The 55,757-nt window shown below is 72.1% G+C and carries 51 protein-coding genes and 3 tRNA genes (1 of these 54 running past the window's edge); 43 read left to right on the top strand and 11 right to left on the bottom strand.

The window, feature by feature from the left end; genetic code table 11:
• The 19 genes from ACGWYJ_RS26760 to ACGWYJ_RS26670 form a co-directional block, all read left to right on the top strand.
• Positions 1 to 183: the 3' portion of a 3-hydroxyacyl-CoA dehydrogenase gene (locus ACGWYJ_RS26760; protein WP_395109081.1), read on the top strand. Its footprint begins 1,299 nt before the window's first position; 183 of the gene's 1,482 nt are visible here — the last part of the coding sequence; its start codon lies off the left edge, out of view; it ends in the stop codon at positions 181 to 183.
• Positions 180 to 920 (top strand): enoyl-CoA hydratase/isomerase family protein, encoded by a 741-nt coding sequence (locus ACGWYJ_RS26755; RefSeq protein ID WP_395109080.1) that lies wholly within the window; start codon positions 180 to 182, stop codon positions 918 to 920. Before ACGWYJ_RS26760 ends, ACGWYJ_RS26755 begins: the two co-directional genes overlap by 4 nt.
• Positions 917 to 2,464 carry a phenylacetic acid degradation bifunctional protein PaaZ gene (gene paaZ, locus ACGWYJ_RS26750; protein WP_395109079.1) on the top strand — a complete coding sequence of 516 codons (1,548 nt, stop codon included), beginning with the start codon at positions 917 to 919 and terminating at the stop codon, positions 2,462 to 2,464. Before ACGWYJ_RS26755 ends, paaZ begins: the two co-directional genes overlap by 4 nt.
• A 150-nt stretch (positions 2,465 to 2,614) precedes the next feature.
• Entirely contained in the window at positions 2,615 to 3,472 is an 858-nt protein-coding gene (locus tag ACGWYJ_RS26745; protein ID WP_395109077.1) for a PaaX family transcriptional regulator C-terminal domain-containing protein, read from the top strand.
• 313 nt (positions 3,473 to 3,785) lie between these two features.
• Entirely contained in the window at positions 3,786 to 4,985 is a 1,200-nt protein-coding gene (locus ACGWYJ_RS26740) for an ABC transporter substrate-binding protein (RefSeq protein ID WP_395109076.1), read from the top strand.
• An 11-nt stretch (positions 4,986 to 4,996) separates the two neighbouring features.
• Entirely contained in the window at positions 4,997 to 5,869 is an 873-nt protein-coding gene (locus ACGWYJ_RS26735) for a branched-chain amino acid ABC transporter permease (protein ID WP_395109074.1), read from the top strand.
• A complete protein-coding gene (locus ACGWYJ_RS26730) occupies positions 5,866 to 6,891 on the top strand; it encodes a branched-chain amino acid ABC transporter permease (protein ID WP_395109073.1) in 1,026 nt (341 codons plus the stop codon). The genes ACGWYJ_RS26735 and ACGWYJ_RS26730 overlap by 4 nt, the downstream gene beginning before the upstream one ends.
• Positions 6,888 to 7,670 (top strand): ABC transporter ATP-binding protein, encoded by a 783-nt coding sequence (locus ACGWYJ_RS26725; protein ID WP_395109072.1) that lies wholly within the window; start codon positions 6,888 to 6,890, stop codon positions 7,668 to 7,670. Before ACGWYJ_RS26730 ends, ACGWYJ_RS26725 begins: the two co-directional genes overlap by 4 nt.
• Positions 7,667 to 8,371: an ABC transporter ATP-binding protein gene (locus ACGWYJ_RS26720; RefSeq protein ID WP_395109071.1), complete on the top strand. Its 705-nt coding sequence runs from the start codon at positions 7,667 to 7,669 to the stop codon at positions 8,369 to 8,371. Before ACGWYJ_RS26725 ends, ACGWYJ_RS26720 begins: the two co-directional genes overlap by 4 nt.
• A 232-nt stretch (positions 8,372 to 8,603) precedes the next feature.
• Positions 8,604 to 8,942 carry a PadR family transcriptional regulator gene (locus ACGWYJ_RS26715; protein ID WP_395109070.1) on the top strand — a complete coding sequence of 113 codons (339 nt, stop codon included), beginning with the start codon at positions 8,604 to 8,606 and terminating at the stop codon, positions 8,940 to 8,942.
• A gap of 48 nt (positions 8,943 to 8,990) precedes the next feature.
• On the top strand, positions 8,991 to 9,968 hold the full coding sequence (locus tag ACGWYJ_RS26710; protein ID WP_395109069.1) for an ABC transporter ATP-binding protein: 978 nt from the start codon (positions 8,991 to 8,993) through the stop codon (positions 9,966 to 9,968).
• Entirely contained in the window at positions 9,961 to 10,692 is a 732-nt protein-coding gene (locus ACGWYJ_RS26705; protein ID WP_395109068.1) for an ABC transporter ATP-binding protein, read from the top strand. Before ACGWYJ_RS26710 ends, ACGWYJ_RS26705 begins: the two co-directional genes overlap by 8 nt.
• A 481-nt stretch (positions 10,693 to 11,173) precedes the next feature.
• Entirely contained in the window at positions 11,174 to 12,091 is a 918-nt protein-coding gene (locus ACGWYJ_RS26700) for an ABC transporter ATP-binding protein (protein WP_395109067.1), read from the top strand.
• Positions 12,088 to 12,858, top strand: a complete 771-nt coding sequence (locus tag ACGWYJ_RS26695; RefSeq protein WP_395109066.1) for an ABC transporter permease — start codon at positions 12,088 to 12,090, stop codon at positions 12,856 to 12,858. The genes ACGWYJ_RS26700 and ACGWYJ_RS26695 overlap by 4 nt, the downstream gene beginning before the upstream one ends.
• Positions 12,855 to 14,309: a streptophobe family protein gene (locus tag ACGWYJ_RS26690; RefSeq protein ID WP_395109065.1), complete on the top strand. Its 1,455-nt coding sequence runs from the start codon at positions 12,855 to 12,857 to the stop codon at positions 14,307 to 14,309. Before ACGWYJ_RS26695 ends, ACGWYJ_RS26690 begins: the two co-directional genes overlap by 4 nt.
• 16 nt (positions 14,310 to 14,325) lie before the next feature.
• Entirely contained in the window at positions 14,326 to 15,054 is a 729-nt protein-coding gene (locus ACGWYJ_RS26685) for a response regulator transcription factor (RefSeq protein ID WP_395109064.1), read from the top strand.
• 5 nt (positions 15,055 to 15,059) lie between these two features.
• On the top strand, positions 15,060 to 16,529 hold the full coding sequence (locus ACGWYJ_RS26680) for a sensor histidine kinase (RefSeq protein ID WP_395109063.1): 1,470 nt from the start codon (positions 15,060 to 15,062) through the stop codon (positions 16,527 to 16,529).
• Positions 16,530 to 16,959: 430 nt separating this feature from the next.
• On the top strand, positions 16,960 to 17,964 hold the full coding sequence (locus ACGWYJ_RS26675; protein ID WP_395109062.1) for a 1-aminocyclopropane-1-carboxylate deaminase: 1,005 nt from the start codon (positions 16,960 to 16,962) through the stop codon (positions 17,962 to 17,964).
• 257 nt (positions 17,965 to 18,221) lie between these two features.
• Complete coding sequence (locus ACGWYJ_RS26670; RefSeq protein WP_395109061.1) at positions 18,222 to 18,536, top strand: hypothetical protein; 315 nt, start codon at positions 18,222 to 18,224, stop codon at positions 18,534 to 18,536.
• A 396-nt stretch (positions 18,537 to 18,932) separates the two neighbouring features.
• Here ACGWYJ_RS26670 and ACGWYJ_RS26665 read toward each other — a convergent pair.
• From ACGWYJ_RS26665 to ACGWYJ_RS26640, 6 genes are all read right to left on the bottom strand, one after another.
• A tRNA-Val gene (locus ACGWYJ_RS26665) sits at positions 18,933 to 19,007 on the bottom strand.
• A 10-nt stretch (positions 19,008 to 19,017) separates the two neighbouring features.
• A tRNA-Cys gene (locus tag ACGWYJ_RS26660) sits at positions 19,018 to 19,088 on the bottom strand.
• Between the two features lie 42 nt (positions 19,089 to 19,130).
• Positions 19,131 to 19,203, bottom strand: a tRNA-Gly gene (locus ACGWYJ_RS26655).
• Between the two features lie 40 nt (positions 19,204 to 19,243).
• Positions 19,244 to 20,215, bottom strand: a complete 972-nt coding sequence (locus ACGWYJ_RS26650) for a CHAP domain-containing protein (protein ID WP_395109060.1) — start codon at positions 20,213 to 20,215, stop codon at positions 19,244 to 19,246.
• A gap of 143 nt (positions 20,216 to 20,358) precedes the next feature.
• Positions 20,359 to 20,595 carry a universal stress protein gene (locus tag ACGWYJ_RS26645; protein ID WP_395109088.1) on the bottom strand — a complete coding sequence of 79 codons (237 nt, stop codon included), beginning with the start codon at positions 20,593 to 20,595 and terminating at the stop codon, positions 20,359 to 20,361.
• A 49-nt stretch (positions 20,596 to 20,644) separates the two neighbouring features.
• Positions 20,645 to 20,812 (bottom strand): hypothetical protein, encoded by a 168-nt coding sequence (locus ACGWYJ_RS26640; protein ID WP_395109059.1) that lies wholly within the window; start codon positions 20,810 to 20,812, stop codon positions 20,645 to 20,647.
• Positions 20,813 to 20,912: 100 nt separating this feature from the next.
• Between ACGWYJ_RS26640 and ACGWYJ_RS26635 the strand changes: the two genes are divergently transcribed.
• On the top strand, positions 20,913 to 21,533 hold the full coding sequence (locus ACGWYJ_RS26635) for a YceI family protein (protein WP_395109058.1): 621 nt from the start codon (positions 20,913 to 20,915) through the stop codon (positions 21,531 to 21,533).
• 9 nt (positions 21,534 to 21,542) lie between these two features.
• On the opposite strand, the gene ACGWYJ_RS26630 is transcribed toward ACGWYJ_RS26635, so the two are convergent.
• Positions 21,543 to 22,448 carry a LysR family transcriptional regulator gene (locus tag ACGWYJ_RS26630; protein WP_395109057.1) on the bottom strand — a complete coding sequence of 302 codons (906 nt, stop codon included), beginning with the start codon at positions 22,446 to 22,448 and terminating at the stop codon, positions 21,543 to 21,545.
• Between the two features lie 66 nt (positions 22,449 to 22,514).
• Positions 22,515 to 23,048 carry a DinB family protein gene (locus ACGWYJ_RS26625; protein WP_395109056.1) on the bottom strand — a complete coding sequence of 178 codons (534 nt, stop codon included), beginning with the start codon at positions 23,046 to 23,048 and terminating at the stop codon, positions 22,515 to 22,517.
• An 88-nt stretch (positions 23,049 to 23,136) separates the two neighbouring features.
• Between ACGWYJ_RS26625 and ACGWYJ_RS26620 the strand changes: the two genes are divergently transcribed.
• From ACGWYJ_RS26620 to ACGWYJ_RS26610, 3 genes are read left to right on the top strand one after another with little or no spacing between them, the layout of a single operon-like run.
• Positions 23,137 to 24,288 (top strand): LLM class flavin-dependent oxidoreductase, encoded by a 1,152-nt coding sequence (locus ACGWYJ_RS26620; protein WP_395109055.1) that lies wholly within the window; start codon positions 23,137 to 23,139, stop codon positions 24,286 to 24,288.
• Positions 24,285 to 24,914 carry an FMN reductase gene (locus tag ACGWYJ_RS26615; protein ID WP_395109054.1) on the top strand — a complete coding sequence of 210 codons (630 nt, stop codon included), beginning with the start codon at positions 24,285 to 24,287 and terminating at the stop codon, positions 24,912 to 24,914. Before ACGWYJ_RS26620 ends, ACGWYJ_RS26615 begins: the two co-directional genes overlap by 4 nt.
• A 32-nt stretch (positions 24,915 to 24,946) precedes the next feature.
• Positions 24,947 to 25,546 (top strand): helix-turn-helix domain-containing protein, encoded by a 600-nt coding sequence (locus tag ACGWYJ_RS26610; RefSeq protein ID WP_395109053.1) that lies wholly within the window; start codon positions 24,947 to 24,949, stop codon positions 25,544 to 25,546.
• Between the two features lie 17 nt (positions 25,547 to 25,563).
• Here the strand turns inward: ACGWYJ_RS26610 and ACGWYJ_RS26605 are convergent, their stop codons facing one another.
• Positions 25,564 to 26,037 (bottom strand): MarR family winged helix-turn-helix transcriptional regulator, encoded by a 474-nt coding sequence (locus ACGWYJ_RS26605; protein WP_395109052.1) that lies wholly within the window; start codon positions 26,035 to 26,037, stop codon positions 25,564 to 25,566.
• Between the two features lie 161 nt (positions 26,038 to 26,198).
• Here ACGWYJ_RS26605 and ACGWYJ_RS26600 point away from each other — a divergent pair, with 161 nt between their 5' ends.
• The 4 genes from ACGWYJ_RS26600 (at position 26,199) to ACGWYJ_RS26585 (ending at position 31,563) form a co-directional block, all read left to right on the top strand.
• A complete protein-coding gene (locus ACGWYJ_RS26600) occupies positions 26,199 to 28,397 on the top strand; it encodes a germacradienol/geosmin synthase (protein WP_395109051.1) in 2,199 nt (732 codons plus the stop codon).
• Positions 28,398 to 28,521: 124 nt separating this feature from the next.
• Positions 28,522 to 29,160, top strand: a complete 639-nt coding sequence (locus tag ACGWYJ_RS26595; RefSeq protein ID WP_395109050.1) for a TetR/AcrR family transcriptional regulator — start codon at positions 28,522 to 28,524, stop codon at positions 29,158 to 29,160.
• Positions 29,161 to 29,289: 129 nt separating this feature from the next.
• Complete coding sequence (locus ACGWYJ_RS26590; protein ID WP_395109049.1) at positions 29,290 to 30,471, top strand: zinc-dependent alcohol dehydrogenase; 1,182 nt, start codon at positions 29,290 to 29,292, stop codon at positions 30,469 to 30,471.
• Positions 30,472 to 30,531: 60 nt separating this feature from the next.
• Positions 30,532 to 31,563: a Ppx/GppA family phosphatase gene (locus ACGWYJ_RS26585; RefSeq protein ID WP_395109048.1), complete on the top strand. Its 1,032-nt coding sequence runs from the start codon at positions 30,532 to 30,534 to the stop codon at positions 31,561 to 31,563.
• A gap of 10 nt (positions 31,564 to 31,573) precedes the next feature.
• Here ACGWYJ_RS26585 and ACGWYJ_RS26580 read toward each other — a convergent pair whose 3' ends face one another.
• A complete protein-coding gene (locus ACGWYJ_RS26580) occupies positions 31,574 to 32,764 on the bottom strand; it encodes a M20 family metallopeptidase (protein WP_395109087.1) in 1,191 nt (396 codons plus the stop codon).
• Positions 32,765 to 32,923: 159 nt separating this feature from the next.
• Here ACGWYJ_RS26580 and ACGWYJ_RS26575 point away from each other — a divergent pair, with 159 nt between their 5' ends.
• The 5 genes from ACGWYJ_RS26575 to ACGWYJ_RS26555 all read left to right on the top strand — a co-directional run bounded on the left by ACGWYJ_RS26575 (position 32,924) and on the right by ACGWYJ_RS26555 (position 37,999).
• On the top strand, positions 32,924 to 34,303 hold the full coding sequence (locus ACGWYJ_RS26575) for a M14 family zinc carboxypeptidase (protein ID WP_395109047.1): 1,380 nt from the start codon (positions 32,924 to 32,926) through the stop codon (positions 34,301 to 34,303).
• A gap of 253 nt (positions 34,304 to 34,556) precedes the next feature.
• On the top strand, positions 34,557 to 35,363 hold the full coding sequence (locus ACGWYJ_RS26570) for an ABC transporter permease (RefSeq protein ID WP_395109046.1): 807 nt from the start codon (positions 34,557 to 34,559) through the stop codon (positions 35,361 to 35,363).
• A complete protein-coding gene (locus ACGWYJ_RS26565) occupies positions 35,360 to 36,247 on the top strand; it encodes an ABC transporter permease (protein ID WP_395109045.1) in 888 nt (295 codons plus the stop codon). Before ACGWYJ_RS26570 ends, ACGWYJ_RS26565 begins: the two co-directional genes overlap by 4 nt.
• The gene (locus ACGWYJ_RS26560; protein WP_395109044.1) at positions 36,240 to 37,007 is read left to right on the top strand and encodes an ABC transporter ATP-binding protein; all 768 of its coding nucleotides are present in this window, start codon (positions 36,240 to 36,242) and stop codon (positions 37,005 to 37,007) included. The genes ACGWYJ_RS26565 and ACGWYJ_RS26560 overlap by 8 nt, the downstream gene beginning before the upstream one ends.
• The gene (locus tag ACGWYJ_RS26555; protein ID WP_395109043.1) at positions 37,007 to 37,999 is read left to right on the top strand and encodes an ABC transporter substrate-binding protein; all 993 of its coding nucleotides are present in this window, start codon (positions 37,007 to 37,009) and stop codon (positions 37,997 to 37,999) included. The genes ACGWYJ_RS26560 and ACGWYJ_RS26555 overlap by 1 nt, the downstream gene beginning before the upstream one ends.
• Here ACGWYJ_RS26555 and ACGWYJ_RS26550 read toward each other — a convergent pair.
• A complete protein-coding gene (locus ACGWYJ_RS26550) occupies positions 37,992 to 38,828 on the bottom strand; it encodes an IclR family transcriptional regulator (RefSeq protein WP_395109042.1) in 837 nt (278 codons plus the stop codon). The genes ACGWYJ_RS26555 and ACGWYJ_RS26550 overlap by 8 nt on opposite strands.
• A gap of 57 nt (positions 38,829 to 38,885) precedes the next feature.
• Here ACGWYJ_RS26550 and ACGWYJ_RS26545 point away from each other — a divergent pair, with 57 nt between their 5' ends.
• The 11 genes from ACGWYJ_RS26545 (at position 38,886) to ACGWYJ_RS26495 (ending at position 55,724) form a co-directional block, all read left to right on the top strand.
• Positions 38,886 to 40,223, top strand: coding sequence for an FAD-dependent oxidoreductase (locus ACGWYJ_RS26545; protein WP_395109041.1), 1,338 nt, complete (start codon positions 38,886 to 38,888; stop codon positions 40,221 to 40,223).
• Positions 40,220 to 41,326, top strand: a complete 1,107-nt coding sequence (locus tag ACGWYJ_RS26540) for a cupin domain-containing protein (protein WP_395109040.1) — start codon at positions 40,220 to 40,222, stop codon at positions 41,324 to 41,326. The genes ACGWYJ_RS26545 and ACGWYJ_RS26540 overlap by 4 nt, the downstream gene beginning before the upstream one ends.
• On the top strand, positions 41,323 to 42,189 hold the full coding sequence (locus tag ACGWYJ_RS26535; RefSeq protein WP_395109039.1) for a fumarylacetoacetate hydrolase family protein: 867 nt from the start codon (positions 41,323 to 41,325) through the stop codon (positions 42,187 to 42,189). Before ACGWYJ_RS26540 ends, ACGWYJ_RS26535 begins: the two co-directional genes overlap by 4 nt.
• Before the next feature lie 83 nt (positions 42,190 to 42,272).
• Positions 42,273 to 44,774, top strand: a complete 2,502-nt coding sequence (locus ACGWYJ_RS26530; protein ID WP_395109038.1) for a dynamin family protein — start codon at positions 42,273 to 42,275, stop codon at positions 44,772 to 44,774.
• Entirely contained in the window at positions 44,774 to 48,196 is a 3,423-nt protein-coding gene (locus ACGWYJ_RS26525) for a hypothetical protein (protein ID WP_395109037.1), read from the top strand. The genes ACGWYJ_RS26530 and ACGWYJ_RS26525 overlap by 1 nt, the downstream gene beginning before the upstream one ends.
• Complete coding sequence (locus tag ACGWYJ_RS26520; RefSeq protein ID WP_395109036.1) at positions 48,193 to 49,278, top strand: hypothetical protein; 1,086 nt, start codon at positions 48,193 to 48,195, stop codon at positions 49,276 to 49,278. Before ACGWYJ_RS26525 ends, ACGWYJ_RS26520 begins: the two co-directional genes overlap by 4 nt.
• 72 nt (positions 49,279 to 49,350) lie before the next feature.
• Positions 49,351 to 50,532 (top strand): sensor histidine kinase, encoded by a 1,182-nt coding sequence (locus ACGWYJ_RS26515; RefSeq protein ID WP_395109035.1) that lies wholly within the window; start codon positions 49,351 to 49,353, stop codon positions 50,530 to 50,532.
• Positions 50,533 to 50,542: 10 nt separating this feature from the next.
• Positions 50,543 to 51,262 (top strand): response regulator, encoded by a 720-nt coding sequence (locus ACGWYJ_RS26510; protein WP_395109034.1) that lies wholly within the window; start codon positions 50,543 to 50,545, stop codon positions 51,260 to 51,262.
• Positions 51,263 to 51,384: 122 nt separating this feature from the next.
• The gene (locus ACGWYJ_RS26505) at positions 51,385 to 53,490 is read left to right on the top strand and encodes an MMPL family transporter (RefSeq protein WP_395109033.1); all 2,106 of its coding nucleotides are present in this window, start codon (positions 51,385 to 51,387) and stop codon (positions 53,488 to 53,490) included.
• A 204-nt stretch (positions 53,491 to 53,694) separates the two neighbouring features.
• Positions 53,695 to 54,705, top strand: coding sequence for a FecCD family ABC transporter permease (locus tag ACGWYJ_RS26500; RefSeq protein WP_395109032.1), 1,011 nt, complete (start codon positions 53,695 to 53,697; stop codon positions 54,703 to 54,705).
• Positions 54,702 to 55,724: a FecCD family ABC transporter permease gene (locus tag ACGWYJ_RS26495; RefSeq protein WP_395109031.1), complete on the top strand. Its 1,023-nt coding sequence runs from the start codon at positions 54,702 to 54,704 to the stop codon at positions 55,722 to 55,724. Before ACGWYJ_RS26500 ends, ACGWYJ_RS26495 begins: the two co-directional genes overlap by 4 nt.
• Positions 55,725 to 55,757: the final 33 nt, after the last annotated feature.

The raw sequence follows: 55,757 nt of genomic DNA, 5'->3' as shown, positions 1-55,757 counted from the left end.
ATCGACACCGCGATGCGCCTGGGCGCGGGCCACCCCCTCGGCCCGCTCGCCTGGGGTGACCGCTGGGGCGCCGACACCGTCCACGCCATCGTCACCAACCTTCACCAGGGCTACGGCGATCCGCGCTACCGCCCGAGCCCGCTGCTGCGCCGCCGCGCCCTGTCCGGAGGACGACTCGCATGACGCTGACCCGGGTGCACCGCGAGGACCACATCTGGTGGATCGGCCTGGACCGGCCGTCCAAACACAACGCCCTGGACCAGGCCATGGTCGACGAACTGGACGCGGTGCTGGCCGAAGCCCGCCACCACCCGTGCGTCCTGATCGTCCACTCGACCACCCCCGGCGTCTTCGCCGCCGGGGCCGACATCGCCGAACTGCGCGACCGCGACGCCGACGCGGCGCTGCTGGCCATCAACGCCGGGCTCTTCGAACGGCTGGAGGCCCACCGCTGGCCCACCATCGCGCTGATCGACGGGCCCGCTCTCGGCGGCGGCTGCGAACTCGCCCTGGCCTGCGACTTCCGCATCGCCTCACCGAACGCGGTGTTCGCGCAGCCGGAACCATCCCTCGGCATCATCGCCGGTGCCGGAGCGAACTGGCGCCTGCCGCAACTGGCCGGCCTGGCCACCGCCCGCCGCATGCTCTACGCCGGAGCCCGCGTCGACGCCCGCGAGGCGCTCGCCGCCGGCCTGGTCGACGAGGTCGTCGACGACGGCGAGGCCCTGCCCGAACGCGGCAAAGCACTGGCCGACACCATCGCCAAGCGCTCATGGCGAGCCCTGGAGCTGACCAAGCTCGCCCTGCGCAGCCGACGCCCCGCCACCACGACCTTCGACATCGCCGCACAAGCCCTGCTGTTCGACAGCGAGGACAAGCACACCCGCATGACGGCCTTCCTGGAGCGGAGAAACCGATGACGCCCGTACTGCGCAGTTACACCCAGGACACCTGGCAGGACGGCAGCGGCCCGGCCAAACCCCTGCTGGACGCCGCCACCGGCGAGACCGTCGCCCTCCTGCCGGCCACCGGCCCCGACCCCGCCGCCATGCTGGCGTACGCACGCCAGGTCGGCGGCCCGGCCCTGCGCGCCCTCACCTTCCGCCGGCGCGCGGCCGTCCTCAAGGACCTGGCCAAGCACCTGCGCGGCCACCTGGAGGAGTTCGCCGAGCTCAGCACCCGCACCGGCGCCACCCGCCGCGATACCGCCGTCGACGTCGACGGCGGTATCGGCACCCTCGCGGTCTACGCGAGCAAGGGCGTCCGCGAACTACCGGACGCGACCGTCCTGCCCGACGGGGACACCGAACCGCTCGGCCGCGGCGGCACCTTCGCCGGACGCCACATCCTCGCTCCCCGCCTGGGCGCGGCGGTGCAGATCAACGCGTTCAACTTCCCCGTCTGGGGCATGCTGGAGAAGTTCGCACCGGCGTTCCTGGCCGGGATGCCCTCGGTCGTCAAGCCCGCCGGGCAGACCGCCTACCTCACCGAACTCGTCGTCCGGCGCATCATCGAGTCCGGCATCCTCCCCGAAGGCGCGCTCTCGCTGCTGTGCGCCGGGCCCGCCGGGCTCGTCGACGCCCTCACCGCCCAGGACACCCTCGGCTTCACCGGCTCGGCCGCCACCGCTCTCGCACTGCGCACCCACCCCGTCGTCGCGGGCCGGTCCGTGCCGTTCAACGCCGAGGCCGACTCGCTCAACTGCTCCATCCTCGGACCCGACGTCACTCCGGATCACCCGGAGTTCGCCCTGTTCGTCGACCAGCTCGTCACCGAGATGACCGTCAAGGCCGGCCAGAAGTGCACGGCGATCCGCCGCGCCCTCGTTCCCGCCGCCCACGCGGACGCCGTCGCCGACGCGGTCATGGAACGCCTGCGCGGAACGGTCGTCGGCCACCCGGCCGACGAGAACGTGGACATGGGGCCGGTGGTCGGCCTCGCCCAGCGCGACGAGGTGCGCGACGCCGTCGCCCGCCTCTCGGCCGACGCCAAGATCGTCTTCGGTGATCCGGCGCGCGTCGACGTCACCGGCGCCGACGCCGAACGCGGCGCCTTCCTCTCACCGATCCTGCTGCGCTGCGACGACCCCGCCGCCCCCGCTCCGCACGAGGTCGAGGCGTTCGGCCCCGTCAGCACGCTGCTGCCGTACGGCGGGCTCGACGAGGCCGCCGAGATCGCCGCCCGGGGAGGAGGCAGCCTCGCGGGATCGATCGTCACCGCCGACGACCAGGTCGCGCGGACGCTCGTCACGGCACTCGCCCCCTGGCACGGCCGGCTGCTCGTCCTCAACCGTCACGACGCCGCCGAATCGACGGGCCACGGCGTCGCCATGCCGCAGCTGATCCACGGCGGGCCGGGGCGGGCCGGTGGGGGAGAGGAACTGGGCGGTCTGCGAGCGCTCCGCCCGTACCTGCGCCGCACCGCGGTCCAGGCGCACCCCGGTCTCTTGGCGGACCTCGCATGACCGGGCTCCGATGGCCCCGCCGCCGGAGTCGCGGCGGGGACCATCCGCCCCTGCGGTGTGTTACACCGAACTGGGCGCCCTGCCGGGCCCTTGTAATCTAGACAGCGGCCCTTTCCACGCCGTCCATAGCTCAGGGGTAACTCGCCGACCGTGTCACATGATGAAGAGGACACCCGCGTCCCACCCGTAAGCCTCCGCAGGCAGAGGGGTGCGGGGGGCGCCAAGGCCCTGCTGCTGACGGTGTTCGGCGAGTTCGTCCTGCCGCACAGCGCGCCGGTGTGGACCTCGACACTGCTGCACGTCCTGGCGGGGCTCGACGTGGAGGAGAAGTCGGCCCGCCAGGCCCTGACCCGGCTGGCGGCCGACCGATGGATCGTGTCCGAGCGCGTGGGGCGGCGGGTCCGCTGGGCCCTGACCGATCACGGCCGCGCGCTGCTGACCGAGGGCGCCGAGCGGATCTATTCCTTCGGCCGGGATCGCGAGTCCTGGGACGGACGCTGGCTGGTGCTCCTGGCCAGCGTCCCCGAGACCAAGCGCGACCTGCGCCACCGCCTGCGCAACGGCCTGACCTGGGCGGGGATGGGCAGCCCGGCGCCGGGAGTGTGGATCAGCCCGCACGTCTCCCGCGAGCCCGAGGCCAAGCAGGTGGTGGAGAGCCTGGGGCTGGACGCCGAGGTGCTGTCGTTCTGCGGCCCGTTCGGCGGAATCGGCTCAGAGTCGGAAATGGTCGAGCAGGCGTGGCATCTGGGCGAGCTCGCCGCCGCCTACGAGGACTTCGTACGGGAGTTCGCGGGCATGCGGCCGGCGCCCGGTGATGAGGTGCTGCTCGACCAGACCCGTCTCGTGCACGCCTGGCGGCGGTTCCCCAGGCTGGATCCGCAGCTGCCCCTGGACCTGCTGCCGCCGCACTGGATCGGGGTGCGTGCCGCGAACGTCTTCAAGGACCTGCACCGGCAGTGGCACGACTCCGCCCAAGCACGCTGGGCGGAGCTGGCCGCGAACGGGTGACCTGGGAGTTCGATCCGAAGCCCCGGTGCCGTGGCGGCCCGTCGGTGAGGTGAACGGCATCGCGCGCCGGGTCCGCGAGCCGTAGGCGCCGAGCGCAAACCCTTCATGGTGACGTGTCTCTCCGAGATTCGTCAACATTGGCATGCCGGTACGGAGCACTTATGTCGTGCGTCCCGCCCGTTGTTCGAGGTTGAGGCGGTAGCACCCCCGGCCTCCAATTGATTACAGACTCTTGACGTGACGCATGAAATCTGTAGATTTTGAGCGCACCAGTGGGGCGTGTCACACCACCCCATGATTTGGAGGAACTGCCATGGGCGTCCTATCCGCCATTGCCCGCACGTTGCGTCCGGCCCCAGCGGTCGCCGCGCTGACGGCGGGCGCCCTCGCGCTGTCCGCATGCGGAGGCTCGAGCCTCGACCAGTCTGGAGGTGGAGAGTCCGGCGGCCCGGTGAAGATCGGTCTGCTCATCCCGCTGTCCGGCGTCTACGCGCCTCTGGGGCAGGACATGCGCGACGGCTTCAAGCTCTACCTCGACCAGCACGGCGGCAAGCTCGGCGGCAGCGAGGCCGAGGTGGTCGAGGCCGACGAGGGAGAGGGGCCGCAGACGGGCGTGCCCGCCGCGCAGAAGCTGGTGTCCCAGGACCGGACGACCGCCGTGGTCGGAGTGGTCAACTCCGCCACCGCGCTCGGCCTGCGGGACTTCTTCACCGAGTCCAAGCAGCCGCTGCTGGTGGCCAACGCGGGCGCCGACGCCATCACCGCCGGCCGCAAGTCCGACTACGTGTGGCGCACCAGCTTCGCCAACGGCAAGGTCGGAGCCGCGCTCGGCCCGGCCGTCGCCAAGGAGGCCAAGGGCGGCGTCTACCTCATCGCCGCCGACTACGCCGCCGGACGCGAGATGGTGGCCGGGTTCCGCAAGGCGTTCGAGGCGGCGGGCGGCAAGGTCGCCGGGGAGAAGTACACCCCCTTCGGCAAGACCCAGGACTACCAGCCGTACCTGTCGGCGATCCGCAGCTCCGGCGCCAAGGCCGTGTACGCCTTCTACGCCGGCGCCGAGGCGGTCAGCTTCGTCAAGCAGTACAAGCAGTTCGGCTTGTCCGATGAGATCGACCTGTACGGAACCGGCTTCCTGACCGAGGGCGACGTGCTCAAGGCCCAGGGGCAGGCCGCGGTCGGGACCAAGACGTCCCTGCACTACTCGGCCGAGCTGGACACCCCGCGCAACAAGGAGTTCGTGGCGGCCTACCAGAAGGCGTTCAACGAGCCGCCCACCGTCTACAGCGTGCAGGCGTACGACGCGGCGGCGGCGCTCGACAAGGCGTTGGCCAAGACCAAGGGCGCCGGTGGGCAGAAACTCGCCGAGGCGCTGGGCGAGGTCGGTCCCATCGACAGCCCCCGCGGATCGTGGACCTTCGACACCGCCCACGACGCCCAGCAGAAGTACTACCTGCGCGAGGTCCGCTCCAGCGGCGGGACCATGGTCAACGCGGTCGTCAGCGAGCTGAGCTGAGCCCGGCGGTCATGGACACCTATCTGGTGAGCGTCCTGAACGGACTGTCGATGGGGTCGCTGCTGTTCGCGATCGCCCTCGGCCTGTCGCTGGTGTTCGGGATGATGGACGTGCTCAACCTCGCCCACGGCGCGGTCTACCTGGCGGGCGCGTACGTCGCCGTCGCGCTCGCCGGGGACGGGACCGGCCTGATGGCCTTCGTCCTGGCCGTGCTGGCGGCCGCCGTGGTCGGGGCGCTGCTCGGCGGCGCCCTGGCCGGGCTGACCCGCACCACCAGGCAGCACCTCGACCAGGCGTTGCTGACCCTCGGCGTGGCCCTGGTGGTGGCCGAACTGCTGTCGCTGGCCTTCGGCAACGACGTGCGCTCCATCGCCGCGCCCGCGCCCGTGGACGACGGCGTGAAGATCTTCGGCGCGACCTACCCCGTCTACCGGCTGCTGGTGATCGGGTTCGGGATCGTGCTGGCCGTCGCGGTCTACCTGCTGATCGAACGCAGCGCGCTCGGCTCGGTCATCCGCGCCACGGTCAGCGACCGCGCGATGGTGTCGGCGCTGGGCATCAACACCGGCCGCGTCCTGGTCGGGGTGTTCGCCGCCGGTGCCGCGCTGGCCGCGGCCGGCGGCGTGCTGGCCGGTCCGATCCTCGGTGCCCAGCCGGGACTGGACGAGAAGGTGCTGCTGCTCGCGCTCGTCGTGGTGGTGATCGGGGGCCTGGGCTCGGTACGCGGTGCCCTGCTCGGCGCCGTCCTGATCGGGCAGGTGCAGGCGCTGGGCACCACGCTGCTGCCCGAGTTCGCCTCGTTCCTGATCTTCGCGGCGATGGCCGTGGTGCTCCTGCTGCGCCCCGCCGGCCTGCTGCCGGCCCGATCGGCGGTGCACGCATGAAGGCGGTCGACGCTCCGGCCGGACCGGACACCGCACGCATGACCGCGAACGGCCCGGACGAGCCCGCCGGCATCCGGCCGCACCGCGCGCGGATACCGGTCGCCCTCGCGGTCCTGGCCGTACTGGCCGCCGCCCCGCTCGTGCTCGGCCCCTTCCCGATCACGACGATGACCCGGATCCTGGCGTTCGCCGTCCTCGTCCTCAGCGTGGACCTGCTGACCGGCGTCACCGGACTGCCCACGCTGGGCCAGGCCGCCTACTTCGGCGTCGGCGCGTACACGGCCGTCCTGGTGGGCCTGCACATCACCTCCGACGCGCTGGTCCAGGTCATCGCCGGGCTGGCGATGGGACTGGCCGCCGCCGGATTGACCGGATGGGTGGCCGTCCGCGCCCGCGGCATCGTCTTCCTGATGCTCACGCTCGCGATCGGCGAGTCGGTGCACCAGCTCGCCGACACCTGGTCGGCGGTCGGCGGCAGCAACGGGCTGAGCGGGATGCCGCCCATCACCCTCTTCGGAGGCTCCCCGCTGCTGGCGCCGGGGCTCGTCTACTGGTGGGTCCTGGTGGTCGCGGTCGCCGTGTTCGCGGGCGTCGCGCTGGTCGCCAGGTCTCCGTACGGCCGCACGCTGCGTGGCGTGCGCGACAACGAGTCCCGGATGCGCGCGCTGGGCTACCGGCCCGCGCTCGCCCGCTACAGCGTGTTCTGCCTGGCGGGCGCCGTCGCGGGGGCCGGCGGCGCGCTGTGGGCCGCGCAGGCCAGGTTCGTCTCGCCCGGTGACATGGGGTTCGACGTGGCGGCGCTCGCCCTGCTCAGCGTGGTCATCGGCGGCGCGGGCAGCCTGTGGGGCCCGTGTCTGGGGGCCGCGCTGGTCCTGCTCGTCCGCGACAACCTCTCCGGCTACATCGGGGGACACGGACCTCTGGTGCTCGGCCTGATGTTCGTGATCGTCGTCTTCGTGCTGCCCCGCGGTGTCGCCGGTCTCACCGGCCTCCAGAGGGCGCGCGGAAAGGGAGCCCGATGACCGCCGTACTGGAACTGCGGGGACTGACCCGCTCCTACGGTTCGCTCACGGCCGTGGACCGGGTGGATCTGACGGTGCGGGCGGGCGAACGCCACGCGCTCATCGGCCCCAACGGAGCGGGCAAGTCGACGCTGTTCGCCACGGTGGCCGGGACTCTCCGGGCCACGTCGGGCAGCGTGCTGTTCGCCGGTGAGGACGTCACGTCCCTGTCCGAGTCCGACAGGGCGCGGCGCGGCCTGTTGCGTACCTTCCAGCACTCCAGCCTGTTCCTGGACTGCTCCGTCCAGGACAACGTGGCCCTCGCGGTCCAGCGCGTGCATGGCGTCGCACACCGCTTCCACCGCGCGGCGCGGCGCTTCAAGCGCACCGAGGCCGAGGCGCGCCGCCAGTTGGAAACGGTCGGGCTGGCCGGACGCGCGCACCACAAGGTCGCCGCCCTGTCGCACGGCGAGCGGCGGCAACTCGAAGTGGCGATGGTGCTCGCCGCCCAGCCCTCCCTGGTCATGTTCGACGAGCCCACCGCGGGCATGTCCGCCGCCGAGACGGAGCGGTTCGTGGACCTGCTGCAGCGGCTCCCCCGGGACCTCACCATCCTGATCGTCGAACACGACCTGGACGTGGTGTTCCGCCTGGCCGACCGCGTCACCGTCCTGCACCTGGGCAAGGTGCTCGCCACCGGCACACCCGAACGGATCCGCGCGGACGAGGACGTCCGGCGGGCCTACCTCGGCGCGGCGAGGACCGACGATCTCTTCACCGATTCCGGAGCGTCGCGATGACGGACCTGCTCACCGTACGCGGACTGAGCGCGGGCTATGACGGCACCACCGTGCTCGACGGCGTCGACTTCACGGTGCCCGCCGGGGGAGTGGTGGCGCTGCTCGGCCGCAACGGCGTCGGCAAGACCACCTTCGTCCACACGATCATGGGCATGATCAAGCCGTACGCGGGCAGCATCCTCATCGGCGACCGTGAGCTCGCCGGAGCACCCGCCCACGTCGTCGCGCGCAACGGCGTCGCCATCGTCCCTCAGGGACGCCGCGTGTTCGCGCCGCTCACGGTGGAGGAGAACCTCCGCATCGCCGCGGGCAGGAAACCAGGCCGGTGGACGCCTGAGCGAATCTACGACCTGATGCCCCGCCTGGCCGAGCGCCGAACCAACCGGGGCGACCAACTGTCCGGAGGCGAACAGCAGATGCTGGCGATCGGCCGCGCGCTCCTGCGCGATCCGCGCCTGCTCCTGCTGGACGAGCCCTCGGACGGACTGGCACCGGCGATCATCGACCAGGTCGCCGAACTCCTGGAAGGGCTGCGCGGCGAAGGCATCGCCGCGGTCCTGGTGGAGCAGGACCTGCACCTGGCCTTCCGCCTCGCCGACGACGTGGCGGTGATGCAGAAGGGACGCATCGTCCATCGAGGCCCCCTCACCGACTTCCGAGCCGACCGCGACCGAGCCCACAAACTCCTCGGCGTAGGCTGACCAAGAGGAGCAGCTCTTCCGGCACACCCCCCATCACCAGAACAGCGTGCCCGCCCCTTCACCCGACGAGAACGGCTGTTCGGCGAGTTCGCCCTACCGCACGACCGGCCGCGCACGGTCGGCAGTGGGTGGGGGCCGAGGCGGAGGTGGCGGATAGCCGGGTGTGGCTGGTGAGCCAGGTCTTGCTGGGATGCTGCCGTGCAGGTGACCCCCCTATGTAAGAATCCTATCTATGGGGGATGTGAGGGTGACGCTCGCCGTTGCCACCGTGCTGCGCGTCTTCCTCGATGACATCGCGCGGCCGCGCTACGGCTATGAGCTGATGCGGCTGACAGGATTCCCGAGTGGGAAGCTCTACCCCCTGCTGGCTCGGCTGGAACGCGCCGGCTGGCTCACCAAGGAGATGGAAGACGTGGAGCCGGCGGCGGTCGGCCGACCCGCTCGCCGCATGTACCGGCTCAGTGAGGAAGGGACCCAGGCGGCCCGCTATGAGCTGGCCAGACTTACCGAGCAGCTACGACCCGCCGTGGCGGGCACCCCGCGCCTGCGGCCTGAAGGCGGGCGGGCGTGACCGCGGTCTGGACGGCGCTTCGGCGCCTTCCTGCTCCAGGTCGGGCCGATGCGGGCCGCCGGGTTCGCGGAGTACGCGCTGGTGGTGTTCGGCGCCTTCCTGGTGATCGGCGGAGTGTTCCTTCGCGGCGGGATCGCCGGGCTCACGCATCGTGGGCTGGACCGGCTCCGCGCCAGGCTCGTCCCGCCGGAACCGCCGCGCCGGACCTCCACCGCCGAGGTGACCATCGACCCGATCGCAGGCAAGGCGCTGGAAGTGTCCGGTGTGGTCAAGGAGTTCGGCGGGGTCAGGGCCGTGTCCGAGGTGTCGCTGACGGCGGCTCCCGGCAAGGTCACCGGGCTGATCGGCGGAAACGGGTCGGGCAAGACCACGCTGCTGAACATCGTCTCCGGTTTCTACCGGGCCGACCACGGCACGGTCGCGCTGGACGGCCGTCCGATCGGCGACCGGGCCCCGCACCTGGTCGCCCGGCAGGGGGTGGCCCGGACCTTCCAGACACCGATGATCCCCCGCTCGCTCACCACACTCGACGTGCTGGCCACCGCCCGCTACGCGAGCCACTACACGGGCATCCTGTCCGCCGTCCTGCGGCTTCCGCGCTACCGGCGGCAGCGCGCCCTGGACCGCGAGAAGGCGCTGAACGTCCTCCGCGTACTCGGCATCGAGCATCTGGGCCGCGTCCCCGCGGAGTCGCTGCCGCTGGGCAGCCGCCGCATGGTCGAGGTGGCGCGGGCGCTGGTCGCCGAACCGGCCGTGCTGCTGCTGGACGAGCCCGCGTCCGGGCTGGACGAGGGCGAGGTCGCCGACCTCGGCCGGCTGGTCCGCCGCGTCGCCGACCTCGGCACGACCGTGCTGCTGGTCGAGCACAACTTCGCGCTGATCTGCGGGGTGTCCGACGTCGTGCACGTCCTGGAGTCCGGCCGGCTGATCGCCTCCGGCGCCCCCGCCGAGATCCAGCGGCACCCGGACGTGGTCCGCAGCTACCTGGGCGAAGAGGCCATCGAGATGGAGGGCAGGCATGCCTGAGATCGTCCTGGAACTGGACGGCATCACCGCCGGCTACGGGGACATCCGGGTCCTGCGGGACGTCTCCCTGTCGGTGGCGGCCGGCTCCTGCACACTGCTCCTCGGCCGCAACGGTGCCGGGAAGTCGACCACGCTGCTCACCGCGTCCGGCGTGCTACGTCCCTCGTCCGGGTCGGTACGGCTTCGCGGCGACGACCTGACCGGGATGCCCGCGCACCGGCGCGTCCGGGCCGGGCTGGCGTTCGCGCAGGAGAACAAGCGCATCTTCAAACGCCGGACCGTCGAACAGAACCTCCTGCTCGGCGGCTACACACTGGACAGGTCCCAGCGCAAGCAGGCGTTGGAGGTGGCCTACGCACGCTTCCCGATCCTGGCCGACAAGAGACGCAACGCCGCGGGCACCCTCAACGGGGGACAGCAACAGATGCTCGCGATCGCCCAAGCCCTCGTACCGTCCCCCTCAGTCCTCATGCTGGACGAGCCATCGGCCGGCCTCGCCCCGTCCATCGTCAAGGACGTCTTCGCCACGGTCGAGCGCCTCAAAGCCGAAGGCATCGGCGTGCTGCTGGTCGAGCAACTGGTCGACAAGGCGATGCCGGTAGCAGACCACGTCGTCCTCCTAGAGCACGGCCAAGTCAAACTCTCCACACCCGCATCCGAACTCGGCGACCTCTCACAACTAAGAAGCCGCTACATGGGCACCACCCCGCAACCCACCCCCTAACCGCCAGGAGGAAAGCCACGCCCACAACAGCATGGCCAACCCTCCCGCCATCCAGATGAGCCGGGTCGCCACAGGTGCGTCCACCAACCTGCCCTGCATCAAGGCCACGCTCTCGCTATGCACGGACAGCGGCTTCATCCCCGACCCGGCTCACCGGGCGCCCTCCCATGCGCCCGCGTCCGCGAAGGCCATGACCGGTCGTCGTGGTCCGCATCAGCGTCCTGGAGTTGCCGTTCGAGCCTGGGATCGGGGCGTTCGCCGTCTGCCGATGCCTGGTCCCACATGAGGGTCAACCCGAACCTCACCGTGATCGCAGAGGATCATGTGAGTCGTCTGTGAGTTCCGTCCAGCCCGGTGCGGAGTCGCGCCAGGTCGGCGTACCGGTAGGAGAAAAGGGCGGACCAGTCCGCTCAGGGTTGCGTGACCTCCGTGAGCCAGGCTTCACCTCGATTTCACGACGTCCCTACCGGAGGGAGTGCCGATGATCGAGGTCCGAAACCTGTCCAAACGCTACGGTTCCACCGTCGCGGTCGACGATCTGAGTTTCACCGTGCCGCCAGGGGTGGTCACGGGCTTTCTCGGGCCGAACGGTGCCGGCAAGACCACGACCATGCGGCTGATCACCGGCTTGGACGCGCCTACCCGGGGAACGGCGCTGATCGGCGGCCGCCGGTACCGCGAGCTCGCGGCACCCATGCGCGAGGTCGGCGCGCTGCTGGACGCCGGTGCCGTGCACGGCGGCCGAACCGCACGCGATCACCTGTTGTGCCTGGCACGGAGCAACGGCATCGGAACCGCGCGGGTTCACGAGGCATTACTGCTGGTCGGGCTGGAGTCCGTTGCGCGGCGGCGGGTACGCACATTCTCGCTCGGCATGCGGCAGCGGCTCGGGATCGCCGCCGCGTTGCTCGGTGACCCGGGCGTCCTGATCTTCGACGAGCCCATCAACGGCCTGGACCCGGAGGGCGTCCGCTGGATGCGCGAGCTCATGCGCCGCCTGGCCGCCGAGGGCCGCACCGTGCTGGTGTCCAGCCATCTGATCAGCGAGATGGCCCTCACCGCCGATCATTTGATCGTCATCGGCCGCGGTCGGCTGATCGCGGACTCACCCGTCGAGACATTCCTGCGTGACCAGGAAGGCGGGATGGTGCTGGTCCGCACGCCGGACACGGACTCCTTCGTCGGCGTCCTGGAAAGCGCCGGCGCGACCGTGCGCCGAGCCGCCGGAGGGTTGCTCCAGGTGTCCGGGATGGATGCCCTAGGGATAGGAACGCTCGCCGCGGCGAGTGGTGTGGTGCTCTCGGAGCTGACACCCAAGCGGGCCTCGCTCGAAGACGCCTTCATAAGGCTGACCGACGGTGGGGTCGAATACGTCGCGGGAGAGGCGGCGGCGCGATGACTCCCGTCCGATTCCACCATGTTCTGCGATCAGAGTGGACGAAGCTCCGCAGCCTGCGCTCCACCGTCTGCACGCTGTTGGCCGCCGGGGTGCTCGCGATCGGCCTGAGCGTGTTGTTCGCGAATGGCGCGGGAAGGCGACTCGACGCACAGGGCGGGTTCGATCCCACGGCCGTGAGCCTCCAGAGCTTCATCCTGGTCCAGTTGGCGATCTCGGTGCTGGGCGTCCTGGTCGTCACCTCCGAGTACGGCACAGGGATGATCCGGACCAGCCTGACGGCGGTGCCGCGCCGGGGCCGCTTGCTCGCGGCCAAGGCGCTGGTGTTCGGTGCGGTCGCGTTGGTCTGCGGCCAGGTCGTGGCGTTCACATCGTTCCTGGTAGGGCAGGCCATCCTGAACCGGACCGGGCTGCGGGACGCCGCGCTCGGCGAGCCCGGGGTGCTGCGCGCGGTGATCGGTTGCGGGCTCTACCTGGCGATGATCGGACTGCTGGGCGTCGCGGTGGGGGTGCTGACCCGGACCACCGCGGGCGCGATCATGATCATGGTGGCGGCCACTCTGCTCGTCCCGCTGTTCACACCCGCTCTGCCCGAGTCATGGGCCAAACCGGTGGGCACGTTCGGTCCGTTCGGCGCGGGCACCCAGGTCATGTCCGTGGTGCCGGAACCGGGCCTGCTCACGCCGTGGACCGGATTCGGCGTGTTGTGCCTGTGGGTCCTCGGCGTCTTGGGCGTTGCCGCCCTGGTCTTCGAGTGCCGGGACGCATGATGGCGAAGCGAGATCTGACGGCCTCGGAACGGCGAGGGGCCACGAACCCGCCGTCCGCTGCCGACCAGAATGCACGTGCCGCACTTGAGGGAACGGCCGCCGCTCTTGCAGCGGTCGCCATCATGGCGGCGCTGTCCGCGATCGCGCTGAGTCACTTCGGTATCGGCGAGGATGCGTCAGTTCCGGCCGTGGCGGCGGCGATGGTGACCTTGGCCGTCGGCGGATCGGTGAGCCTCGACGCCGGGGCGTCCGGCATGGGCCGCGCCTTGGGCAGCGGGGTGCAAGGGACCTTGGAACTCATGCCGCTCGGCATCTCGCTGGCAGGCGCGGTCGTTTTCGTCATCGCCTTCAGCCTTCCACTCCGGCGGCAAGGACCTGGGCCTGGACGACTGACGGTTCGGGCGGCCGCGGCCGTGGGCGCCTTCACGGTCGCGATCACGGTACTGGCCATGCTCGGCCGAGGTCCGCTGCGCCTCGCGGAGCTCGGCCCGTGGTCGGCGGCCCCGGGTGGTGGACTGCGTGGAGGTCGGCTGCGAGACCATCTCGGCGGCGGAGGCGGTGGTGGACTGCGTGACCGCCTGGGCGGTCATGGACTGCGTGACGGCCTGGGAGGAGGTGGTCTGCGCGGCGGCCTCGGCGGTGACGGCGGCCAAGGATCCGGCGAACTGCTGAGGGGATCGGCCGCTGTCCAGTTTCACGCCGACGTCTCCTCGGCCTTGGCCAACGGCCTGGTCTGGGCGGCCGTGGTTCTCGCACTCGGCTGGCTGGTCTGGCGGCGGGCACCGCTGCCGTCCGGCTGGGGCTGGGCGCACCGGATCAGGCCCGCCCTCTCGGCGACCGCCACGGTCCTGGTCACGCTCATGTCAATCGGCACCGCCGCCGGTCTGGTGCTCAGCGTGTTCGGTGAGAACGGCTCCCTGGCGGGCGGCCTGCTGCTCGGCGCGGCGACCGGGGTACTCGTGACGCTGGCGCTCGGGATCGGGGTTCCGTGGTCGGCGTCGGCCGGCGGCGCGGCGGCGGAACTGCTGCCCGCGGATCGGATCCCGGATGGCACGCTGAGCCTCGCCTCGCTGCCGACCGGACGACCATTGTGGATATTGCCTGTGGGGTTCGCCATGGTGACGCTGCTGGTCTGCGGTGTGCTGGCCGCCGCACGCGGACCGTCCGCCCCCACTGGAGGCCGCCTGTCACACGCTGTGGCCGCGGGCGGCCGGCTCGGCGTCATCGTGGCCATTGCCATGGCGGTCCTGACGATCCTGGCGGCCGGGTCGATGGAGGTGGGCGTCTCACTGCTCGGCACCGAACTGCTGGGCACCGAGGTGAGCCTGCACGCCAACAGCGCTCTGGCCGCCGCCTCCGGCCTGGCCGGTGGTGCCGTGTCGGGCTTCGCCGGGTCTCTGCTGTGGGAACTGTTCGGATCCACGCGAGCCGCCCGGGCGTTGAAGGAATGAGAGGCGGTGATCGCCCATGGAAGGCGAGAAGGCGACCGGCGATGCCCACCGGCTGCTGGTCGTGGACGACGAGCCGACCCTCCGAGAACTGCTGTCGGCCACGCTGCGCTTCGTCGGGTTCAGGGTGGCCTCGGCGGCGACCGGGGAGGAGGCCGTCGCCGCGGCCGCGTCCGAGCCGCCCGACCTGGTGTTGCTGGACGTGATGCTGCCCGGCATCGACGGCTTCGAGGTCGTCCGGCGGCTCCGGCGGCTGCCACCGGCGACCGGCGGACGCACCGGGCAAGTGCCGGTGCTGTTCCTCACCGCTCGTACCGAGTCGGCCGACAAGATCACCGGCCTGACGCTCGGCGGCGACGACTACGTGACCAAGCCGTTCGACCTGCCCGAGCTGATCGCCCGGATACGGGCGATCATCCGCCGCACGGGCGGCGAGCCGGCGGATGGCACGCTGACCGTCGGGGACCTCAGCCTCGACCCGGACGGCCACCAGGTCACCCGCGCGGGAGTGCCGGTCCGGCTCTCCCCAACGGAGTTCAGGCTCCTGCACTACCTGATGCGCAACGCCGGAACGGTGGTGCCCAAGCCGAAGATCCTGGACGACGTCTGGCATTACGACTTCGGCGGTGATCCGAGCATCGTGGACACCTATATCAGCTATCTGCGCCGCAAGGTGGACACGCTCGAGCCCAAGCTCATCCACACCGTCCACGGCCTCGGTTACGTCCTACGCCGGCCGCAGCCGTGACCCGGATGTCACTGCGGACGCGGCTGCTGCTGCTCACCACCGGACTGATGGCGGCCGGGCTGGTCGCCGGCAACACCGTGGTCATCGGTGCCCTGCAGGACTACCTGGTCGGCAGGATCGACGACCAGCTCCACCCGGTCGCCGACATCTTCTCGCGGGCGCCCCGCCCCGGGCCTGCCGAGCCCGGGCCGCGCCCGAACCCCGCACTGCGCAACGCCGGCATGGACTTCCTCGGCAACCCCTACGTCGCCGAACTGTCTTCGGAGGGCGACGTCGAGCGAGAGTTGCTCCCCTCAGGACGGCCCGCCCGGTCCCTGCCCGCGACGCCCGTCCTGGACCGCGCGGCGGTCGCGTCCCGTGACGGCCGCCCGTTCAACATCCGCGCCCGCGACGGCGGCACCCGATGGCGGGCGATCGTCCTGCCCCGGCGCACGCCGCGCGGGGGCAGTGTGCTGGTGGCCATCCCGCAAACCATGGCGGACGACACCATCGACCGCCTGCGAATGATCTCTCTGACCACCGGCGTGGCGTTGCTGGCAGTACTGGCCTTGGCGGGCATCGTCACGGTCCGGGTCGGCCTGCGCCCGCTCCGGCGGATCGAGGACACCGCGGCCGCCATCGCCGCAGGCGACCTCTCACGCCGGATCCCCGATCTCGCCTCGTCCAGGACCGAGGTCGGTCGGCTCGCGGCCGCGCTGAACGGCATGCTCGCCCAACTCGACGCCGCGTTCGCCGCACGAGCGGAGTCCCAGGCGAAGCTGCGGCGCTTCGTCGCCGACGTCAGCCACGAACTACGCACGCCGCTGTTCGGCATCAAAGGCTTCACCGAGCTCTATCGCATGGGCGGCCTGCCCGAACGTGCCGACATCGACCGGACGATGACGCGCATCGAGGCCGAGTCCACCCGCCTGGCACGGCTGACCGAGGACCTTCTGTTGCTGGCCCAGTTCGGCGAAGCCGCCGACGACGGAGATCATGACCGGTTGCAGCTCGAACCCACGGACCTGCGCACACTGGCCTCGGACGCCCGCCATGAGCTGCGCGCACTCGATCCCTCCCGCACAGTGGACCTCACCGGTCCCGACGGCGGGCCCGTGGACACCGCCCAGATGCTCGGCGACGAGGCCCGGCTACGCCAAGTCGTGGCCAATCTGGCCGGCAACGTCATCGCGCACACCCCGTCCGGCACCGCGGTGCGGATCGGAGTCGGCACCCAGGACGGGCACGCCATCCTTGAGATCGAGGATTCCGGACCGGGCCTCACCCAGGAGCAGGCCGACCGTGTCTTCGATCGCTTCTACCGGGCGGATCGCTCTCGGCGCGGCGGGGCTGGACTGGGTCTCGCGATCGTCGAGTCGATCGTGACCGCTCACGGCGGGCACGTCGAGCTGCGTACGGCACCCGGAGAAGGAGCGACCTTCCGGATCGTGTTCCCCGTCCTCACGGCGGAGGCAGCTCGCCAGCGGGCTCCATGATCGAAAGGACCGCCGCAGGCCACGGCCTGAGCCACGCCGCCGCCACATGAGCGCATTCCATCGCACAAACTGGGAACGCGGACACGCAGCTCAGCCTGCACCATGAAGCAGTGGTCGTGGTGAGATCGGCGATGAGGCCCGATGGCCTCGGCCTCAGGTAGACACCAAGGCATCCGAGGGAGCGAGGCCAGCCGCGCGGATCGCCGGGTACAGGTCCACGATCACACCGATCACCACCGTGGCGCCGACGCCGCCGTCGAGGACCCACAGCGGCACGGTCGTGGGCCACTGCCGTGCGAGCAGCGCTGTGTTGCCGATCCTGTGGGTCCGACCACCGGATGGACTGTGGCTGCACAATTCCGTGGTGGCTCCGGTTCCCGCTACGTGCTAGATGTTCCGTATCGGTCTTGTACGGCGTCGGGAGCCGCATATGTCCATTGACGATTTCGAGCGCTATCCGCTGTTGTTCGGGCCCAGCCCGATCCATCCACTGGATCGGCTCACCGACCATCTCGGTGGTGCACGCGTCTGGGCGAAGCGGGAGGACTGCAACAGCGGCCTGGCCTTCGGCGGCAACAAGACCCGCAAGCTGGAGTACCTGGTTCCCGACGCGCTGGCACAAGGCGCGGACACTCTGGTCAGCATCGGCGGGGTGCAGTCCAACCACACCCGGCAGGTGGCGGCGGTCGCCGCCAAGGCCGGGTTGAAGGCCGTCCTGGTGCAGGAGAGCTGGGTGGAGTGGCCTGACGCCGTCAACGACAAGGTCGGCAACATTCTGCTGTCGCGCGTCATGGGTGCCGACGTGCGGCTGGTGCGGGCGGAATTCGGTATCGGGTTCAAGGACAGCTGGCACCAGGCGCTGGAGGACGTGCGGGCGGCCGGAGGAACCCCGTACGCGATCCCCGCCGGGGCGTCCGATCACCGGCTGGGCGGTCTCGGCTTCGCCAACTGGGCGTACGAGGTGCGGGAGCAGGAACGCGAGCTGGGGGTCTTCTTCGACACGATCGTGGTGTGCAGCGTGACCGGTAGCACGCAGGCGGGCATGATCGCCGGTTTCTCGGGCCAGGACCGTCCCCGCCGCGTGCTGGGCATCGACGCCTCGGCCACGCTCGCCGAGACCCGCGCCCAGGTGGAGAAGATCGCCCGCAACACCGCCGAGCTGATCGGCCTGGGGCGGGACCTGCGGGACGAGGAGATCACTGTCCTGGAGGGCTGGGCCGGCGACCGCTACGGCATCCCCGTCCAGTCCACGGTGGACGCGATCCGGCTCACCGGCCGTTTCGAAGGCGTGATCCTCGACCCGGTATACGAGGGCAAGTCCATGGCCGGGCTCATCGACCTCGTCCGCCGCGGCGACATTCCCAAGAACTCCAACGTCCTTTTCGCCCATCTCGGAGGCCAGCCCGCGCTCAACGCCTACAGCGGCGTCTTCTGACCGGACATCGGGGAGTGGGCAGCCCGCAGCCCTATCGGTGCGGTTGGCGGTCGACTTCCCAACCCGGCTGAATGTGCACTGACGGAAACGCCAAGGCGAAGCCGGACTTTGCCCGTCGCCGCATCGTCGAGATGGCAGCCTGACGTTATAGCTGACTGCGGGAGCACACTCTCTTTGCCACGCCAGGCCAGATGGGCCGCCACGGTGACAGATGACTTCGGCACGAGCGAGGGCCCTGGGCGGCAGTCCGCCCTTGGATGAAGTTGAGGCTGGTGAACCGGATGGGACTTGATCAGGAGCGCCTAGCGCAGATCGCCGCGCTTGTAGCGGAGTGCAGACCATTGCTCGAGACAGGCATGGGTCGTGTGCAGGAGCTGCTGGTCGCGCGTGGGGTGGGCGTCATGGATTCGATCATGGCCACGCGACAGTTGCTGGGGTCGGGCCCCGGCACCTTGGGCGAGGCCAAGGAGATCGTGTTGTCGCATCCATCCCGCAGCCAGGAACGGCAGCAACATCAGGTGCTGGTGGACGAGTTACTCGCGGGGGTGAAGCGGTTGGAGAACAGCGGCTGAGGGCGTGGGTGCCGAGAATCGCGTCACCAGGCTTGAGCTGGGGTGGAAGGATGCAGGTCTGGTTGTTCGGGTGCGGGCCAGACTGCTCGAACGACATCGTCGCCCGCGCCGCACCGGGCCCGGAGCCTGCGACCACCGGACTCCGACATCATCACCACGGCTGCGGTAACCGACATGACGACGGCGAGAATACGGCGGCGGAGGCCGGCGGTCGGCATGACCGCCATCAGCCGATCCGTGGCGCCGCAGGGCAAACACCACGACAGCGTTATGGAACCACACAAGTCCGCGACGGCCCGTGGAGCACTGTACTGCCGGTATGCTCCCGGTTCCATCCCTGGTTGCACCAGAACGAAAAGGCCCAAGCCGCCGTTCATGGGCTGACCTGGGGTTAGATGGTGGGCGATACTGGGATTGAACCAGTGGCCTCTACCGTGTCAAGGTAGCGCTCTCCCACTGAGCTAATCGCCCTGGGTGGATGAGGTGGAGACGGGATTTGAACCCGTGTACACGGCTTTGCAGGCCGTTGCCTCGCCTCTCGGCCACTCCACCGAGCGAGGCCCTCGGCTTCGCCTGGTGTCAAGGCCCCCTCAGAGCGGACGACGGGATTCGAACCCGCGACCCTCACCTTGGCAAGGTGATGCTCTACCAACTGAGCCACGTCCGCGTGCCTTCGGGGGTCGCCCCCCTCGGCTGTTGGGTCAACTCTAGCGGAAGGATGGCGTGGATGCGTACTCGTCGGGGGTGCCGGACAGGGCGGCCTCGGCGTGCAGGGAGTTCCAGAAGGCCAGTTCCTCGTCCTCTTCGAGGTGGGCGATGCGGCCCCAGAACTCGCGGTCTTCGGCTTGGTGGGCGGCGGCCAGGGAGAGGGCGGGCATCACGGTGGTGCCGGCGTCGGCGGCGTCGAGGTCGGCGGGTGTGAGGTCGGCGGGGAGCTGGACGGGGGTGCGGTGGTGCTTGCCGCGCTTGCGGACGCGGATGGGGGAGTGGGTGGGCGCCATGGAGGCGGCGGCGCGTCCCACGGCGAGGGCGACGGTGCCGCAGAGGACGATGGCCAGGGCGCCGGAGAGCAGGATCTCCTGGGAGGGTGCGTCGGGGAGTGAGGTCCCGGGCGAGCCGTGGGTGGTCTCGGCGATCTTGGCATTGGAGGCGGGGCCGGTGAGGGCCTCGACCTTGGGGGCGGGGGCGGCGTGCTTGGGGACGTACTTGTCGACCTTGACCTTGCCGGGGTAGCCGAAGCCGACGACGGTGTCCATGTCGCGCTTCTTGCGCATGAGCTTGTAGCCGTCGGCGTTGGCCTCGATGGTGTGCAGGGTCTTGCCGTCGACCTTCTCGACGAGCCCGACGTGGTCGATCCGGTCGATGTCGCGGGAGCCGCTCCAGTCGTAGAAGACGAGGGCGCCGGGGACGGGCTTGGTGCCCCACGCGTCGTGCTTCTTGAACCATTTGGCGTGCTGGACGGTGGCGGCGAACTGCCCGGCCTGGTCGGCGACCCCGGCCTTCTCGGCGGCCCAGGCGAGGAACATGTCGCACCAGGGCGCGGTCTTGAAGTACGGGTTGTGGTCGGAGTCCATCTTCTTGGCCCACCAGTCGCCGAACTTGGTGTAGCCGTCGCTCTTCTCGGTGTAGCCGAGGTTGTCCTTGGCGATGTCGAGCAGCTTCTTGCCGACGGGGTCCATGACGCCTCCCTCCGTGGTGCGGGCGGCGCCCGACCCGGCCGGATGCCCTCTTGTATCAAGGTCACGTTCCGGTATCGAAGGAATGTAGCGAGGATAAAGATGGGTCGGCAACCCGTTCCGTGAATTCCGTCAATGAGGACTATTCAGGAGTAGTCACGCGGGAGGACGGTGACCGGGCAGGGGGTGGCACGCGGCACTTTCATGGCTACTTCACCCAGGAAGGCCCGGTGCGCGGAGGCGTCCTCGCTGCTGGCGCTGACCAGGATCTCCCCGTCGAGCCAGGCGGTGCGCTCGACGGCGTCGGCGATGTCGTCGCCTTGGGCCGGCGTGGTCTCGGCCTCCACCGTGCCGTCCCTGGCGAGGCGGGCGGCGAGGGCCAGGTCGTCGCGCAGCCCTTCGGCGGCGTCGGCGGCGCGGGTGACGGCCTCGTCACACTGGGGGCGGCGCGCGTACGCGACGGTGATCCGGCTCGGCCCCTCGGGCGGGACGTGGCGGGACGGGATCGCCGGTCAGGAAGGCGATCCCGCGGCCCAGGGCGAGGGCCTCCCGGGCGCCCTGGGCACCGGTGTGACCGGCCAGGACATGCTCTCCGATCATGTACCGATCGTTCCTCGTGGCGGACCGCGCAACGTCCGCTTTGGCATTGTTCGGGTACATTCTGGACGGCCTGAGCGATTCAACTGGGGGGAGAAGCGCATTGGACACCGCGGTGCCGGGCCTGGTCCCCGGTCGCTGGACGATCGACACGGCGCACTCGGAGATCACCTTCACGATCCGGCATCTGATGACCACGGTCCGCGGCTCGTTCACCGAGTTCGAGGGCGAGCTGCACATCGCTGACGACCCGCTGGAGTCCTCGGCCCGTGCCGAGATCGCGATGGCCTCGATCGACACGCGCAACGAGGAGCGGGACGCGCACGTGCGGTCGCCGGAGATCCTGGACGTGGAGCGCTTTCCGGCGATGACCTTCGTGGGGAGGCATGTGGAACGTGCCACGATCGGCCGGAGGGCGCGCACCCCCCGGTACCACCTGGACGGCGACCTCACGATCTGGAACGTGACCCGGCCGGTGCGGCTTCTGGTGGAGTTCCACGGCGTGGACGGCGATCCCGCGCTCGGCACCCGCGCGGGCTTCACCGCGACGACCTCGCTGAGCCGCGCGGACTTCGGGATCGAGTTCAACATCCCGATGCAGGGCGACAAGCTGCTGCTGGGCGACACGATCGCGATCCAGCTGGAGATCCAGGCGGTGCTGGACGAGCCCACCGGCGCCCTCGGCCGCCCCGCCGCCGACCGGTCCGCCGGCGACGACTCCTGACCGCGAGGCTCAGGGCGCCGGTCGCGGGCGTGACCGGCGGATCAGCGCCAGCAGGTCCCGGGCGGGTCCGCTGGGACGGCGGCCCGCGGGCCACACGGCGCGCAGCGGACGGCTCAGGTCGAGGCCGTCGACGGGAACCGTGACCAGCCGCCCGCCGGAAAGCTCCCCGGCGACCGCGAGTTCGCTCACGACCGCCGGACCCGTGCCCGACACCGCCGCCGCCTTGAGCTCTGCGGTGGACGCCGGCTCGACCAACGGCCGCGCCGTCCCTCCGAAAGAGGCGAGAGCCCGATCGAGCACCGCACGCGTCCCGTCCGCGCGCAAGATAAGGGAGACCGCGGCCAGGTCCTCGGCGCTCACTCCGCTGCGCCGCGCCCAGGGGTGCACGGAGGCGACCACCACGACCAGCCGGTCCGAGCCCACGACCGTGCCGCTGAGCCCGGCGAGATTGCGGGCGCCCTCCACGAACCCCAGATCCGCCTTGCCGAGCCGCACCTGCTCCGCCACGGTCGTGGAACCGGCGGTGCGCAGCGTGATGGACGCATCGGGACACGTCTTGTCCAAAGCGACCAGCCATCCGGGCAGCAGATGCTCGGCCACGGTAGGGCTGGCCATGATGCGCAGCCCGCGTCTTTGGGGCAGGGCCGCGAGTCCCGCGTCCATCTCATGGGCCGCGTCCAGAACGCGCTGAGCCCACGTGGCCACCAGCGCACCGGCCTCGGTGGGACGGGAACCGCGCGGCGACCGTTCGAGCAGCTCCACGCCCATCTGCCGTTCCATCGAGCGGATCCGGGCGCTGGCGGCGGGCTGGCTGACGCCGAGCTCGGCCGCCGCCCGGCCGACGCTGCCCAGCCGTATCACGGCGAGCAGCAACTCCAGGGCGCCCAGGTCGGGCACGCGGTGCGGGACGGCCACCGCTCCATCCTAAGCAGCACCCATAAGCCCGTCTTATGTCTCGCCGGTTCCAAGGACCTGCCCCGACTACGCGCCCGTGCGGCCGTCGATGAGCTCCCGCGCGGCGTCCAGGTGGCCCAGGTGCCGCGCGTACTCCTGGAGCAGGTGGAACAGGATCCAGATCAGCGAGGTCGGGCGGCCGTCGGGGAAGCGGGGGCCGGGCGGCGCGACGCCGTCCAGCGGGGCGCCGGCGACGATCTCCCTGGACCGCTCGCAGGTCGCCAGGAACTCGGCCCGGATGTCGTCGAAGCCTTCGCCCTCGGGCACATGCCAGGGGTCGTCCCGGGTCCGCTCTCCGGGGCCGCGATCGCCCCACGGCCGCTCCACCGGCTCCCCGGCGAATCCCCACTGGAGCCAGCGGATCTCCACGTAGGTCAGGTGCTTGAACAGCTCCAGCGGCGTCCAGCCGGACGGCAGGGTCGCGGTGCGGAGCTGCTCGTCCGAGAGGCCGTCGAGTTTGCGCAGCAGGGCCTTCCGGTAGTAGTCGAGATAGCCGTTCAGCAGGTCACGCGGGTCGGTGAGGTGGCCCGGAGGCTCGGCGGCCGGGGTCGCGTCGGTCATGGCGCAGGAGCCTATCCGCCAGGAATAGACGACCATGTCTCCCGGTTCCTGTAGTCTAGTTGAAACTTCTACTATTTGGGGGTCCGGCGTGCAGTTCGGAGTCTTCACCGTCGGCGACGTGACCACCGACCCGACGAACGGCCGCACGCCGACCGAGGCGGAGCGGATCAAGGCGATGGTGACCATCGCGCTCAAGGCCGAGGAGGTCGGCCTGGACGTCTTCGCCACCGGCGAGCACCACAACCCGCCGTTCGTGCCGTCGTCCCCGACCACCATGCTCGGCTACGTCGCCGCCCGCACCGAGCGGCTGATCCTGTCCACGGCGACCACGCTGATCACCACCAACGACCCGGTCAAGATCGCCGAGGACTACGCGATGCTCCAGCACCTGGCCGACGGCCGGGTCGACCTGATGATGGGACGCGGCAACACCGGGCCGGTCTACCCCTGGTTCGGCAAGGACATCCGCGACGGCATCCCGCTGGCCATCGAGAACTACCACCTGCTGCACCGGCTGTGGCGGGAGGACGTGGTCGACTGGGAGGGCAGGTACCGCACGCCGCTGCAAGCCTTCACCTCCACCCCGCGCCCGCTGGACGGCGTCCCGCCGTTCGTGTGGCACGGCTCGATCCGCAGCCCGCAGATCGCCGAGCAGGCCGCCTACTACGGCGACGGCTTCTTCGCCAACAACATCTTCTGGCCCAAGGAGCACTTCCAGCGGCTGATCGAGCTGTACCGGCGGCGGTTCGAGCACTACGGGCACGGCCAGGCCGACCAGGCGTACGTGGGCCTGGGCGGGCAGGTGTTCATGCGGAAGAACTCCCAGGACGCGGTCAGGGAGTTCCGGCCCTACTTCGACAACGCCCCGGTCTACGGCCACGGACCCTCCCTTGAGGAGTTCACCGCGGAGACGCCGCTGACCGTGGGCAGCCCGCAGCAGGTGATCGACCGGACGCTGTCCTTCCGCGAGTCGTTCGGCGACTACCAGCGGCAGCTGTTCCTGATGGACCACGCCGGGCTTCCGCTCAAGACCGTCCTGGAACAGCTCGACATCCTGGGCGAGGAGGTCGTGCCGGTGCTGCGCCGCGAGTTCGAGGCGCTGCGTCCCGCGCACGTTCCGGCCCATGCGCCCACCCACGCCGAGCTGGCCGCCCGCGCCGAGATGGCGGGCAAGGCGGCGGGGAAGGCGGAGGACACCGAAGACAGGGAAGACAGGGAAGACAGGGAGACCGTGCGATGACCGACCGCACGACCCGCGGGCGGACCCTGGCCGTCGTCTCGGCCGGGCTCGGCACCCCGTCGTCGACACGGCTGCTGGCCGACCGGCTCGCCGCCGCCACCGTGGCGGCGCTGCCGGAGAAGCCCGAGGTCGTGACCGTCGAGCTGCGCGACCACGCGCACGACCTGGCGGACACCCTGGTCACCGGGTTCCCGCCCGCCGCGCTGCGGGCCGTCGTCGACGCGGTGACGGGGGCGGACGGGCTGATCGCGGTCACCCCGATCTTCAACGCCTCCTACAGCGGGCTGTTCAAGACGTTCTTCGACGTGCTGGACAAGGGCGCGCTGGAGGGCCGTCCGGTCCTGATCGGCGCGACCGGCGGCACCGCCAGGCATTCGCTGGCGCTGGACGTCGCGGTCCGGCCGATGTTCGCCTACCTGCGCGCGCCGGTCGTCCCGACGGCCGTGTACGCGGCCTCGGAGGACTGGGCGGGCTCGGAAGGGGCGGGTTCCGGCGCTCTCAGCGAGCGGATCGAGGCGGCGGGCGCGGAGCTGGCGGCGGCGATGGCCGGGCGGGCGCCCGTGGTCCGCGCGGACCCGTACGCCGACGTGACGCCGTTCGAGGAACTGCTGAACGGCCGCGCGTGAGCCCAGGACATCCCTCGGGTGGAATGGGGCCCATGGACGAACGATCGCCGGAGATCGCCGACGTGCTCGCCAGGGTCGGCCCGCGGCTGCGCGAGCTGCGGACCAGGCGCGGGGTCACCCTGGCCGACCTCTCCGAGAGCACCGGCATCTCCAAGAGCACGCTGTCCCGCCTGGAGTCGGGGCGCCGGCGCGCCACGCTGGAGCTGCTGCTGCCGATCGCGCGGGCGCACCGCGTACCGCTGGACGAACTGGTCGGCGCGCCCGAGACCGGCGATCCGCGGGTGCGGATCCCGCCGCGCGTGCTGCCCGGCCGGACCGTGATCCCGCTGACCCGGCAGCCCGGCGGCCTCCAGGCGTTCAAGATGGTGATCGAGCCGAGCCACGGTACGCCCGACCCGCAGACGCACGAGGGCTACGAGTGGATGTACGTGCTGGCGGGGCGGCTCCGGCTGGTCCTGGCGGAGCACGACCTGGTGCTGAAGGCGGGCGAGGCGGCCGAGTTCGACACCCGTGTCCCGCACTGGTTCGGCGCCGCGGGGGACGAGCCCGTCGAGATCCTGAGCCTGTTCGGCCCCCAGGGCGAGCGCATGCACGTCCGAGCGAGGCCACGGCGCGCGGCCGAGCAGGACTGAGCCCGGGGGCGCGGCGATCAGGCGTTCGTGGCGTCGAGGTGCTCGGTCAGCTTGAGCAGCATGCCGCGCAGGTCGCGCAGCTCGTCCGTGCCGAGGCCCGATGCCTCCATGACGCGGGGCGGCACGGCGGCGGCCCTCTCCTTGAGCGCGGCGCCCTCGGCGGTGAGGTGCACCGATACCGAGCGCTCGTCCTCGCGGCCGCGCCGCCGCTCCACCAGGCCCGCCGACTCCAGCCGTTTGACCAGCGGTGACAGTGTGCCCGAGTCGAGGCGCAGGCGGGCGCCCAGGTCCTTGACGGTGAGCCCGTCCGACTCCCAGAGCGTGAGCATCACCAGGTACTGCGGATAGGTCAGGCCCAGGTCGCGCAGCAGCGACCGGTACAGGGCGTCGAAGGCCCGCGAGGTCGCGTGCAGCGCGAAGCACACCTGGTTGTCCAGCCTCAGCATCTCCTCCGCCGGGAGAGCCGGGAGGCCGGGTGCGCGGGCGTTCATGCCAGCGAGTCTACGACCTCCGGGCGGTTACCTGGGCGTCCATTCAATTGCCCGCAACCGGAACGTCGAGATCCGTGGCAGGACAGCCAAATCTGACTGTCCGTCATCGATCGACTGCCGTACGTTGCACGGGAGACGTCGAGTGAGAGGCGGGTCTAACGATGCGGCCGTTCGAGCTTCCGGACTTCTACCTCGTCCACCCCGCGCGCCTCAACCCCCACGTGGAGGGCGCCCGCGCGCACAGCACGCTGTGGGCCCGGCAGATGGGCATGCTGGACGACACCCGCGACCCGGGCACCCCGGAGATCTGGGACGAGGACACCCTCGCCGCGATGGACTACGCGCTGCTGTGCGCCTACACCCACCCCGATTGCGTCCCTGCGGAACTCGACCTGATCACCGACTGGTACGTCTGGGTGTTCTATTTCGACGACCACTTCCTTGAGGTCTACAAGAGGTCCCGCGACCAGGAGGGCGCCGGGGCCTACCTCGACCGGCTCTGCTCGTTCATGGGGCCCGAGCCGCCCGAGCCCGAGAACGCGGCGGAACGCGGCCTCGCCGATCTGTGGGCGCGCACCGTCCCGGCGATGTCGGAGCACTGGCGGGCGCGGTTCGTGGAGAGCACGGAGAACCTGCTGCGCGAATCGCTGTGGGAACTGGCCAACATCTCCGAGGCCAGGGTGCCCAACCCCGTCGAGTACATCGAGAAGAGGCGCGCGGTCGGCGGCGCCCCCTGGTCCGCCTGCCTCGTCGAGCACGCCGTGGGCGCCGAGGTACCGCCCGGCATGGCGGGCAGCCGCCCGCTGCGCGTGCTGAGGGACGCCTTCTCCGACGGCGTGCACCTGCGCAACGACATCTTCTCCTACCAGCGCGAGACCGAGACCGAAGGCGAGGTCAACAACGCCGTGCTGGTGGTCGAGCGGTTCCTGGGCGTCGGGCCGCGCCGCGCCGCCGAGATCGTCAACGACCTGCTGACCTCGCGGCTGCGCCAGTTCGAGAACACCGCGCTGACCGAGGTCCCGCTGCTCTTCGAGGAGCACGCGGCGACTCCGGCCGAGCGCGCCGCGGTGGCGGCCTACGTGAAGGGGCTCCAGGACTGGCAGTCCGGCGGGCACGAGTGGCATCTGCGCTCCAGCCGTTACATGAACGAGGGCGCGGGCGGCGGCGGGCCGCTCGGGATGGGCATGGCCCTGTCGCGCGCCGCCGTGGTGCTGGAGGCGGCCACGCCGAGCCCGCTGGCCGTTCCGTATCGGAAGGTCGGGCCGGTGCGGATGCCCGAGTTCACGATGCCGTACCGGGCGCGGGTCAACCCGCACATCGAACGTGCCCGCCGCAACGTCGTCGACTGGTGCGGGGCGATGGGGATGTACGGGCCGGTCGCGCGGCACCCCGAGCCGCTGTGGACGCCCGCCCTGCTGTCCGGCTTCGACTTCGCGACCTGCGCCGCCTCGCTCGCCCCGGACGCCACCGCCGACCACCTCGACCTGGGCACCCAGTGGCTGGCCTGGGGCACCTACGGCGACGACTACTTCCCCAAGATCTTCCTCCGCGACCGCGACCTGCCCGGGGCCCGGATGTTCGTGGCGCGGATCCCGCTGTTCATGCCGCCGGACCTCGGCCCCACGCCGCCGCCGCTGTCACCCGTCGAGACCGGGCTCGCCGACCTCTGGCGCCGTACCGCCGCCTCGATGTCGCCGGGCGGCCGGGAGCGGTTCCGTTCGGCCGTCGAGCGGATGGTCCGGAGCTGGCTGTGGGAGCTTCACCACCACCTCCAGGACCGCGTCCCCGACCCCGTCGACCACCTGGAGATGCGGCGGTTCACCTTCGGCTCCGACCTGACCCTGAGCCTGGCCCGGATCGGCACGGAGGACCGCCTCCCGCCAGATATCTACGGCACCTCGGCCATGCGGGCCCTTGAGAACGCGGCGATGGACTACGGCACGCTGGTCAACGACGTGTTCTCCTACCAGAAGGAGATCGAGTTCGAGGGGGAGCGGACCAACGCCGTCCTCGCCGTCGAGCAGCTGCTCGGCTGCGGACGGGACGAGGCCGTCGCCATCGTCGCCGACCTGATGACCTCCCGGCTGCGCCAGTTCGAGCGCGCGATCGCGGGCGACCTTCCCGCGCTCGCCGAGGAGCACCGGCTGGACGAGGAGGCGCGCCAGGCCCTCGACGGCTACGTGACCAGGCTGTGGGACTGGATGGCGGGCATCCTGAAGTGGCACCGCAAGACGCGGCGCTACGGCGAACCCGACCTCCTGGCGCGCTACCCGCGTCACGGCGGGGAACGGCTCGTCCTGCCCGGCCCCAACGGGCTGGGGACGTCCGCCACCCGGATCCGCCTGACGCATCCCCTGTGAGGCGGCGCGCCCGGCGCCGCCCGGCACCCGCTCCCGCGATTCTGGAATGCCGTTCGGTAACCTGGAGGCGGAAGCGACCCGGGGAGCGGCGGGTGGCGCGGGGAGAGACGGGCATGGGCAGCTGATGGCACGCAAGGCGAGCGGCCGGGCGGGGGAGGGCTCCTGGCGGTGGGGCCGCACGGCCGAGACCCGCCGGGGGATGCTGGAGGCGGCCTGCGAGGTCTTCGTCGAGCAGGGCTTCGCCGCGGCGAGCGTGGCCGAGATCGTGGAACGCGCCGGGTCCAGCGTCGGCAGCCTCTACCACCACTTCGGCGGCAAGAGCGAGCTGTTCCTGGCGCTGTTCGAGGACCACCAGGACGAGCAGGACGCGCTGGCGTCGGGGGCGGTGGCCAAGGCGCGGGCGGCCGGCGAGGAGGACCCGCTGGAGCTGTTCGTCCACGGCGCGAGGGCGTACCTGCGCGGCTGCTGGGAGCGGCGCGACCTCGTCAGGCTGTTCATGGACGGCGACGCGCCGCCCGGGTTCGAGCTGGTCCGCCGCACCAGGACGCGGGAGTGGGTCCGGCGTAACGCCATCCTCCTGCGCGCCGGGACGGAGCCCGAGGACCGCGTCGTCGTCGCCGTCCTCACCACCGTGATCGGCGAGGCCGGCCGGGAGGTCGCCGGGTGCGAGTCGCAGGCCGAGGCCTCCAGGGTCATCGGCACCGCGCTGGAGCTGATCCGCCGCCTCGACCCTCTCGCCGCGCCCCGCGTTCCCGACGCCTGACGCGACCCCCGGGTCCGGCTCCGGCTCACCGGTACCGGCGGCGGGTTTCACGCGCCCCCGCCGGGTAGGGCGGCGGACGATCAGTCCTCTGGTCCGCCGGGCGCGGGCCCGACCGCGGGAGGTCCGAGCATGAAGGCGCTCACCTGGCACGGCAGGCGCGACGTGCGCGTGGAGCCGGTGCCGGATCCGGAGCTCAAGGAGCCCACCGACGCGATCATCCGTGTCACCAGCACCGCGATCTGCGGGTCCGACCTGCATCTGTACGAGGTGCTGGGGCCGTTCATGGGCGAGGGCGACATCCTCGGCCACGAGCCGATGGGGATCGTGGAGGAGGTCGGCTCGGCGGTCGCGGACCTCCGGCCCGGGGACCGGGTGGTGATCCCCTTCAACATCGCCTGCGGCCACTGCTACATGTGCGGGCGGAAGCTGTACGCGCAGTGCGAGACCACGCAGGTGCGCGAGCACGGGATGGGCGCGTCCCTGTTCGGCTACACCAAGCTCTACGGCCGGGTCCCGGGCGGGCAGGCCGAGTACCTGCGGGTGCCGCAGGCCCAGTTCGGGCCGATCAAGGTGCCCGAGGGGCCGCCCGACGACCGGTTCCTGTACCTGTCGGACGTACTGCCCACGGCCTGGCAGGGCGTGGAGTTCGCGGACGTCCCCGACGGGGGCAGCGTCGCGGTGCTGGGACTGGGACCGGTCGGCCAGATGTGCGCGCGCGTGGCCCGCCACCGCGGCTACACCGTGATCGGCGTGGACCGGGTGCCCGAGCGGCTCGACCTCGCCCGCGCGCACGGCATCGAGGTGATCGACGAGTCCGACGCCGACGACCTCGGGGACGCGGTGCGCGAACGCACCGGGGGCCGTGGCACCGACGCGGTGGTCGAGGCGGTCGGCATGGAGGCGCACGGCTCACCCGCCGCCAAGGCCGCGCACACCCTCATCGGGCTGATGCCGGACCGGGCGGCGGCGCCGATGATGACGCGGGTCGGCATGGACCGGATGGCCGCGCTGCTCCAGGCGATCGAGATCGTCCGCCGCGGCGGCACGGTCTCGATCCTCGGCGTGTACGGCGGGATGACCGATCCGCTGCCCATGATGCGGATCTTCGACAAGGGCGTCACGCTGCGGATGGGCCAGGCGCACGTCCGGCGGTGGGTGGACGACCTGATGCCGCTGGTGACCGACGACTCCGACCCGCTCGGCGTGGAGGGGCTGGCCACCCACCACCTGCCGTTGGACGAGGGACCGCACGGATACGAGATCTTCCAGAAGAAGCGGGACGGCGCCGTGAAGGTCGTCCTGAATCCCTGACCGGTCCCGCGGTGAAAGCCCGGCCCGGATGAAACGGTGCCCATGGGGTACCGGTGGTCCATGCGTTCCGCGATCCTGGACATCGGCTCCAACTCCGCCCACCTGAAGACCGTCGACCTGGAACCGGCGGAGCCGGTCCGGACCGTGCGCTCGGCCAAGCGGCCGACCCGGCTGGCCGAATCGATCACGCGGGACGGCCGGGTCGGGGTCGCGGCGGTCGGCCGGCTGGCGTCGGCGGTGACGTCCGCGCTCGACCTGGCCCGTCGGGACGGCGCGGACGAGCTGATCGCCTTCGCCACCTCGGCGCTGCGGGACGCGACCGACCGCGAGGAGATCATGGCCCTGCTGGAGGCCCGCACCGGGCTGGCGCCGGCCTTCCTCTCCGGGGAGGACGAGGCGCGGCTGACGTTCCTGGCGGTCCGCTCCTGGTACGGCTGGTCGGCGGGCCCGCTGCTGCTGGCCGACATCGGCGGCGGCTCGCTGGAGATCGCCGCCGGGGACGGCGCCGAGCCCGGGTACGCGGTCTCGCTGCCGCTGGGCGCCGGGCGGCTCACCCGCGAGCACCTGCCCGGAGACCCGCCGTGCCGCGAGGACGTCGAGCGGCTGCGCCTGCTCGTCCGCGAACGGCTGGCGGCCTTCCTGCCACCCGACCCCGGCGACCTGTGGACGGGGCGTTCCGGCAAGGGCCCGGGAGGGGGACGGGCGATCGCCACGTCCAGGACCTTCACCCAGCTCGCGAAGCTGACCGGCGGACGCGACGCGGAGGGCCGCCGCGTCCTGCGGCTCAAGGCGGTCCGGGACCAGATCCCGCGCCTCGCCGCGCTGGACGCCGCCGGACGGGCCAAGCTGAAGGGCGTGTCGGCGTCCCGCGCCCGGCAGATCCTCGCGGGCGCCGTGATCGCCGAGGCCACCATGCGGCACCTGGGCGTGCGCCGCCTGGAGATCTGCCCGTGGGCGCTGCGCGAAGGCATCGCCATCCGCCGCCTCCAGCAAATCGGCGGCCGGGGCCCGTGCCGTGACGACATCGCCCATCTGCTGCTTCCGCTGCCCGAGGAACGCGCCCGGCTGGAGGCCGTGGGCAGCGCCTGCTAGCGGAGCGCCCTCATACGTGGGTGTCGCAGGCCGCCAGGTAGCCGGCCAGGTACGCCTCGGCGACCCGGCCGATGAGGAAGTCGCCGGGCAGGAACCGGCTGTCGTGCAACCCGGGCGCGTCGGGCGCGGCGGTGGACGCCGTGCCGACGAACAGCATCAGGCTGCGCGTGACCTCGCCGTAGTAGGAGAAGTCGTCGGCGCCGAACGACCGGAACACGGTGTCGACGGGGATGCCCATGCCGCCCAGCCGCCGCGCGGCCTGCGCCGCCAGCGGCGGGTCGTTGATGAGCGGCGGCTCGACCTCCTCCACCGTCACCCGCCCGATGCAGCCGTGCGCGGAGGCGGTGTGCTCGACGATCTCCTGGAGGAGCCGCGCCATGACGGGCCGGTCCGCGTCGCCCATCACCCGGACGGTGCCCCGCGCCGAGGCGGTCCGCGGGATCACGTTCGGCGCGCTGCCCGCCCTGACCTGGCCGACCGAGCAGACCGCGCCGTGGACGGGGTCGAAGCGGCGGCTCACGATCTGCTGGAGCGATACCACGGACTGGCACAGCGCGAGCACCGGGTCCCGGGCGGTGTGCGGGTAGCCGGCGTGCCCGCCCCGCCCCTCGATGGTGATCTCGAACTCGTCCGCCGCCGCGTTGACCGGGCCCGGCGCCGCCGATACCACGCACTGGGGAAGCCGGGGCTGCACATGCGCCCCGATCACGGCGATGGCGCCGTCCAGCACCCCTTCCCGCACCACGTCGGCGGCGCCCGACGGCGCGCTCTCCTCGCGTGGTTGCAGCAGGGCGCTGATCGGCGTCTCCACACCGATCCTGGCCGCGGCCCGGCACACGGCGACCAGGGCGGCCAGGTGGACGTCGTGCCCGCAGGCGTGCATCGCGCTCGTGCGGGAGGCGTAGGGCGCCCCGGTGCGCTCGACGATCGGCAGGGCGTCCAGCTCGGCGCGCAGCACGACCGCGGGACCGTCGCCGCCGATCCGCAGGACGCGCCCCGTCCCGGCGACGTGCGCCGCCGGTCCCGCGTCCAGCGCCCGCACCACGTCGTCGGCGGTGTCGGCCTCGTCGCCGGAGACGCGCGGATCGGCGTGCAGGCGGTGACGCAGGGTCGTCGCGGCGGGCAGCTCGTCGGCGATGGCGGTACGGAACTTCTCCACCATCTCCACCATGGAGACCTCCCTGCCCCCGAGGGGCTTCATGATCACGTGCCGGCGAGGGTACCCACCGCGGGGACGGTCATCCCTGCGGAGAGCGCATACCCGGATCGCCGTGATGGTGAGCACTGTTCGTTGACATGCCGGAACCGGGGCCTTGAAGATCATGTAGCCCGATTCGTCCCCCCGCATGGTTGGTGATCCATGAGACTCACGGCGCCGTTCGCCGTCCTCGCCCTCGCGGCCTCGACAGTGCTCGCCACGGTCCCGTCCGCCTACGCCGCGCCCGCCGCCCCCGCGCCCGCCGCGGCCCCGGCCACGGACGGGGCCACGCCGCCGATGCCCAGCGGCCGCACCGACTACCGCACGCTGGCCGACTACCAGTCCGACATGGACCGGCTGGCCGAACGCCACCCGAACCTCGTCAAGAAGGTCACGCTGCCGCACCGCACCACCGAGGGCCGCCCGGTGACCGGCATCGAGGTCACCCGGGACGCGCACCGGGCCGACGGCAAGCCCGTGCTCATGATCACCGGCATGCACCACGGCAACGAGTGGGCCTCCGGCGAGGTCACCATGGAGTTCGCCTTCGACCTGCTGAAGAACCACGGCCGCGACAAGACGATCACGCGGCTGCTGGACCGCGTCCGGGTCCTGTTCGTGCCGGTCGTCAACGTGGACGGGTTCGTCCTCAACACCCGCAGGACGGCGACCAACACCGACATGAACCGCAACTACGGCTTCGGATGGAGCCCGTCCGAGCCGTTCCCGGGCACGGGGCCGTGGTCGGAGCCGGAGAGCAGGAACGTGCGGGACGCCATCTCCTCCCGCCAGGTCACCACGTTCCTGACCATGCACACCTGCCTGGCCAACATCCTGTACCCGCCGCTGCAGCTCAAGGCCGGGCTGCCGCAGGACATCGACGCCTTCCGCGCGTTCGCCGGCGCCCTCGGCAACCAGAACGGCTACTACCACACCACGTCCGCGGAGGACTACGAGACCGCGGGCGAGGCCATCGACTGGTCCTACTACGCCACCCGCGGCCTGGGCGTGACGGTCGAGGTCTGCACCAACCCCCCGACCGGCCTGCCGCGCACCTGGCAGACCCTCGTTCCCGAGCAGTACTGGGGCATCGACGCGGTACGGGGCAAGGGCAACAGGGGCGCCTTCCTGGTCGCCCTTCGGCAGGCCGCCGACCGGGCACAGCACTCCGTGATCACCGGTGAGGCCCCCAAGGGAGCCGTGCTGACGGTCACCAAGGGCTTCGACATGTGGACCAACCCGATCCCGCAGTCGGACGGCACCTCCCGCCCGGTGTCGTTCGCGCAGCGGCTGACCTCCACGATGCGGTCGGACGGCGGCCGGTTCACCTGGCACGTCAACCCCTCGATCCGTCCCGAGCCCCCGTACCAGGCCGACGGCGTCCACGGCGACCGCGCCGGGAGGTTCCTGCGCGAGTCCTGGACCCTGACCTGCGCCCGCCCGGACGGGAAAGTGCTCCAGACCGTCAAGGTGACGGTCGACCGGGGCGAGTCCAAGCGCGTCAACCTGAACCAGTGCCGCAAGCTCTGGCACCGGCACTGAGCCCAAGGGAGAGACGCTCCGGCCCCTCGTGACCATGGTCCGCCCCGCCCGGTTCTCCGGGCGGGGCGGACTTGTGCGTTCGGGCAGCTCACGCCGCCGCATCGAGGCTAATTCCGCGTTAAGGAATTTGCATGGTGAGGTGTTGCACAGTGTGGAAGCCACGCATAGGTTCACAGCACCCGGTTCACGCGGTCGTAACACGGCCGCGTGGGCCGTCCATTCCGAGGAGCACCAGGTTACGAGGGGAGGCTCCGTGTCCCATGTCGCCTGGCGCCGGCTTCCGGCCGGCCGCGGCACCGATCTGGGCCTGAAGGCGGCGGGCGTGGTGGCCGTGCTCGTGCTGGCCGAACTGTGCACACGCGGCGGGATGCTGCCGCAACGCTGGTTCCCGCCCGCGAGCGAGATCTACGCCGAGTTCTTCAAACTGGCCGGTGGCCGCCCGCTGTGGGTGGAGATCGGCCGGACCCTGCTCGGCTGGGCCGCCGGGCTCGGCCTGGGCGCGGTGCTCGCCGTGCCCGCGGGTCTGGCCCTGGGCACCAGCCGCACCGCGTTCCGGCTGGCCCGGGTGGTCATCGAGTTCTGCCGCCCGGTCCCGCCGGTCGCGCTGATCCCGCTGGCCGTGCTGGTGTACGGCACCGGCACGCAGACCAAGGTCTTCCTGGTCGCGTTCGCGGTGTTCTGGCCGCTGCTGTTCCAGACCATCTACGGCGTCCAGGACGTCGATCCGGTCGCCAAGGACACCGCCCGCTCGTACGGCCTGGGCACGGCGGCGGGATTCCGCACGGTGGTGCTGCCCAGCGCCACCCCCTACATCGCCACCGGCCTGCGCATCGCGTCGTCGATCGCGCTGATCCTCACCGTCACCGAGGAGCTGGTGGTGGGCACGCCCGGCCTGGGACGGGCGATCATCGTGGCGCAGTCGGCGGACAACGCCACCCGGATGTACGCGCTGATCATCGTGACCGGGCTGCTCGGCTGGGCGCTGAACGCGGCGTTCCACGCGGGCGAGCGGCGGGTCCTGCGGTGGCATCCGTCGCAGAGAAGAGAGGTGGCGTCGTGACCGAGCGAAGCGAGGGCACGAGTGCGGCCCTTGCCGGCGGGCGCGGGGGACCGGCCCCCCGCGAGCGGCGGGTGACCGCGAGCGCGACCAGGCGGGGCGGCGGGCCGGCCGTCGCGCGGCGGCTCCTGGGGATCGCGCTGGACCTGGTGGTCCCCGCCGCGATCCTGCTGGGCTTCTGGGCCTGGTCGGAACGGGCGGAGAGCTTCTTCTTCCCGCCCGCGTCCGAGATCGCCGGGTTCTTCGGCGAGCTGTGGCTGTTCGACCGGGTGCCCACGGATGTCCTGCCCAGCCTGGGTCGGATGTTCGCCGGGTACGGCATCGCGGCGGCGCTGGGCATCGCCGTGGGCACGGCCCTGGGCATGTCCAGGACGCTGCGCACCGCGGTCGACCCGATCGTGCAGTTCCTGCGGGCGCTGCCGCCGCCCGCGCTGATCCCCTTCGCGCTGCTGCTGTTCGGCGCGGGGGACGCCTCCAAGGTGTTCATCATCGCGCTCGGGACGCTGTGGCCGATCCTGCTGAACACCATCGACGGCGTCCGCGGGGTGGAGTCGCAGCAGCTTGAGGCGGCACGCTCGTACCAGATCCCGGCGCGCGCCCGGCTCACCCGGATCGTGCTGCCGGCCGCGTCCCCGCGGATCTTCGCGGGGCTGCGCACCAGTCTGTCCATCGGGATCATTCTCATGGTGGTCTCGGAGATGGTCGCCAGCGACAACGGCGTCGGCTACTTCGTGCTGGAGTCGCAGCGATCCTTCGCCATCCCGGAGATGTGGACCGGGATCGTCCTGCTCGGGGTGCTCGGCTTCGTGCTCAACTGGCTGTTCCTGCTGGTGGAGTCGCGGATGCTGTTCTGGCACCGAGGTTTGAAGGGGAACGACGATGCTTGAGGTGTCCGGGCTGCGCAAGGTCTACGGACCCGATCCGGCCGCGCGGCCGGCGGTGGCGGACCTGTCGTTCGAGGTCGGGGAGCGCGAGTTCGTCTGCATCCTGGGCTCGTCCGGATGCGGCAAGACGACCATGCTGCGGATGCTCGCGGGCCTGGAGCCGTCCACCGCGGGCCAGGTGCGGCTGCGCGACACGACGGTGACCGGCCCGCCCCGCGAGATGGCGTTCGTGTTCCAGGACTACAGCCGGTCGCTGTTCCCATGGATGACGGTGGAGAGGAACGTGTCCTTCCCCCTGCGCTACAAGGGCGTGGGGAAGAAGGAGGCGCGGGACGCCACCGAGGAGGCCCTGGAGGCGGTCGGCCTGGGCGGCAGGGGCAGGCAGTACCCCTGGCAGATGTCGGGTGGCATGCAGCAGCGGGTGGCGATCGCGCGTGCGCTGGCGTACCGGCCGAAGATCCTGCTGATGGACGAGCCGTTCGCCTCGGTCGACGCGCAGACCCGCGCCGAGCTGGAGGACCTGCTGCTGTCCATCTGGCAGCGGTACGAGACGACGGTGCTGTTCGTGACGCACGACATCGACGAGGCGGTGTACCTGGCCGACCGGGTCCTGGTGCTGAGGGCGCCCGCCCATGTCGGGCTGACCGTGGACGTGGACCTGCCCCGTCCCCGCGACCAGCTCACCACCAAGGCCCACCCCGATTTCGCCAAGCTGCGCAGCGAGCTGTTCGCCGCTCTGCAAGGCAAGGAGCGGGCGGCGTGATGAGAAGGCTGAGTGCGCTGCTGCTCGCCCTGGTGGTGCTGGTGGGCGCCGGGGCGTGCAGCGACTACCCGGGCGACCTGTCGGGCGGCTCGGGCTCCGGCGGCTCCGGCGCCGCCGGGAAGGACGGGCTCCGCAAGGTCAGGGCGTCCGACACGGCGGGCATGCCGTCGGCGTTCCTGAAGTACGGCGTCCAGCGCGGCTTCTTCCGGGCGCAGGGCCTGGACCTGGAGGTGCAGACCTCGGCGGGCGGCGCGGCGGTGATCCCCGCGCTGATCAACGGGGGCCTGGACGTGGCCGGCTCCAACGTGGTGTCGGCGGTGACCGCCATGAACCGCGGCCTGCCGCTGGCGATGGTCGGGTCGGGCACCAGCACCTCCACCGATCCCGGGCAGGACTTCTCCGGGATCCTGGTCCCGGCGGACAGCCCGATCCGCTCGGCCCGCGATCTGGCGGGCAAGCGGATCGCGGTGAACACGCTGCGGAACATCAACGAGATCGTGATCGACGCGTCCACCCGCAAGGTGGGCGGCTCGCTGTCGAGCGCGAAGCTGGTGGAGATGGGCTTCCCCGACATGGGCCCGGCCGTGGAGCGCGGGGACGTGGACGCGGCCCTGATGATCGAACCGTTCCTGTCGGCGGGCAAGGCCGCGGGGATGCGGGAGATCGCGCGCCCGTACACCGACACCAGGCCGGGGCTCCAGATCGGCACCTACCTGATGGCGATGAAGAAGGCGCGGGAGGACCCCGAGCTGGTCACCGCCTTCCAGGCGGGGGTGCGGCGGACGGCCGAGGAGATCGAGCGCGACCCGGCCGCGTTCCGGGCCGCGCTGCCGAAGATCGCCGGCTTCTCGCCCAAGGTCGCCTCCGGCATCCACCTGCCGAGCTGGAAGGGCACCACCGACAGGGCGTCCATCCAGTTGATCGCCGGGTCGATGCGGCGGCTCGGCCTGACCGACAAGCCGTTCGACTACGAGAAGCACGTCCTCAAGTAGCGGAGACCTTCTCGGATGAGCTGCGGGAGGCGGGCTGGAGCTGGGCCCGCAGCAGCCCCTGGACGGTCTTGACGGCCCGCTGCAGCAGCGGGACGAAATCGGTGCGCGCGTCGGCCTTCACAGTGCGGGCCGCGGGCAGCACCACCGCGATCGAGGCGAGGGGGGCGTCGGTCAGGTCGCGCACGGCCACCGCGACCGCGCAGATGCCCTCCTCGCCTTCCTCCTCGTTCAGCGCGTACCCGTGCCGCCTGATCAGGCGCAGCTCGGCCTCCAGCCGCTCCCAGGCGGTGATGGAGTGCGGGGTGCGCCCGGTCAGGCTGCGGTCGCGGTAGCGGCGTTCCAGCTCGAACGGCGGCAGCGCGGCCAGGATCGCCTTGCCCGCGGCGGTGCAGTGCGCGGGCATGACCACTCCCGTGCGGTCGCCGACCCGCACGCTGCGGGGGCTCTCCACGCAGTCGACGAACCGGACGTCGCGTCCCTCCAGCAGCGTGAGGCTGACCGTCTCCTGCGTCTGCTCGCTGAGCTCCCGCAGGATGGGATGGGCGACGGACCTGAGGTCGATGCGCCCGATGGCGGCCAGCCCTATCTCGTTGAGCACCGGGCCGGGCCGGTAGACGCCGTTGGGCTTGTCCTGGAGCACGAATCCGCGCCCGCGCAGGGCGCTGAGCAGGCGGTGCGCGGTGGACGGCGCGACACCGAGCAGCGCGGCCGCCTCGGAGACCCGCAGGGTCTGCTGCTCGCCGATCAGTTCCAGCAGGCGCAGCGCGTTGTCGACCGAGCTGGGGACGCTCCCCGCTCCCGGCCCCCGCCTCCATGCTGAGTTCGACATAGCGGAACTTTAGCATCAAATCTTTCGTCCAGGCGGAATACATGTCAGCGTTGGCCCATGACGCTTAGCGAGACTCCCAACCTCCGGGGGACCGATCGGCCGGTGATCGTGGTCGGTGGCGGTCCGGTCGGCATGACGGCGGCCGCGCGGCTGGCCGCCGCCGGCACCCCCGTGGTGCTGGTGGAGGCCAACGCGGTCCCGCTCACCGACTGGCGTGCCTCGACCTTCCACGCCGCCACCCTGGAACTGTTGGACGGCATCGAGATCACGTCCCGGATGCATGCCGAGGGCCTGGTCGTGCCGCTGTACCACTTCAGGGACAGACGGGACGGGCTGATCGCCGAGTTCGACTTCCGGCTGCTGTCCGACGAGACGCCCTACCCGTACCGGCTCCAGCTCAACCAGCAGCACCTGGTGCGGTTCCTCTACGAGCGGCTGCGCGAGGACGACGGCGTCGAGCTGCTCTTCGGCTCCCGGGTCGTCGACACCGCCACCACCGCGGACGGGGTGGCGGCCGTCGTCGAGACCCCGGACGGCACCCGCACCATCACCGGCACCCATCTGATCGGCGCCGACGGCCCGCGCAGCACGGTGCGGCGCACCCAGGGCATCGGCTTCCCCGGCTTCACCTATCCCGAGCGGTTCCTGATCGTCAGCACCACCGTGGAACTGCGCGACCTCATCCCGGACCTGGCCCACGTCAACTACATCGCCGACCCCGTGCAGTGGCTGTTCGTCCTGCGCACGCCCGAGTCGTGGCGCGTGGTGCTGCCGGTCTCGCCGGACGAGCCGATCGAGAAGGCCACCGCCCCCGAGCGGCTCCAGGAGACGCTGCAGGGCGTGGCGCCCAACCCGGACGGGTACCCGATCGTGGACCACCAGGCGTACAACGTGCACCAGCGGGTCGCCTCGACCTTCCGCAGCGGCAACATCGTGATCGCCGGGGACGCCGCGCACATCAACAGCCCCATCGGCGGCGTCGGCCTCAACAGCGGCATCCACGACGTGATGGACGCGACCGAGCGCATCCTGCGGATCCGCGCCGGCGACGCCGACCCCGACGCCGAGCTCGACGCCTACGACACGGTACGGCGGCGCATCGCGATCGAGTACGTCCAGGCCGACACCCAGCGCAACACCGAGCGGCTCAAGGAGACCGACGAGTCCGCGCGCCGCGCCACCCACGAGGAGATGCGGGCGACCGCGGCGGACCCCGAACGCGCACGCGCCTACATGCGGCGGGTGTCGCTGCTGGAGAGCGTGCGCCGGTTCGGCATCGGCCGTCCTCCCGAGGCGATCGAGGAACTCGAACCCGCTCGGCGGCAGAACCAAGAGTGGAACGAGACACACACGGAGTCGCGGAACGAGTCGCGTAACCAGGAGGCACGGACATGACGGTCGAACGTCAGGACGCTCCGGCGGCGGCGCTCGATGCCCTGTACGCCCGGCTGGACGAGGCGGCCCTGCGGCCCCTCTGGACGATCACCGAGCAGTTGCTCACGCCCGAGCCGCGTCCCAAGGCCGTCCCGTGGCTGTGGCCCGCGGAGACGATGCGGCCGCTCGCGGAGGAGGCGATCCGTCTCGTCCCGGTGGAGCGGGGCGGCGAGCGCCGCGTGCTGTCGCTGGCCAACCCCGGTCTCGGCGGACGTCCCTACGCGGTGGGGACGCTGTGGGGCGCGCTCCAGGCCCTCGGCCCGCGCGAGTCGGCGCCCGCCCACCGGCACTCGCCCGGCGCCATCCGCTTCGTCCTCGAAGGCGAGGGCGTGTGGACGACCGTGGACGGCGACGCCTGCGACATGGGCCCGGGGGACCTGATCCTCACCCCCGGCTGGGCCTGGCACGACCACACCAACGCCGGCGACGCCCCGATGTTCTGGTTCGACGGCCTCGACCTGCCGATGATCGAGGCCCTGGACGGCGTCTTCTTCGAGCCCTATCCCGACGACCGGCAGCCGGTGGACGGCCCGCACAACGCCTCCGAGCGCGGCGGCCCGGCCGGCCCGCGGTTCGCCGAGGGCCGGGTCACCGACGCGCTCGACCCGAGGCCGTCCCCGCTGCTGGCCTACCGGTGGGCCGACACCGACGCCGAGCTGACCCGCCTGGCCGCCGCGAGCGACGACGGCGTGGTCAGCCTGGAGTTCACCAACCCGGTGAACGGCGCCAGCGTCCTGCCCACGCTGAGCTGCGGCATGCACAGGGTCGTCCCGGGACGGGCCACCCTCCCGGTGCGGCGCACCGGCAACACCATCTACGTCGTGTATCAGGGCGAGGGCCACAGCGTGATGGGCGGCCGGCGCTTCGACTGGCGCGCCGGTGACATGTTCGTGGCGCCGTCGTGGGTGCCGGTCGAGCACCACGCCGACACCCAGGCCGACCTGTTCAGCCTCGGCGACGCCCCCGTCCTGCGCGCCCTGGGCGTCTACCGGGAGGAGACGCTGGCGGCCCCGCAGGACGTGACCTCCACGTTCCAACCGAAGAATGGGAAGAACCCGCGATGAAGCTGGCGCTGTTCGACGACCACCGGCTCGGCGTGGTCACCGATGAGGGCCTGGTGGACGTCACCGCCGCGCTGCCCTGGCCGCACGACCCCGACCCGCTGACCGCGGGCTGGTGGCGCGCGCTGTGCCGGGACCTCGGCGACCTGGCCGACGGCCTGGCGCGCGCCGCCGGGAAGGGGCCGGCGCTGCCCCTGGACTCGGTACGGCTGCGCGCCCCCGCCCTCAACCCGTCCAAGATCATCGCGGCGGCCAGCAACTACGCCGACCACGTGGCGGAGATGCACGGCGTGCAGGAGCGCACGCTGGGCAAGGTCGAGTCCTGGATGATGAACTTCGACGTCTTCCTCAAGGCCCCGTCGTCGATCAGCGGCCCCGCGGACGACATCGTGCTGCCGGAGGAGATCGTCGAGGCCGGCCAGGAGATCCACCACGAGTCCGAGCTGGTCGTGGTCATCGGCACCGGGGGCAGGGACATCCCGGAGGGGTCGGCGCTCGACCATGTCGCCGGCTACACCCTCGGCCTGGACATCACCGTGCGCAGCCCCGCCGACCGGTCCCGCCGCAAGAGCTACGACACCTTCAGCCCGCTGGGGCCGTGGCTGGTCACGGCGGACGAGGTGGGCGACCCGTCCGACCTGGACATCCGGCTGGAGTGCAACGGGCAGGTGCGGCAGTCCGTGCACACCTCCACCATGATCACCAAGGTGCCGGCCATCGTGTCCTACGCCTCGTCGGTGATGACGCTGCTGCCCGGCGACGTGCTGTTCACCGGCGCCCCGCCCGGGGTCGGGCCGATCTCCCGCGGTGACCGCCTCGACACCGAGATCGGGCGGATCGGAAGCATGTCGCTCCGCGTCACATAAAGCGGAGTGGATACGGTCTGTTTCACTGCACAATGCCGTGAATGGTGACAGCGCCGTAGAACGTGGCTTCCGCGGGGGGCAGCATGGTGGGACAGGGGCGTCTTCTGGCCGGCGACACCGCGGAGGCCGCCGCGGAGATCGAGCGCCTGCGCCGCGCCAACGACGCGCTGGTGGCCCGGGTGGCCGCGGCGGGCGAGCTGCCTCCGGGCGCCGAGGACGCCCGCCGCGCCCTGCTCGACCGGGCCGAGCTGGTCCGCCGCTGCGCCGACGAGCCGGTCACGATCGGCGTGCTCGGCGTGCACAGCACCGGCAAGACGCTGCTGCTCAACATGCTGCTCGGCCGTCCCGACCTGCTGCCCAGCGGGTACGCGCCGACGACCGGCAACGTCACCGTCCTGCACCTGCGGCCCTCGCATGAGGACACCGAGTCGCGCCTCACCGGCGCGCGGGTCGAGTTCCTGAACGAGACCGACCTCGCCGGATGCCTGGCGGCCCTGTTCGACGCGGTCCGCGACACGGCGCGCGGCTCCGGCAAGCTCGACGACCGCGCCCTCGCCGAACTGGACGGCCTGCTGCCCGAGGGCCCGGCCCGCTTCACCGCCGAGGGCTGGAACGGGCTGGTGCGCTGGTTCACCGAGCGCGGCTGGCCCACGGGGAGCACCGCGCTGCGGCTGCGGATCCTGGAGCTGCTCGCGTTCCGCACCGCCTGCCTGGCCGGGCGGGACGTGCTCGGCCGCGAGGAGCAGGTCGACTTCGCCACGCTCAGCGCGAGCGCCATCCGCCTCGACACCGACGTCCTGGAGACGGCGCGCGGCGAGATGCCGCCGCGTCCCGGCCCCGGCCTGCCGATCCGTCCCGGCGCCCGGCTGACCGAGGAGGCGCTGGCCGCGGGGTTCGCGTTCATCCGCCGGATCCATCTGGACGTGCTCGTCCCCACGGCGGTGTGGCCGCTGGAGGAGCTGGGCGCCGAGTCGGTGAGCCTGGTCGACTTCCCCGGCCTGGGCAGCCTGGCGTCCAAGGAACGGGACGCCTACCTGGCCGACCAGGAGATCGACCGGCTCACCTCGATCGTCATCATGCTGGACGCCGAGTCCCCGTACGACGAGGCGCCGCTGGGGCTCATCACCAGGTTCGAGCGCACCCGGTCGGCCAAGCTGGCGCCGTCCTGCCTGGTCGTCGCCAACCGGCTGGACCGCCTCCCCGGCGGCCTGCACGGCGCGGAGGCGTCACCCGGCCCGCTGCACACCGAGGCCGTGCTGGGCCACTCCGACGCGCTACGGACCCTGCTGGGCATCGCCGAGCAGGCGGTGACCCACGGCCACACCGACCGCATCACGCTCGCCTCCGCCCTCTACGCGCGGCTGCTGGCGGAGGGCGAGGCGTCGCCGGTCGAGGTCGGCAGCGCGGACGCGGCGCGGGCGTGCGCGGACGGCTGGCGCAGGCTGGCCCAGCGGCTCAACGCCGACGACCCGGGACGCCCGCTCGGCGCCCTGCTGGAGGCGGCCGCCGCGGACGGCGGGATCGGACGGCTGCGCGACACCATCGCCCGGCACGTGGGCGAGCACGGGATGCCGCTGCGGCTCGACCGGATGACCCGGCTCATCGACGACCGCGTCCGGGCGCAGCGCGACCTGGCCCGCGCGCTACGTCCCGTCGACGGCCGCCGCCCCGCCGGACGTCCCACCCCCGAGCAGCGGGAGCTGCGGCGGCTGCTCATCCAGGTGGCCAGGAACGCGCGCGGCCTGCTGCAGAACGTCCGTCCGCAGATGGACCAGGCCGAGGGCGACTCCGGGCTGCGCGCCGCCGTGGAGGAACGGGTCGTCGACGACGTGTTCCGCTGGCCCGAATGGCGGCGGCTGCTGGAGGCCGTGGAGCGCGGCGTCGTCCCGATCCGGCAGCTCGACCGCAGCGAGCTGCGCCCCAACGACACCGGCGAGCTGGAGAAGAGCTTCAACGCCGCGCTGGAGCGGCTGGAGTCGCAGATCGTCGACCTCGACCAGACCCTCCTCGACCGCTGGATCCGCGCCCGCGACGAGGAGGCCGAGGAGCCGCGGAGGCGGATCGCGTCCCTCCTGGAGGGGGCGGAGGGCGACAGGGACGCGGTGGCCTGGGCCGACCAGTTCCTCACGTTCGGCTGGGTGCGGCAGGAGGTCGAACGGGCGCGCAAGTCCGCCCCGGACGAACCGCCGCCCACGGACTCGCCTCCACCCGAGGAGAGCGCGCAGGTCCAGGACTTCCCCCTGCGCCGCGAGCACGGGCTGCCCTGGCATCCGGACTACCCCGTCCCGCACGGCTGGCCCGCCGACGAGCTGGAGAAGCGGCGCCACCAGATCCAGGTGATGGCGGTGCGCCGGGAGCTGGTCAACGCCCTGACCCGCAAGGTGATGCTTCAGGCCGAGCGGCGGCGCCGCGCCCTGGTCGACGACGTGCGCGCGGCGCTGGCCCGCAGGCTGGACGCGCTGCCGCAGGGCGACTACGGGCGGCTGGCCGCGCGGGCGCTCGGCCAGGAGCGCCGGTCGGACGACGCGGCGCTCGGCCTGCTCGCCGACGCCCTGCTCCAGGACACCGGACGGGGGGACCTCTGATGCCGCTGATCGTACGGATCTCGCCGCCCGCCGCCACGCGGGCGGGCTGGGGCGGCGGGCCCATCGAACTGGTCGAGCAGGGCGGCCGGTACCGGCTCCCCGACCTCGAGGTCACCCCGACCCACCCGCCGGTGTGGCTCACCACCATCACCGCCGACCTGGAACCCGCCCGCCCGTCCCAGGTGCTGCGGGAGGTCGTCCGCAACGCGTTCCGGGCCGCGCGGCTCACCACCGAGCCGCTGCACGGGCAGATCACCGTTCCCGGCCCGTCCATCCCCGCCATCGACATCGAGGGGGCGGGGCGGGTGCGGCTCGTCCTGGACGTCGTCTACCGGGGCCTGCCCACCGCGGGCTCGGGCGGACCCGGCATCGAGATGTCGCAGCGCGTGGCCTGCGACCTGATCTTCCGGCCGCGTGCGGGGACGCCGTACGTGCCGCCGCCGCAGGCCCAGACGCAGGCTCAGACGCAGGCTCAGGCACCGCCGCCACCGCCCCCGTCCCAGTACGGTCCGCCGCCGGTACGGGAGTTCGCCGCGCCCGAGCAGCCGGCGCCGCAGGCCCCGGAGGCCCCGGAGGAGAGGAAGGCCGTGACGGACGCCCACCACGGCTTCGCGGCCGTCGACCTCGGCACGACCAACTCCACGGTCACGCTGCTCGACAGCGAGCTGGTCCAGCGCGTGTCGATGTCGGTCAACCAGCAGGAGGAACTGCGCGACCAGGTGGTGGCGCTGCTGGAGTCGGTCCCCGATGAGCGGCACGACCCGTACGGGGACGCGGCCGAGGAATGGCGGGAACTGCTCGCCGAGATCGCCGAGTCTTTGATCCCGGACGTCACCGACCCGGTGCGCGAGCTGGTCGCGGCGTTGCGTTCGCGGCGGTCGAGCAGCGACGAGCTGATGCACGAGGTGCTGCGCAGGCTCGACCTCGACCTCCAGTACGCCGGCGACGCGCTGCGCCGCTGGCTGGCGGTGCGGCTGCACCGCTGCTACGATACCGCGTTCGCGGTCCCCGCCCTGGACACCCGGTCGCTGCACCAGATCGTCCTGGACCCGAACGAGGGCGACACCGTCCTGTCCAGCCGGGCCGAGGTGACCTCGGTGGACCCGCTGAAGGTGCGGCTGGGCCCCGCCACCGTGGACGTCGCCGAACCCGACGCGCCCGATGACGGCCCCCGCGTGTTCTACGGCCTCAAGGCGCGCTTCGACCGGCTCGACCAGGTCGAGAGGACGCTGGACGGCCGGGAGCTGACCGTCCGCGACCTGATCGGCGCCTCGTACGCGGACCTGATCGACCGCACCAACCGGCATCTCACCGACCGCCGCGAGCACCGCCGCCTGATGGACCGGCGCCCGGTCGGCCGGGTCGTCGTCACCTACCCCGCGATGGCCTCGCTGAAGGTGCGCGGCGAGCTGCGTCCCATCGTGCGCAGGGCGCTGGGCGTCACCACCGTCTACACCAGCTACGACGAGGCCGTGGGCGCCGCGTTCTTCTTCCTGATGAAGGACGTCGGGGCGCGCTCGGGCAACGGCATCGAGGCGCTGCGGGCCCGGTGCCGCCCGCTGCCCGGCCGTCCCGGGCACTGGCAGCGGAACGTGCTGGTCGTCGACATCGGGGGCGGCACCACCGACATCGCGCTCATCACGTTCGTGCTCAGCGACGAGACGCCGCCGCTGCCGGGAAGCGACCCGCGGTTCACCGGGCGCTTCTACCGGATCGTCCCGACGCTGCGGGGGTCCAGCGGCCACGCCAACCTCGGCGGCAACCTGATCACGCTGCGCGTGTTCCACTGGCTGAAGCTGCTGCTGGCGGACGCGCTGCTGGCGCACGACTCGCAGCGGCTCGCCGCCTCGCTGCCCGACTCCCTGCGCGACTCCGACGGCCGCTACCTGGCCGGCAGCCTGCCCATGCACGTCGCGGACGAGCTGCCGCTGCCCGGCGAGATCACCGAGCTGGTCGAGGACATCGTCCCCACGCACTGGAAGCGGGACCCGCGCCGCCGCCGCGCCTTCGAGCTGCTCTGGGACGAGGCCGAGAAGGCCAAGCGCGAGCTGGGCGCCGCGCGCGGCAACGGCTCCTACAGCGTCTCCAAGGCGGTGCTCGGCCGGATCCTGCGGGCCCTGCACGACTCCCGGGCCGTGATCCCCGAGCGGGGGGTGGACGAGCTGGTGCTGCGGAGCGCCCAGTTCGAGGACCTGGCCCGTCCCTCGGTGCGGCGCGTCGTCGAGCTGGCGAACGCGCTGGTCGAGGAGCGCCTGCGGGACCGCGACGAGCGGCTGGACGAGCTGATCCTCACCGGCAACGCCAGCGCGCTGCCGCTGGTGGAGGAGGAGTTCGCGGCGGGCTTCGGGGCGCGTCCCGGCGGGCACGAGACCTTCGCCTGGTCGGCGCACGACATCAAGGTGGAGCGGACGCTGCCCAAGAACGCCGCGTCCATCGGGGCCTGCTGGGCGGAGAGCCTGCGGCAGTTCGGGCACGACCAGCCCGCCAACGCCGCCGCCCGGCTGCGCGAGGACGACTCGGTCATCGACGTCGAGGTGGAGAACCTGTTCCGCGGGCTGCCCAGCTCGTTCGCGCTGGCCGGGCAGGACGGCCAGGAGCTGGTGGTGCTGTCGGCCGGGGACTCGCTGGACATCGTGGACGCCGACCACGGCACCCGCGTCCGCACCGACGCGACGGGACCGCTGCTGCGCAGCTTCCAGATCATGCGGAAGGTGGAGGGCTCGGCGTCGCTGCGCTGGGGGTCGTTCAGCTACGAGAGCCGCCCGGACGCCGAGGAGCTGTCCCCGTCGGTGTGGCCCGGCGAGATCCGCACGATGCTCGACATGAGCCACGAGCTGACCCCGACCCTGCACCTGTGGCGCGGGGAACGGCCGCACTACGTCCTGGCGGGCGAGACGTTCGGCAACATCCACGACGTGCTCGCCAACATGGGCCGCGCGGTGGGCGGGGACCCGGGGCCGCGCTTCCAGCTCGTGGTGGACACCCCGCCCGAGGACCCGGCCGGCGGAGCGGTCGTGTTCGGGGACCTGGCCATCGGCCCGGACGGCCGCATCTACCCCGCCGTCCTGCCCGACCGTTTCCGCGGGCGGGACGGCCGGGTGCGGGCCGGGCTGCTGTCCGCCCTTCCGCTGCGCCGTCCGCCTCGCAACGGGACGTGGACCTTCCATCTGCGCTTCAGCGACAGCGACGACGTCGTCCGCGTGGGGGAGGGCAAGCCGCCGCCCGAGGCGCCGTACGTGGCGTGCTGGGTGTCGGTCGACGAGGACGGCCTGCTGCGCCTGCACCCGGGTGGCCCGCCGTTCGTCCGGGCGGAAGGGCTACCGGACGTCGAACGGGACCCGGGCGCGGTGTTCAGCACCGAGCTCGCCGAGCCCGACCTGCAACTGGACGAGGCGCGCGACCCGTTCAGCGGTGAGCAATGAGCGGGGGAGAGGCCGAGCCGTTCCGGCGGCTCCTCGCCGTCGCGGACTCCGAGCTGGCGAGCACCCTGCACGATGGGCTCAGGCTGCTGTCCCGCGCCCTCGACCAGACGGCCCTGCTGCACCCAGGCGACCCCGGCGGCGAGGCGTTCACCGGCGTGCGGGCCGTCCTGGACGACCTGCTGGGCGAGCCGGAGCCGCCGCGACCGGCCGCTCCGCGCCACGATGAGGTCGGCACGCTCCTCGACGCCTTCTACGCCGACCGCGCCGTCCGGGAGCACGTGGGCGACGTCCGCCGCCAGGACGACCCGGCACGGCAGTGGATCGCCTTCAACTGCGCGCTGCTGCGGCTGCCGCGCAAGCTCGCCGAGATCTGGCGCGGGCGGGCCGCGCGGGCGGTCCCCGCCCCGGCCGCGTCCGACGCGGTGGCGCTGCCCGCGCTCGACTCCGAGGAAGACCTCGTCCTGCCATGGCCCGAACGTGGCGTGCGCGGCGTCCGGACGGTCCTGGGCACGGACGCGCCGCCGGAGGTCGCGCAAGCCCTGGGCGCGCTCCCCGCCGATGACGCGACCGGGTACGCCTTCGCCGCGCTCGCCTCGCAGGCGCTCACCGTCGCCGGGCTCGATCCCGAGGCGCTCTACTTCGAGAGCCTGACGCCCAGGCCCCGCCCGCTGGCCGAGGCGTCCGCCCTGGCCGACTACACGCGGGAACTGCTCACCCGCCTCACCGCCTATCCCGCCGCCGTCCGGGAGGGCCCCGACCGCGCCCTTGAGGCGGCCGTCGCGGTCGACGAGGCGGTGTGCTCGGTCGCCTACCTGCCGCCCGCCGCCGACCCGGCCTCCTGGTGGAGCGCGCTGGCCGCCCGCTCCCACGACCTGGTGTTCTCGCTGGCCGGGGGGCTGGGCGGACGGGCCAGGGTGCGGGAGCCGGCCCGCCGCTTCCGGGACGTGCGGGACCTGACCGAGGACGACGTCCCGGTGCTCAGCCGGACCCACCCGGGGCGGGTGATCTGGTGCCTGCGGCTGTACGCGGAGATCGACGGCACCGCCCGCCGCGGCCGTGTCATCTACGGCGTCGACCGCTGACGGACGGCCCGCCGGGCGCCCTCGCTCTCACGAGTGAGGACACCGGTGACGTCCAGGCCCGATACTGGACGAATGTCGTCTCTGACCGCCCGCGCGGAGCGCATCGCCGAGCGGGCCCGCTCCCTGCCGCCCATCGCGGTGGACGCGGTCCTCACGGCCGCGTGCATAGGCAACGCCGTGGCGCAGATGCTCGGGGAGGGGACGTTCACCTGGTACCTGGTGGGCGTGGCGCTGCTCGGCTGCCTCCCCCTGATGTGGCGGCGGCGGTACCCGTTCGAAGTGACCATGATCTGCGGGATCTGCACGGTGTGGCTCTCGCTCGCCCACGCGATCGGGGACCTGCCGGCGGCGCAACTGGTCGCCACCTACACCTTCGCCGCGCTGTGCCCGCCCCCCGAACGGCTGATCGCGGCGGGCGGCACGCTGGCCGGCATCACGACCTCGCTCGGCCCGAAGATCACCGATCTCCAGGAGATCGGGATCGACTTCGCCCTGACCATGGTCTGCTTCACCGTCGCCTACGCCCTCGGCACCGGCGCGCGGGCGCGGCGCGACCGGATCGCGATGCTGGAGGAGCGTGCCGCCCGGCTCTCCGAGGAGCGGGCCGCCGCCGCCACCCGCGAGCGCGAGCGCATCGCCCGGGAGATGCACGACATCCTCGCGCACTCCATCAGCATGATCGCGATCCAGGCGGAGGCCGGGCCGCTCGCCGTCCGCACCGACCCCGACAAGGCGGAGCGGATGTTCGACACCGTCTCGGAGACGGCGCGCGACGCCTTGGCCCAGCTCCGGCGGGCGCTGGGGGTGCTGCGGGCCGAGCCCGACGGCGCCCCCCGGCGTCCCGCGCCGGGGCTGACGGCGCTGGAGACGCTCGTCGAGGACGTCCGGCACGCCGGGCTGGAGGCCACCCTGGAGCGGGACGGCCCGCCGCGTCCCATCTCGTCCGACCTGGAGGTCACCGCGTACCGGATCGTCCAGGAGGCGCTGACCAACACCGTCAGGCACGCGAAGGCGCGCACCGTACGGGTCCGCCTGATCTGGCGGGACGACACGCTGGTCGTGGAGGTGAGCGACGACGGGCGCGGCCCGTCCGCGACCGTCGCCACGGCCAACGGGCGCAAGGGCGGGCACGGGCTGATCGGCATGCGCGAGCGCGTCACCGCGGCCGGCGGCGACCTGGTCACGGGACCCGGTCCGGACGGCACCGGCTACCACGTGCGGGCGAACCTGCCTCTTAACGGCAACGCCCCCTAAAATCGGACGCGTGCCATCCGCGCAGCCCATCCGTGTCCTCATCGCCGACGACCAGGCCCTGGTCCGTGACGGCTTCGGGATGATCCTCTCCGCGCAGCCCGACCTGGAGGTGGTCGGCGAGGCCGCCGACGGGGCCGAGGCGATCAGGCTGGCCCGCGAGCTGCGTCCCGACGTGGTGCTGATGGACGTGCGCATGCCCAACGTCGACGGCATCGAGGCGACCGCCGCCATCTGCCGTGACACCTCCGCGCGGGTGCTCGTGCTCACCACGTTCGACCTCGACGAGTACGTGTACGACGCGCTGCGCGCCGGGGCGAGCGGCTTCCTGCTGAAGGACATGCGGCGCGACGAGCTGGTCGACGCGGTCCGGGTCGTCGCCGCGGGCGAGGCGCTGCTGGCGCCGACCGTGACCCGCCGCCTCATCGCCGACGTGGTGAGCCGGGGAGGCCGTCCCGCCCCCTCGTCATCCGACCGCCCGGCCGCGCCTCGTCCCGACGGGCGACTGGACGCGCTCACCGCTCGCGAGACCGACACGCTCCGGCAGGTGGCCAGGGGACTGTCCAACGCCGAGATCGCCCGCGAGCTGTACGTCACCGAGCACACGGTGAAAACGCACGTCAGCAGCCTGCTGAGCAAGCTCGGCCTGCGCGACCGGGTGCAGGCGGTCGTGCTGGCGTACGAGTCCGGCCTCGTCCAGCCGGGTGAGAACGCACCCCCTCAGCACGCCTGAACCACTCTTGAGAGTGAGGCGTCCCGCTCCCCGGAGCGGGACGCCGTTCCGCTCCTGGCGGCGATCCGCCGAGCGCGCGGCCGTACGAACATCGGTGCAGCTCACAAAACTTGGAGGCTGTCATGATCCGCGCACTCACGGGGGTGTCCGCACGGCGGCCCTGGGCCGTCGTCGCGCTCTGGCTCGTGGTGGTCGGGGCCGGGTTCGGCATCGGCACCGGCGTGTTCGGCCGGCTGGTCCCGGACGTCGGGACGGTGCCCGGCAGCGAGTCGTACAAGGCGGCGCAGAGGCTGGAGGAGGCCGCGCCGCGTCCCGAGACCCTGAACGCCGTCATCACCGGGAAGCCCGCGAACGATCCGGAGCTGAGGCGGGAGGTGGCCGCCGCGGTCGCCGCCACGCGCACCGTGCCCGGCGTGACCGCGGTGTCCGAGCCGCTGCCCTCCACGGCGACGGGCAGGGCGCTGCTGGTCCAGGTCCAGCTCGCTCCGGGAGACGGCGAGGAGGCCGCGGCCGAGGCGGCGGCCGAACGTCTCCGCGCGATCGACGCCCAGGTCACCGTCGCGGGCGGGCCGCTGTCCGACGCCGAGTTCGACGAGCAGGCGGGCGAGGACGTCGCGCGGGCCGAGATGCTCAGCACGCCCGTCGTGCTGGTCCTCCTGCTGATCGTCTTCGGCGGGCTGCTGGCCGCCGGCCTGCCGTTGCTGGTCGCCGTCGTCGGCACCGGCGGGGCGTTCGGAATCCTGTTCGCGTTCAGCGCCGTCACCGACATCTCGGTCTACGCCGTCCAGATCGTCACCATGCTGGCGCTGGGCCTGGCCGTCGACTACGCGCTCCTCATGGTCAGCCGCTTCCGCGAGGAGCGGCGCACCGCCCCGGACGTGGCGACCGCCGTGGCGCGCACCAGCGCCACCGCCGGGCGCACCGTCGCGTTCTCCGGGCTGACCGTCATGGTCGCGCTGGCCGGGCTGGTGGTGTTCCCCGACCCGTTCCTGCGGTCCATGGGCCTGGCGGGCGCCGGGGTCGTCGCCGTGGACATGCTGGTCGCGCTCACCCTGCTGCCCGCGCTCCTCGCCCGCTTCGGCCACCGGATCCGCCCGCGCCGCCGCGAGGGCCGTGGCCAGGTGTTCGCCCGCGTCGCCCGCGGCGTCCAGCGCCGCCCGGTCGCCGTCCTGGTCGCGACCGCCGCCGTCATGGTCACCCTGGCGGTGCCGGTGTTCGGGATGCGCATCGCCATGGGCGACCCGCGCATGCTGCCGAACTCCACCGACACCCGCCAGATGTGGAACGGCCTCAACGAGCACTTCCCCGACCAGGTCCAGTGGGCCGGTGACATCCAGGTCGTCACCGCGATCCCCGCGAACGACCCCCGTATCGCGCAACTGCGCCAGACCGTGTCCGCCATGCCGGGCGTCACCGACGTCCAGGCCGGACAGATGGCCCCCGGCCTGACCGTCCTGACCGCCACCCCGACCGGCCAGGCCGAGGGCGCCGACGCCCGCAACGCCGTGGCCGCCATCCGTGACCTGCCGCTCGACGTGCAGGTCACGGGCGACACCGCCCGCCTCATGGACTACCGCGCGATGCTGGCCGACCGCCTCCCCTGGGCGGTCGCCCTGGTCGCCGTCGGCACCCTCCTCCTGCTGTTCGCCTTCACCGGGTCGGTCGTCCTGCCCGTCAAGGCCGTCCTGACCAACCTCCTCAGCATCGGCGCCGCCCTGGGCGCCGTGGTCTGGGTCTTCCAGGACGGCAACCTGGCCGGCCTGATGGGCACCGAGGGCGTGGGCTACATCAACCTGACCGTCCCGGTCCTGGTCGGCGCCATCGCGTTCGGCCTCTCGGTCGACTACGAGGTGTTCCTGCTGTCCCGCATCCGCGAACGCGCGCTGGCCGGCGACGACCCGCAGGCCGCGGTCGCCGCGGGCATCCAGAGCACCGGCGGCATCGTCACCGCCGCGGCCCTCCTGATCGGCGTGGTCTTCGCCGGCTTCGCCGCCGGCGGCTTCGCCCCCATCAAGGCCATCGGCCTGGGCCTGGTCCTGGCCATCGCCCTGGACGCCACCCTGGTCCGCATGCTGCTCGTCCCGGCCACCATGACCCTCCTGGGCCGCCGCAACTGGTGGCTCCCCGCCTTCCTCCGCCCCGTCCACGACCGCCTGGCCATCTCCGAAGAACCCCCACCCGAACCCACCCCCTCGACCACCAAGGAGCCCGTCTCGGCCACCCGCTGACCGACCACGAACCGGAACGCCCTCACGCCCACGGCGGAGGGCGTTCCGCCGTTCACCCGAACTCAGGTTCATCCTGGGAGCGATCGCGGATCGCATTGCCTACAGGGGCGGGACGAGCCCGCGGCGGCCCTCCATGGGCGATTTAGCTTAGGCTACCCTTATTGGGTGCTGACGTCCGTGCGGGAAGCGTCCGCAGGTGAGGGGGTGCCTGCGGCAGGAGGTGTTCGCGCCGGGCGGTGGGGCGGGCTGGCGCTGCTCCTGGGGTTGCTGGCGCTGGCCGTGGCGGCGAGTTTCGCGGTGGGAGCGCAGCGGGTACCGCTGGGTGACGTGGTCGGGGCGCTGGTCGCGCCGGACGGGTCCGAGCATGCGCTGATCGTGCGGGAACTGCGGCTGCCGCGGACGCTGCTCGGGGTCGCGGTGGGCGCGGCGCTGGGCCTGGCCGGCGCGTTGATGCAGGCGCTGACGCGGAACCCGCTCGCCGAGCCCGGGTTGCTGGGGGTCAACGGCGGGGCGGCGCTCGCGGTCGTGATCGTCATGAGCGCGTTCCGGACGGACCAGGTGCTCGTGTACGTGTGGGCCGCGTTCGCCGGGGCCGCCGGGTCGATGGCGCTCGTGTACCTGATCGGCGCGCAGGGGCGGGGCGGGGCGTCGCCGGGGCGGCTGGTGTTGGCGGGGGCCGCGATGAACGCCGTGTTCACGGCGTTGACGGCCGGGTTGATGCTGCTGAACCCCCGGACGTTCAACAGCTTCCGGTTCTGGCAGGTCGGGTCGCTGCCGGGGCGGCCCTTGGAGGTCTTCTTCGAGGTGCTGCCGTTCCTGGCTGTGGGGACGGTCCTCGGGCTGGCGCTGGCACGTTCCCTCAACGCGCTGGGGCTGGGGGAGGAGGCCGCGCAGGCTCTGGGTGTGCGTCCCGGGCGTACGCGGGCGCTCGGGGCGGTGGCGATCGTGGTGCTGTGCGGTTCGGCGACGGCGGCGGTCGGACCGATCGCGTTCCTCGGGCTGGCGGTGCCGTTCATGGTGCGTGCGTGGGTGGGGCCCGACCAGCGCTGGGTGCTGCCGTACTCGCTGCTGCTCGCGCCGGTGCTGATGCTGTTCGCGGACGTGCTCGGCCGCGTCGTGACCCCGGGTGAGCTTGAGACCGGGCTGGTGACCGCGTTCCTCGGGGCGCCGATCTTCATGCTGATGGTGCGGCGTGGGGAGATGCGGAAGCTATGAGGGTTCTGCGCGGCGGGGCCGTCTCGGTGCGGTGGGAGCCGCGGATCGTCCTGGTCGGTGCCGCGTTGCTCGTCGTGGCGTGCGGCGCCGCCGTTCTCGTGGTCGGGACGGGTGACTTCCCCATCTCGTCGGCCGAGGTCGTCCAGGCCATGGTGGGGCAGGGGGACCAGGCCACCGAGTTCATCGTCACGACGTTGCGGTTGCCGCGGGCCCTGGTCGGGTTACTGGCGGGCCTGGCGCTGGGGATGAGCGGAGCGATCTTCCAGAGCATCTCGCGCAACCCGCTGGGGAGCCCGGACCTCATCGGGTTCACGACGGGGTCGGCGACCGGCGCGCTGGTGCAGATCCTCATCTTCGGCGGCGGGGCCGTGGCGATCGCCACGAGCTCGGTGCTGGGCGCGGTGGCGACGGCGCTCGCGGTGTACGCGATGTCGTACAAGGGCGGCGGCGTCCACGGCATGCGGCTGGTGCTGATCGGAGTCGGCGCGGCGGCGATGCTGGAGGCGTTCAACGCCTACCTCATCACGCGGGCGGAGCTGCGGGACGCGTACGAGGCGGCGTTCTGGCTGTCGGGAAGCCTCAACGGGCGGGGCTGGGAGCAGGCCAGGCCGCTCGCGCTGGCCATGGTGGTGCTGGTCCCGCTGGCGCTGGCGTTCTCGCGCCAGCTGAGCATGGGGGAGCTGGGGGACGAGGCCGCGCGGGCGCTCGGCGTGCCGGTGCAGCGGTCGCGGGCGATGCTCGTCGTCGCGGGCGTGGGGCTGTGCGCGGCGGCGACGGCGGCGGTGGGTCCCGTCCTGTTCGTCGCGCTGGCCGCGCCGCAACTGGTGCGCAGGCTGACCCGGCGTACGGGCCCGCATGTGCTGTCGGCCGGGCTCATGGGCGCGGCCCTTCTGGTGTGCGGCGATCTGATCTCGCTGCGGCTGCCCGTGGCGATGCCGGTCGGCGTGGTGACCGGCGTGCTGGGCGGCCTGTACCTGGTCTGGTTGCTGGCGAGCAAGGGACGGAGGGTCGTCGCGTGAGCGAGGAGACGTGCCGGAGGCGAGTGGGGAGCG

It is taken from the genome of Actinomadura sp. SCN-SB (genome assembly GCF_043906805.1).
In the GTDB taxonomy this organism is placed as follows: Bacteria; Actinomycetota; Actinomycetes; order Streptosporangiales; family Streptosporangiaceae; genus Spirillospora.
This window is presented reverse-complemented; position numbering and strand designations above follow the sequence as displayed.

Bases quoted from the DNA above. Each gene is read 5' to 3' on its own strand.
- ACGWYJ_RS26725 (WP_395109072.1), top strand. From the start codon at position 6,888: ATGACCGCCGTACTGGAACTGCGGGGACTGACCCGCTCCTACGGTTCG.
- ACGWYJ_RS26730 (WP_395109073.1), top strand. From the start codon at position 5,866: ATGAAGGCGGTCGACGCTCCGGCCGGACCGGACACCGCACGCATGACC.
- ACGWYJ_RS26650 (WP_395109060.1), bottom strand. From the start codon at position 20,215: ATGGACCCCGTCGGCAAGAAGCTGCTCGACATCGCCAAGGACAACCTC.
- ACGWYJ_RS26615 (WP_395109054.1), top strand. From the start codon at position 24,285: ATGACCGACCGCACGACCCGCGGGCGGACCCTGGCCGTCGTCTCGGCC.
- ACGWYJ_RS26690 (WP_395109065.1), top strand. From the start codon at position 12,855: ATGATGGCGAAGCGAGATCTGACGGCCTCGGAACGGCGAGGGGCCACG.
- ACGWYJ_RS26515 (WP_395109035.1), top strand. From the start codon at position 49,351: ATGTCGTCTCTGACCGCCCGCGCGGAGCGCATCGCCGAGCGGGCCCGC.
- ACGWYJ_RS26545 (WP_395109041.1), top strand. From the start codon at position 38,886: ATGACGCTTAGCGAGACTCCCAACCTCCGGGGGACCGATCGGCCGGTG.
- ACGWYJ_RS26720 (WP_395109071.1), top strand. From the start codon at position 7,667: ATGACGGACCTGCTCACCGTACGCGGACTGAGCGCGGGCTATGACGGC.
- ACGWYJ_RS26535 (WP_395109039.1), top strand. From the start codon at position 41,323: ATGAAGCTGGCGCTGTTCGACGACCACCGGCTCGGCGTGGTCACCGAT.
- ACGWYJ_RS26740 (WP_395109076.1), top strand. From the start codon at position 3,786: ATGGGCGTCCTATCCGCCATTGCCCGCACGTTGCGTCCGGCCCCAGCG.
- ACGWYJ_RS26585 (WP_395109048.1), top strand. From the start codon at position 30,532: ATGCGTTCCGCGATCCTGGACATCGGCTCCAACTCCGCCCACCTGAAG.
- ACGWYJ_RS26605 (WP_395109052.1), bottom strand. From the start codon at position 26,037: ATGAACGCCCGCGCACCCGGCCTCCCGGCTCTCCCGGCGGAGGAGATG.
- ACGWYJ_RS26695 (WP_395109066.1), top strand. From the start codon at position 12,088: ATGACTCCCGTCCGATTCCACCATGTTCTGCGATCAGAGTGGACGAAG.
- ACGWYJ_RS26590 (WP_395109049.1), top strand. From the start codon at position 29,290: ATGAAGGCGCTCACCTGGCACGGCAGGCGCGACGTGCGCGTGGAGCCG.
- ACGWYJ_RS26520 (WP_395109036.1), top strand. From the start codon at position 48,193: ATGAGCGGGGGAGAGGCCGAGCCGTTCCGGCGGCTCCTCGCCGTCGCG.
- ACGWYJ_RS26680 (WP_395109063.1), top strand. From the start codon at position 15,060: ATGTCACTGCGGACGCGGCTGCTGCTGCTCACCACCGGACTGATGGCG.
- ACGWYJ_RS26555 (WP_395109043.1), top strand. From the start codon at position 37,007: ATGAGAAGGCTGAGTGCGCTGCTGCTCGCCCTGGTGGTGCTGGTGGGC.
- ACGWYJ_RS26735 (WP_395109074.1), top strand. From the start codon at position 4,997: ATGGACACCTATCTGGTGAGCGTCCTGAACGGACTGTCGATGGGGTCG.
- ACGWYJ_RS26625 (WP_395109056.1), bottom strand. From the start codon at position 23,048: ATGACCGACGCGACCCCGGCCGCCGAGCCTCCGGGCCACCTCACCGAC.
- ACGWYJ_RS26495 (WP_395109031.1), top strand. From the start codon at position 54,702: ATGAGGGTTCTGCGCGGCGGGGCCGTCTCGGTGCGGTGGGAGCCGCGG.
- ACGWYJ_RS26715 (WP_395109070.1), top strand. From the start codon at position 8,604: ATGGGGGATGTGAGGGTGACGCTCGCCGTTGCCACCGTGCTGCGCGTC.
- ACGWYJ_RS26595 (WP_395109050.1), top strand. From the start codon at position 28,522: ATGGCACGCAAGGCGAGCGGCCGGGCGGGGGAGGGCTCCTGGCGGTGG.
- ACGWYJ_RS26610 (WP_395109053.1), top strand. From the start codon at position 24,947: ATGGACGAACGATCGCCGGAGATCGCCGACGTGCTCGCCAGGGTCGGC.
- ACGWYJ_RS26550 (WP_395109042.1), bottom strand. From the start codon at position 38,828: ATGTCGAACTCAGCATGGAGGCGGGGGCCGGGAGCGGGGAGCGTCCCC.
- ACGWYJ_RS26670 (WP_395109061.1), top strand. From the start codon at position 18,222: ATGAAGTTGAGGCTGGTGAACCGGATGGGACTTGATCAGGAGCGCCTA.
- ACGWYJ_RS26505 (WP_395109033.1), top strand. From the start codon at position 51,385: ATGATCCGCGCACTCACGGGGGTGTCCGCACGGCGGCCCTGGGCCGTC.
- ACGWYJ_RS26580 (WP_395109087.1), bottom strand. From the start codon at position 32,764: ATGAAGCCCCTCGGGGGCAGGGAGGTCTCCATGGTGGAGATGGTGGAG.
- ACGWYJ_RS26560 (WP_395109044.1), top strand. From the start codon at position 36,240: ATGCTTGAGGTGTCCGGGCTGCGCAAGGTCTACGGACCCGATCCGGCC.
- ACGWYJ_RS26575 (WP_395109047.1), top strand. From the start codon at position 32,924: ATGAGACTCACGGCGCCGTTCGCCGTCCTCGCCCTCGCGGCCTCGACA.
- ACGWYJ_RS26675 (WP_395109062.1), top strand. From the start codon at position 16,960: ATGTCCATTGACGATTTCGAGCGCTATCCGCTGTTGTTCGGGCCCAGC.
- ACGWYJ_RS26755 (WP_395109080.1), top strand. From the start codon at position 180: ATGACGCTGACCCGGGTGCACCGCGAGGACCACATCTGGTGGATCGGC.
- ACGWYJ_RS26600 (WP_395109051.1), top strand. From the start codon at position 26,199: ATGCGGCCGTTCGAGCTTCCGGACTTCTACCTCGTCCACCCCGCGCGC.
- ACGWYJ_RS26685 (WP_395109064.1), top strand. From the start codon at position 14,326: ATGGAAGGCGAGAAGGCGACCGGCGATGCCCACCGGCTGCTGGTCGTG.
- ACGWYJ_RS26530 (WP_395109038.1), top strand. From the start codon at position 42,273: ATGGTGGGACAGGGGCGTCTTCTGGCCGGCGACACCGCGGAGGCCGCC.
- paaZ (WP_395109079.1), top strand. From the start codon at position 917: ATGACGCCCGTACTGCGCAGTTACACCCAGGACACCTGGCAGGACGGC.
- ACGWYJ_RS26525 (WP_395109037.1), top strand. From the start codon at position 44,774: ATGCCGCTGATCGTACGGATCTCGCCGCCCGCCGCCACGCGGGCGGGC.
- ACGWYJ_RS26540 (WP_395109040.1), top strand. From the start codon at position 40,220: ATGACGGTCGAACGTCAGGACGCTCCGGCGGCGGCGCTCGATGCCCTG.
- ACGWYJ_RS26640 (WP_395109059.1), bottom strand. From the start codon at position 20,812: ATGATCGGAGAGCATGTCCTGGCCGGTCACACCGGTGCCCAGGGCGCC.
- ACGWYJ_RS26710 (WP_395109069.1), top strand. From the start codon at position 8,991: ATGCGGGCCGCCGGGTTCGCGGAGTACGCGCTGGTGGTGTTCGGCGCC.
- ACGWYJ_RS26705 (WP_395109068.1), top strand. From the start codon at position 9,961: ATGCCTGAGATCGTCCTGGAACTGGACGGCATCACCGCCGGCTACGGG.
- ACGWYJ_RS26700 (WP_395109067.1), top strand. From the start codon at position 11,174: ATGATCGAGGTCCGAAACCTGTCCAAACGCTACGGTTCCACCGTCGCG.